This window comes from Aromatoleum evansii (assembly GCF_012910805.1).
GTDB classification, from domain to species: domain Bacteria; phylum Pseudomonadota; class Gammaproteobacteria; order Burkholderiales; family Rhodocyclaceae; genus Aromatoleum; species Aromatoleum evansii.
Genome location: NZ_WTVK01000030.1, coordinates 1 through 57,230, shown reverse-complemented (window position 1 = coordinate 57,230; position 57,230 = coordinate 1). Strand labels below are relative to the sequence as shown.

The 57,230-nt window shown below is 64.7% G+C and carries 48 protein-coding genes and 1 tRNA gene (1 of these 49 running past the window's edge); 25 read left to right on the top strand and 24 right to left on the bottom strand.

The window, feature by feature from the left end; genetic code table 11:
- From GO615_RS16050 to GO615_RS16025, 6 genes are all read right to left on the bottom strand, one after another.
- Positions 1-90: the 5' end (the start) of a C40 family peptidase gene (locus GO615_RS16050; RefSeq protein WP_169129827.1), read on the bottom strand. It extends 462 nt beyond the left edge of the window; 90 of the gene's 552 nt are visible here — the first part of the coding sequence; its start codon is at positions 88-90; the stop codon falls past the left edge of the window.
- Positions 91-113: 23 nt separating this feature from the next.
- Positions 114-758, bottom strand: coding sequence for a 3'-5' exonuclease (locus tag GO615_RS16045; RefSeq protein WP_169129825.1), 645 nt, complete (start codon positions 756-758; stop codon positions 114-116).
- Complete coding sequence (locus tag GO615_RS16040) at positions 755-2,653, bottom strand: DUF294 nucleotidyltransferase-like domain-containing protein (RefSeq protein ID WP_169129823.1); 1,899 nt, start codon at positions 2,651-2,653, stop codon at positions 755-757. Before GO615_RS16040 ends, GO615_RS16045 begins: the two co-directional genes overlap by 4 nt.
- Before the next feature lie 131 nt (positions 2,654-2,784).
- The gene (locus GO615_RS16035; RefSeq protein WP_169129815.1) at positions 2,785-4,191 is read right to left on the bottom strand and encodes a PhoH family protein; all 1,407 of its coding nucleotides are present in this window, start codon (positions 4,189-4,191) and stop codon (positions 2,785-2,787) included.
- A gap of 40 nt (positions 4,192-4,231) precedes the next feature.
- Positions 4,232-4,696: a peroxiredoxin gene (locus GO615_RS16030; RefSeq protein WP_169129814.1), complete on the bottom strand. Its 465-nt coding sequence runs from the start codon at positions 4,694-4,696 to the stop codon at positions 4,232-4,234.
- Positions 4,697-4,809: 113 nt separating this feature from the next.
- Positions 4,810-5,187: an Mth938-like domain-containing protein gene (locus tag GO615_RS16025; protein WP_169129813.1), complete on the bottom strand. Its 378-nt coding sequence runs from the start codon at positions 5,185-5,187 to the stop codon at positions 4,810-4,812.
- Positions 5,188-5,352: 165 nt separating this feature from the next.
- Here GO615_RS16025 and GO615_RS16020 point away from each other — a divergent pair, with 165 nt between their 5' ends.
- The 3 genes from GO615_RS16020 to thrC all read left to right on the top strand — a co-directional run bounded on the left by GO615_RS16020 (position 5,353) and on the right by thrC (position 9,583).
- Complete coding sequence (locus GO615_RS16020) at positions 5,353-6,651, top strand: pyridoxal phosphate-dependent aminotransferase (protein WP_246262324.1); 1,299 nt, start codon at positions 5,353-5,355, stop codon at positions 6,649-6,651.
- 45 nt (positions 6,652-6,696) lie between these two features.
- Complete coding sequence (locus GO615_RS16015; protein WP_169129812.1) at positions 6,697-8,007, top strand: homoserine dehydrogenase; 1,311 nt, start codon at positions 6,697-6,699, stop codon at positions 8,005-8,007.
- 130 nt (positions 8,008-8,137) lie between these two features.
- Complete coding sequence (gene thrC, locus GO615_RS16010) at positions 8,138-9,583, top strand: threonine synthase (protein ID WP_169129811.1); 1,446 nt, start codon at positions 8,138-8,140, stop codon at positions 9,581-9,583.
- Positions 9,584-9,626: 43 nt separating this feature from the next.
- Here thrC and nadC read toward each other — a convergent pair whose 3' ends face one another.
- Positions 9,627-10,475 (bottom strand): carboxylating nicotinate-nucleotide diphosphorylase, encoded by an 849-nt coding sequence (gene nadC / locus GO615_RS16005; protein WP_169129810.1) that lies wholly within the window; start codon positions 10,473-10,475, stop codon positions 9,627-9,629.
- Between the two features lie 101 nt (positions 10,476-10,576).
- On the opposite strand from nadC, the gene GO615_RS16000 reads away from it, so the two are divergent.
- Entirely contained in the window at positions 10,577-11,473 is an 897-nt protein-coding gene (locus GO615_RS16000; protein WP_169129809.1) for an EamA family transporter, read from the top strand.
- Between the two features lie 27 nt (positions 11,474-11,500).
- Here the strand turns inward: GO615_RS16000 and GO615_RS15995 are convergent, their stop codons facing one another.
- From GO615_RS15995 to GO615_RS15975, 5 genes are all read right to left on the bottom strand, one after another.
- Complete coding sequence (locus GO615_RS15995) at positions 11,501-12,748, bottom strand: cyclic di-GMP phosphodiesterase (RefSeq protein ID WP_169129808.1); 1,248 nt, start codon at positions 12,746-12,748, stop codon at positions 11,501-11,503.
- A gap of 109 nt (positions 12,749-12,857) precedes the next feature.
- Positions 12,858-14,363 (bottom strand): NAD(P)H-hydrate dehydratase, encoded by a 1,506-nt coding sequence (locus tag GO615_RS15990; RefSeq protein WP_169129806.1) that lies wholly within the window; start codon positions 14,361-14,363, stop codon positions 12,858-12,860.
- Between the two features lie 210 nt (positions 14,364-14,573).
- Positions 14,574-16,112 (bottom strand): SpoVR family protein, encoded by a 1,539-nt coding sequence (locus GO615_RS15985; RefSeq protein WP_169129804.1) that lies wholly within the window; start codon positions 16,110-16,112, stop codon positions 14,574-14,576.
- Positions 16,109-17,377 (bottom strand): YeaH/YhbH family protein, encoded by a 1,269-nt coding sequence (locus GO615_RS15980; protein WP_169129803.1) that lies wholly within the window; start codon positions 17,375-17,377, stop codon positions 16,109-16,111. The genes GO615_RS15985 and GO615_RS15980 overlap by 4 nt, the downstream gene beginning before the upstream one ends.
- Positions 17,378-17,437: 60 nt before the next feature.
- Entirely contained in the window at positions 17,438-19,360 is a 1,923-nt protein-coding gene (locus tag GO615_RS15975; RefSeq protein ID WP_169129802.1) for a PrkA family serine protein kinase, read from the bottom strand.
- A gap of 271 nt (positions 19,361-19,631) precedes the next feature.
- Between GO615_RS15975 and tig the strand changes: the two genes are divergently transcribed.
- The 6 genes from tig (at position 19,632) to GO615_RS15945 (ending at position 25,979) form a co-directional block, all read left to right on the top strand.
- A complete protein-coding gene (gene tig, locus GO615_RS15970; RefSeq protein WP_169129801.1) occupies positions 19,632-20,939 on the top strand; it encodes a trigger factor in 1,308 nt (435 codons plus the stop codon).
- A gap of 19 nt (positions 20,940-20,958) precedes the next feature.
- Positions 20,959-21,597, top strand: a complete 639-nt coding sequence (gene clpP / locus GO615_RS15965; RefSeq protein WP_076601043.1) for an ATP-dependent Clp endopeptidase proteolytic subunit ClpP — start codon at positions 20,959-20,961, stop codon at positions 21,595-21,597.
- Positions 21,598-21,614: 17 nt separating this feature from the next.
- A complete protein-coding gene (gene clpX, locus GO615_RS15960; RefSeq protein WP_169129800.1) occupies positions 21,615-22,883 on the top strand; it encodes an ATP-dependent Clp protease ATP-binding subunit ClpX in 1,269 nt (422 codons plus the stop codon).
- A gap of 87 nt (positions 22,884-22,970) precedes the next feature.
- Complete coding sequence (lon, locus tag GO615_RS15955) at positions 22,971-25,391, top strand: endopeptidase La (RefSeq protein WP_169129799.1); 2,421 nt, start codon at positions 22,971-22,973, stop codon at positions 25,389-25,391.
- A 202-nt stretch (positions 25,392-25,593) separates the two neighbouring features.
- Entirely contained in the window at positions 25,594-25,866 is a 273-nt protein-coding gene (locus GO615_RS15950) for an HU family DNA-binding protein (RefSeq protein WP_169129798.1), read from the top strand.
- 37 nt (positions 25,867-25,903) lie between these two features.
- Positions 25,904-25,979: transfer RNA gene (locus tag GO615_RS15945), tRNA-Val, on the top strand.
- 188 nt (positions 25,980-26,167) lie between these two features.
- On the opposite strand, the gene alkB is transcribed toward GO615_RS15945, so the two are convergent.
- On the bottom strand, positions 26,168-26,821 hold the full coding sequence (gene alkB, locus GO615_RS15940) for a DNA oxidative demethylase AlkB (protein WP_169129797.1): 654 nt from the start codon (positions 26,819-26,821) through the stop codon (positions 26,168-26,170).
- Between the two features lie 76 nt (positions 26,822-26,897).
- Positions 26,898-27,068 carry a hypothetical protein gene (locus GO615_RS15935; protein ID WP_169129796.1) on the bottom strand — a complete coding sequence of 57 codons (171 nt, stop codon included), beginning with the start codon at positions 27,066-27,068 and terminating at the stop codon, positions 26,898-26,900.
- Positions 27,069-27,317: 249 nt separating this feature from the next.
- Between GO615_RS15935 and def the strand changes: the two genes are divergently transcribed.
- Entirely contained in the window at positions 27,318-27,857 is a 540-nt protein-coding gene (gene def, locus GO615_RS15930; protein WP_169129794.1) for a peptide deformylase, read from the top strand.
- Positions 27,858-27,876: 19 nt separating this feature from the next.
- Here the strand turns inward: def and GO615_RS15925 are convergent, their stop codons facing one another.
- The gene (locus GO615_RS15925; protein ID WP_169129792.1) at positions 27,877-28,602 is read right to left on the bottom strand and encodes an RNA polymerase sigma factor; all 726 of its coding nucleotides are present in this window, start codon (positions 28,600-28,602) and stop codon (positions 27,877-27,879) included.
- 204 nt (positions 28,603-28,806) lie between these two features.
- Entirely contained in the window at positions 28,807-29,454 is a 648-nt protein-coding gene (locus GO615_RS15920; RefSeq protein WP_246262322.1) for a TetR/AcrR family transcriptional regulator, read from the bottom strand.
- A 123-nt stretch (positions 29,455-29,577) separates the two neighbouring features.
- Here GO615_RS15920 and GO615_RS15915 point away from each other — a divergent pair, with 123 nt between their 5' ends.
- From GO615_RS15915 to adeC, 3 genes are read left to right on the top strand one after another with little or no spacing between them, the layout of a single operon-like run.
- Positions 29,578-30,780, top strand: coding sequence for an efflux RND transporter periplasmic adaptor subunit (locus GO615_RS15915; protein WP_169129791.1), 1,203 nt, complete (start codon positions 29,578-29,580; stop codon positions 30,778-30,780).
- 11 nt (positions 30,781-30,791) lie between these two features.
- Complete coding sequence (locus GO615_RS15910) at positions 30,792-33,950, top strand: efflux RND transporter permease subunit (RefSeq protein WP_169129790.1); 3,159 nt, start codon at positions 30,792-30,794, stop codon at positions 33,948-33,950.
- Complete coding sequence (gene adeC, locus GO615_RS15905) at positions 33,950-35,344, top strand: AdeC/AdeK/OprM family multidrug efflux complex outer membrane factor (protein ID WP_169129788.1); 1,395 nt, start codon at positions 33,950-33,952, stop codon at positions 35,342-35,344. Before GO615_RS15910 ends, adeC begins: the two co-directional genes overlap by 1 nt.
- A gap of 114 nt (positions 35,345-35,458) precedes the next feature.
- On the opposite strand, the gene GO615_RS15900 is transcribed toward adeC, so the two are convergent.
- Positions 35,459-37,783: an aldehyde ferredoxin oxidoreductase C-terminal domain-containing protein gene (locus tag GO615_RS15900; protein WP_169129786.1), complete on the bottom strand. Its 2,325-nt coding sequence runs from the start codon at positions 37,781-37,783 to the stop codon at positions 35,459-35,461.
- Positions 37,784-38,130: 347 nt separating this feature from the next.
- Here GO615_RS15900 and GO615_RS15895 point away from each other — a divergent pair, with 347 nt between their 5' ends.
- From GO615_RS15895 to GO615_RS15865, 7 genes are all read left to right on the top strand, one after another.
- Entirely contained in the window at positions 38,131-39,189 is a 1,059-nt protein-coding gene (locus GO615_RS15895; protein ID WP_169129784.1) for a TRAP transporter substrate-binding protein, read from the top strand.
- A gap of 121 nt (positions 39,190-39,310) precedes the next feature.
- Entirely contained in the window at positions 39,311-39,832 is a 522-nt protein-coding gene (locus GO615_RS15890; protein WP_169129782.1) for a TRAP transporter small permease, read from the top strand.
- Entirely contained in the window at positions 39,829-41,148 is a 1,320-nt protein-coding gene (locus tag GO615_RS15885) for a TRAP transporter large permease (RefSeq protein WP_169129780.1), read from the top strand. The genes GO615_RS15890 and GO615_RS15885 overlap by 4 nt, the downstream gene beginning before the upstream one ends.
- A gap of 47 nt (positions 41,149-41,195) precedes the next feature.
- A complete protein-coding gene (locus GO615_RS15880) occupies positions 41,196-42,686 on the top strand; it encodes an AMP-binding protein (RefSeq protein ID WP_169129778.1) in 1,491 nt (496 codons plus the stop codon).
- Between the two features lie 109 nt (positions 42,687-42,795).
- Positions 42,796-44,187, top strand: coding sequence for an MFS transporter (locus GO615_RS15875; RefSeq protein WP_169129776.1), 1,392 nt, complete (start codon positions 42,796-42,798; stop codon positions 44,185-44,187).
- A 67-nt stretch (positions 44,188-44,254) separates the two neighbouring features.
- Complete coding sequence (locus GO615_RS15870; RefSeq protein ID WP_169129774.1) at positions 44,255-46,408, top strand: PAS domain S-box protein; 2,154 nt, start codon at positions 44,255-44,257, stop codon at positions 46,406-46,408.
- Entirely contained in the window at positions 46,396-47,769 is a 1,374-nt protein-coding gene (locus GO615_RS15865; protein ID WP_246262321.1) for a sigma-54-dependent transcriptional regulator, read from the top strand. Before GO615_RS15870 ends, GO615_RS15865 begins: the two co-directional genes overlap by 13 nt.
- Positions 47,770-47,785: 16 nt before the next feature.
- Here GO615_RS15865 and GO615_RS15860 read toward each other — a convergent pair whose 3' ends face one another.
- Positions 47,786-48,214: a MarR family winged helix-turn-helix transcriptional regulator gene (locus GO615_RS15860; RefSeq protein WP_339380057.1), complete on the bottom strand. Its 429-nt coding sequence runs from the start codon at positions 48,212-48,214 to the stop codon at positions 47,786-47,788.
- A 298-nt stretch (positions 48,215-48,512) separates the two neighbouring features.
- Between GO615_RS15860 and istA the strand changes: the two genes are divergently transcribed.
- Both istA and istB read left to right on the top strand, forming a co-directional pair.
- The gene (istA, locus tag GO615_RS15855) at positions 48,513-49,928 is read left to right on the top strand and encodes an IS21 family transposase (protein WP_246262320.1); all 1,416 of its coding nucleotides are present in this window, start codon (positions 48,513-48,515) and stop codon (positions 49,926-49,928) included.
- Positions 49,925-50,761 carry an IS21-like element helper ATPase IstB gene (istB, locus tag GO615_RS15850; RefSeq protein ID WP_281358721.1) on the top strand — a complete coding sequence of 279 codons (837 nt, stop codon included), beginning with the start codon at positions 49,925-49,927 and terminating at the stop codon, positions 50,759-50,761. Before istA ends, istB begins: the two co-directional genes overlap by 4 nt.
- Before the next feature lie 124 nt (positions 50,762-50,885).
- Here the strand turns inward: istB and GO615_RS15845 are convergent, their stop codons facing one another.
- From GO615_RS15845 to GO615_RS15820, 6 genes are all read right to left on the bottom strand, one after another.
- Positions 50,886-51,392, bottom strand: a complete 507-nt coding sequence (locus tag GO615_RS15845; RefSeq protein WP_169129772.1) for a GNAT family N-acetyltransferase — start codon at positions 51,390-51,392, stop codon at positions 50,886-50,888.
- Positions 51,393-51,546: 154 nt separating this feature from the next.
- A complete protein-coding gene (locus GO615_RS15840) occupies positions 51,547-52,077 on the bottom strand; it encodes a hypothetical protein (protein WP_169129770.1) in 531 nt (176 codons plus the stop codon).
- Between the two features lie 450 nt (positions 52,078-52,527).
- Positions 52,528-53,370, bottom strand: coding sequence for a GIY-YIG nuclease family protein (locus GO615_RS15835; protein WP_169129768.1), 843 nt, complete (start codon positions 53,368-53,370; stop codon positions 52,528-52,530).
- Positions 53,371-53,441: 71 nt separating this feature from the next.
- Complete coding sequence (locus GO615_RS15830; protein WP_169129766.1) at positions 53,442-54,470, bottom strand: DUF4062 domain-containing protein; 1,029 nt, start codon at positions 54,468-54,470, stop codon at positions 53,442-53,444.
- Between the two features lie 131 nt (positions 54,471-54,601).
- Positions 54,602-54,913: a hypothetical protein gene (locus GO615_RS15825; RefSeq protein ID WP_169129764.1), complete on the bottom strand. Its 312-nt coding sequence runs from the start codon at positions 54,911-54,913 to the stop codon at positions 54,602-54,604.
- A 34-nt stretch (positions 54,914-54,947) separates the two neighbouring features.
- Positions 54,948-55,466, bottom strand: a complete 519-nt coding sequence (locus GO615_RS15820) for a metal-dependent hydrolase (protein WP_169129762.1) — start codon at positions 55,464-55,466, stop codon at positions 54,948-54,950.
- A gap of 124 nt (positions 55,467-55,590) precedes the next feature.
- Between GO615_RS15820 and GO615_RS15815 the strand changes: the two genes are divergently transcribed.
- The gene (locus GO615_RS15815; RefSeq protein WP_169129760.1) at positions 55,591-56,601 is read left to right on the top strand and encodes an integron integrase; all 1,011 of its coding nucleotides are present in this window, start codon (positions 55,591-55,593) and stop codon (positions 56,599-56,601) included.
- Positions 56,602-56,886: 285 nt separating this feature from the next.
- Positions 56,887-57,186 carry a c-type cytochrome gene (locus tag GO615_RS15810; RefSeq protein ID WP_169129758.1) on the top strand — a complete coding sequence of 100 codons (300 nt, stop codon included), beginning with the start codon at positions 56,887-56,889 and terminating at the stop codon, positions 57,184-57,186.
- The last annotated feature ends 44 nt before the right edge of the window (positions 57,187-57,230 follow it).

Genomic DNA, 57,230 nt, shown 5'->3' with positions numbered 1-57,230 from the left:
AGGTGTCTCGACTGCGCCGGCTGGGGGCGTGATCAGCAGGGTTGCTGTGGCGAAAAAAATGATCAGAAGGCTTGTCAGGCGTTGATGCATGGGTCGTGCGGGAGAATAACGATTCATCCGTGGCGCCTCAGTTGTCGACGGCTGTGTTCCAGATCCGCCAGGCTGCGTGGGGTGTTCAGACCGAGAGTGCGTGCGCGCGCCTGTGCGGCCAGCATCAGCTGTGCAATCGCCCAGGCGTCGCCCAGCGCGTGGTGGCGCTGGAAGGTCTCGATGCCGAAGGCCTTCATCCAGTCGCCAAGGCGGGCCGGTCTGTCGATGTGTTCGTCGTAGAGGGCGGGCAGGATCCAGTGCAGATCCAGCCAGGTCCAGTCCGGGGTAAGGCGGAGGTGCTCGTCTAGCGCGCGTTCGAGCAGGCTGCGGTTGAACGACGCGTTGAAGACCACGACCGGGCCCTTGCCGGCAAACGTCAGCAGGTTCGTCAGCGCGGTTGCCGCATCGGGTTCCAGCGGCGCGTAGTAGCTGTCGTGCGGCGAGAGGTGTTCGCGGTCGATCGCGATCGCGGCGACTGCGAGCAGGCGGTCCTTGTCCAGGTCCAGTCCGCTCGCTTCGGTGTTGATGACGACGTAGCGGGTCTCGAAGTGGGCAGTACCCAAGTCCGGTGCGGCAAGCGCCTCCCAGTTCGCAATGGCGTCGCGCAGCGCGACGTCGAGCGTGGCCGTGTCCGTGCGGTTGCTGAGCAGGCGGGTGAGCCAGTTCATAGCTGGTAGTCGAGCTTCAGCCGCAGTTGCAGCTTGCGGGCCTGCCGGAACGCTTCCTTGAGGATGCGCCGGTCGAGTTCGTTGAGTGCGTCCGGGTTGATGCGATTGTCACCCGGGGCGTCGTGTTCGGTGTCGAGGTGCTGCGAGCGCAGGCGCAGCAGCTGGATGAAGTGGAAGCCGTCGATCAGCGCGGCGATCTCCTCGGCCGGCATGCCCATGCGGGTGCCCGCCTGACGCAGGCGCTGCACGGTGCTGCTCGAGGCGACGTCGGCGCGCAGCGCGAGGATGCGCGCGACGTCGACGAACAGGCGTGCCCCCGACTTCTTCAGATCGATGGTGCCGTCTTCCTCGACGACGAAATCGCGGATGCGCCCGAGTGGCGGCGCGACCTGCAGCGCATTCGACGCCATCAGGCGTAGGAAATTGGAATAGGCCTTGGCGGTGCGGTTGAGCCACGCGCGCAGCTGGTCGCCGAGGCGCTCATTTCCGCACAGCACACGGTAGTCGAAGAAGATCGTCGCATTGAGCAGGGCTTGCGGGTCCGGTTCGCGGATCCAGTCGCCGAAGCGTCCCTTCCATTCCTCGAGCGTGAGGCACAGCTCGGGGTTGCTCGCCATGATGTTCCCCTTGCACAGCGGGAAGCCGCAGGCGGCGAGGTTCTCGTTCACCTCTTTCGCGCAGGCCAGCAGGCGGTTCTTCAGCGCGTCCTGGTCCGCGCCTTCGGGGCAGACATAGATGATGCCGTTGTCCTGGTCGGAGGACAGGGTCTGCTCGTGGCGGCCTTCCGAGCCGAAGGCCAGCCAGGCGTAGTCGATGCCGTAAAGCTCGTGTCGCGCGCGCGCGAGGTCGATGATGCGGCAGGTCAGCGCATCGTTGAGCGCCGAGATGAATTGCGTCAGTTGCTCCGCCCCGATGCCCTGGGCGATGAGGTTGAGCGCGAGCTGGCGGATGTCGCGGCTGGCGCGTTGCAGGGCTTCGAGGTCGTCCGCGCCTTCGATGCTGGAGCGGACTTGGCGCAAGCCGATGCGCTGCAGCGTGAACAGGTCGCGCTCCGACACCACTCCCTTCAGCCGCCCCTCCGAATCGACCACCAGCAGATGGCGCACGCCGTGCGTTGCCATCTCGAGGGCGGCATCGTAGGCCGAATCGGACGCGGACATCACGTGCGGCGTCGCGGTCATCACGTCGCAGATCGGGCGCTGGAGGTCGATGCCCGGCAGCACGACGCGGGGCAGCAGGTCGCTCTGCGTGAGGATGCCGATCGGCTTGTGCTCGGCGTCGGCGATCACCATGCAGCCGATGCGCATCTCCGACATCTTCTCGAGCGCTGCGCGGATCGAGCTGTCGGGCGCAACGAAGATCGGCTCCTTCTTCACCAGCTGGCCGAGCGGCGTCGTCATTGTCTGCTGTTCCGCGGCACGCTGCGCGAAGGTGCTCTGCAGCTGCTGGCGCGACTGGTTGAGCAGGCTGGCGATGTACTGGGTGCAGAAGACGTGGAAGACAGGGCTCATCTGCATGAGCTTGAGGAAGTCTTCCGCCGGCAACTGGAATACGAAGCTGTCCTCGACGGCCACATAGGCGTTGGTCGAGGGGCGCTGCGCGGAGATCGCGCCGATCGGGAAGCATTCGCCCGGTCCGAGCGTCATCGCGGCGTAGTCGGTGACGCTTGTCGGGCCGAGCTGGCGGGCCTGCACCTTGCCGCGCTGCACGATGTGGAAGTGCGTCGGCTGCCCCATCTCCGGGGTCAGGATCTCGCTGCCGCGTGAGTGGAAGGCCAGGGTCGCGCGCTCGGCGAGGAATCCGAGCGCCTCCGGCTCCATCCGGTTGAACGGGGAGAAGCGCGTGAGGAAGTCCGAACTGGCTCCGACCAGCATTTCCGAGGCGGCAGCGGGCATGAGGGCTTTTGCAGGCAAAAAACCTGCGCATTATAGGATGCATCCCGGCTGGCCGGGATGATCCAGGGCAAATTCCATGCGTGGCGTGTGGGTATCGACGGGGGCGGGCGGATGCCCCGCCCCGGCTGGTGTCAGAGCACTTCGGCGGCGTGGTCGGCCAGGCGCGAGCGCTCGCCGCGTTGCAGGGTGATGTGGCCGGAGTGCGGCCAGTCCTTGAAGCGGTCGACGACGAAGGTGAGACCGGAGCTGCCTTCGGTGAGGTAGGGCGTATCGATCTGCGCGATGTTGCCGAGGCACACCACCTTGGTGCCGGGGCCGGCGCGCGTGATCAGCGTCTTCATCTGCTTGGGCGTCAGGTTCTGCGCCTCGTCGATGATCAGGAACTTGTTGATGAAGGTGCGTCCGCGCATGAAGTTCAGGCTCTTGATCTTGATGCGCGAGCGGATCAGGTCGCGTGTCGCTGCGCGGCCCCAGTCGCCGCCTTCGCCCGTCGTGCCGTTGAGCACGTCGAGGTTGTCCTCGAGCGCGCCCATCCACGGCGCCATCTTCTCTTCCTCCGTGCCCGGCAGGAAACCGATGTCCTCGCCGACGGGAACGGTCACGCGGGTCATGATGATCTCGGAGTAGCGCTTGGCTTCGAGCACCTGCGTCAGGGCGGCGGCGAGCGTCAGCAGCGTCTTGCCGGTGCCTGCCTGGCCGAGCAGGGTGACAAAGTCGATTTCCGGATTCATCAGCAGGTTCAGCGCGAAGTTCTGTTCGCGGTTGCGCGCCGTGATGCCCCACACGTTGTTCTTGTTGTGCGCGTAGTCGACCAGCGTCTCGATCAGGACGCTGCGCCCGTCCCGCCCCTTCACCCACGCCTGCAGCGGCGATTCTCCGTCCTGGAAGACGAACTCGTTGACCATCATGCTCGTCGCGAGGGGACCCTTGATGCGGTAGTAGGTCCGTCCTTCCTCCTTCCAGGACTCCATCCCCTTGCCATGGGTGTCCCAGAAGTCCGCCGGCAGTTCGCGCCAGCCGGTGTAGAGGAGGTCGGTATCCTCCAGCACCTTGTCGTTGAAGTAGTCCTGCGCGTCGAGGCCCAGCGCGCGGGCCTTGATGCGCATGTTGATGTCCTTCGACACCAGGATCACCGGCCGCTTGGGGAAGCGCTCGGCCAGATGCATCACCACGGCGAGGATCTGGTTGTCGCCCTTCGCGGTCGGCAGGGCCGCCGGCAGGGCCAGGTTGATCGCCTCTGTTTGCAGGAAGAGCTTGCCCGTCGCAAGCTCCCGCGAGGGCGCCTTGAGGTCGATGCCGTCGGCGATGTCCGCCGGGCAGGAGCTCACGATCTCGTCCATCGTGCGGCTCGCCTGGCGCGCGTTGCGGGCGACTTCGGACATGCCCTTCTTGTTGTTGTCCAGTTCCTCCAGCGTCATGATCGGCACGAACACGTCGTGCTCCTCGAAGCGGAACAGGCTGGTGGGATCGTGCATCAGCACGTTGGTGTCGAGGACGAAGAGCTTGGTGTTCCGGCTGCGGGGCGCGCGTTTGGTCATGGCGTGGTTGAAGCTCGGGTCGTCAGGTTGAACGGGGGAGTTACAGGCTGTTCACGAAATCCAGCACTTCCTGCGCATGGCCGGCCACCTTGACGCCGCGCCACTCGCGGCGCACAACGCCGTCGGCGTCGATGACGAAGGTGCTGCGCTCGATGCCGCGCACCTGTTTCCCATACATGTTTTTCATCTTGATGACGCCGAAGGCGTTGCAGGCAACTTCCTCGGGATCGGAGATCAGCTCGAAGGGAAGGCCGAGCTTGGCCTTGAAGTTCTCGTGCGACTTCAGGCTGTCGCGCGAAATGCCAAACACCTCGCAGCCGGCGGCCTGGAATGCCGTGTGGTGGTCGCGGAAGTCGGCGGTTTCGTTGGTGCAGCCGGGTGTGTTGTCCTTCGGGTAGAAGTACAGCACGAGCTTGCGCCCGCGCAGGGCCGAGAGGGTGATGCTCGCGCCGCCGGTCGCGGGCAGGGTGAAGTCGGCCGCGGAAGCCGTGTTTGTCGTGTTCATGGGGCTCTCCGTTGTCGGTTGTCGCGATCAGCGTAGCGGAGGAGCCGGGGGGATGACAACGGCTGCGTGATGCGGACGGCGCAGCCGGCGGTGTTCCGGCCGCGCCCTCGTCCTCAGGCCGGGTCGAAGAGCAGCGCCGCGACGACCGAGCGGCCCTCGGTCGCGAGGATGTTGTAGGTGCGGCAGGCCGCCGGCAAGTCCATGATCTCGAAGCCGATTCGCGCCTCGATCAGCGGGCGCAGCACCTGCGGCGCGGGGAAGCGCTGGCGGCTGCCGGTGCCGATGAGCACCACTTCGGGCCGCATCTCGCACACCACCGTGAAATCGTCGGCGCTCAGGCCTTCGAAACCGCCCGGCGCCCAGCCAGCAACGATACGGTCGGCGGCGACCAGCGTATTTCCGTCGTGCCGTTCCTTGTTGATCATGAGGTGGTCCGTGCCGTAGCCGGTCAGGACGTTGAGGTCTGCGTTCTGTTGGAGGTTCAGCTTCATTGGATTCGCTCGGTCGGCAAAATTGCCGGGGGATACAGGCTTGGATAAGATACATTCTTTTGGTTTTCCGGCCCACCGGCAGCGGCATGCCCGTGCGGTCCGGGGGCGACGGCGCGCCGGGAGTCCGGCGCGGAGTGGAACATGCGAAAGAAAGGACAGAGTGCGATGAGCGTCGAGCCGAAACTGCGGGTTGCTGTCCCGCCCGAACAAACGAAGGGGCAGGCTGAAGCCCCGCGGCTCCCGCAGGTTCGCAAGTCCGCCAAGCTCGCCAACGTCTGCTATGACATCCGTGGCCCGGTCCTCACCCGCGCCAAGCAGATGGAAGACGAGGGCCACAAGATCATCAAGCTGAACATCGGCAACCTCGCCGCGTTCGGCTTCGACGCCCCCGAAGAGATCCAGATGGACATGATCCGCAACCTGCCGAATTCGGCGGGCTACTCGGATTCCAAGGGCATCTTCGCGGCGCGCAAGGCGGTGATGCACTACACCCAGCAGAAACACATCAAGGGTGTGACGATCGAGGACATCTACATCGGCAACGGCGTGTCCGAGCTGATCGTGATGGCGATGAACGCGCTGCTCAACGTCGGCGACGAAGTGCTCGTCCCGGCGCCGGATTACCCGCTGTGGACCGCCGCAGTGAGCCTGTCGGGCGGCCGTCCCGTGCATTACCTGTGCGACGAGGCCAACGGCTGGCTGCCCGACCTCGACGACATGCGCGCGCGCATCACCCCGAACACGCGCGCCATCGTCGTCATCAACCCGAACAACCCGACCGGCGCGCTGTATCCGGACGAGATCCTGCGCGGCATCATCGATCTGGCGCGTGAATTCGGCCTGATCGTTTATGCCGACGAGGTCTACGACAAGGTTCTCTACGATGGCGTCACCCACACTTCCATGGCCGCGCTGTCGGAAGACGTGCTGACCATCGTGTTCAATGGCCTGTCGAAGAACTACCGCTCCTGCGGCTACCGCGCCGGCTGGATGGTCGTGTGCGGCGACAAGCGCCACGCCCAGGACTACATCGAGGGGCTCAACATGCTCGCCTCGATGCGCCTGTGCGCGAACGTGCCCGGGCAGTATGCGATCCAGACTGCGCTGGGCGGTTACCAGAGCATCGACGATCTGGTCGCCGAGGGCGGGCGCATGCGCCGCCAGCGCGACCTCGCCTACGAGCTGATCACCGCGATCCCCGGCGTCAGCTGCGTCAAGCCGAAGGCGACGCTGTACATGTTCCCGAAGCTCGATCCCAGGATCTACCCGATCGAGGACGACCAGGCCTTCATCGCCGAACTGCTCGAGCAGGAGCGCGTGCTGCTGGTGCAGGGCACCGGCTTCAACTGGCCGCACCCGGACCACTTCCGCCTCGTATTCCTGCCGCACGAGGATGACCTGCGCGACGCGATCGGACGGGTCGCGCGCTTCCTCGAAAGCTATCGCAAGCGTCACGGCACCTGAAGCACCCCGTTTCACCCATTTGAAGACATAACTCAACGAGTTCTTATGAAAGCGATCAATGTTGGCCTGCTGGGCATCGGTACCGTCGGTGGCGGTACCTTCACCGTTCTGAAACGCAACGAGGAGGAAATCACCCGTCGCGCCGGTCGCCCGATCCGCATTACCGCAGTGGCCGACAAGAACCTCGAACTCGCGCGCAAGGTGGCCGGTGAAGGGCCGCGCCTCACCGACGACGCCTTCTCCGTCGTCACCGACCCCGAGATCGACATCGTCGTGGAGCTGATCGGCGGCTACGGCGTCGCGAAGGAACTGGTGCTCAAGGCGATCGAGAACGGCAAGCACGTCGTCACCGCCAACAAGGCGCTGCTCGCGGTGCACGGCAACGAGATCTTCGCCGCGGCGCAGAAGAAGGGCGTGATGGTCGCCTTCGAAGCGGCGGTCGCGGGCGGCATCCCCATCATCAAGGCGCTGCGCGAAGGCCTCTCGGCCAACCGCATCCAGTGGCTCGCCGGCATCATCAACGGCACGACCAACTTCATTCTGTCCGAGATGCGCGACAAGGGCCTGCCCTTCGCCGAGGTGCTCAAGGAAGCGCAGGCGCTCGGCTACGCCGAGGCCGACCCGACCTTCGACATCGAAGGCATCGACGCCGCGCACAAGGCCACGATCATGAGCGCGATCGCGTTCGGCGTGCCCATGCAGTTCTCCGCCGCCCACGTCGAGGGCATCACCGCGCTCGACAGCGTGGATATCACCTATGCCGAACAACTGGGCTATCGCATCAAGCTGCTGGGTATCTCGCGCATGCGTCCGGAAGGCATCGAGCTGCGCGTGCATCCGACCCTGATCCCCGCCAAGCGCCTGATCGCCAACGTCGAGGGCGCGATGAACGCGGTCGTGGTGTTCGGCGATGCCGTCGGCCCGACCCTTTATTACGGCAAGGGCGCGGGCGCCGAGCCGACGGCCAGCGCCGTGATCGCCGACCTCGTCGATGTCACCCGCCTGCACACGGCCGACCCCGAGCACCGTGTGCCACACCTCGCGTTCCAGCCCGACCAGGTGCGCGACCTGAAGGTGCTGCCGATCGACGAGGTCATCACCTCCTACTACCTGCGCATGCGCGTCGAGGACAAGCCGGGCGTGCTCGCGGACATCACCCGCATCCTCGCCGACAGCGGCATCTCGATCGAGGCGATGATCCAGAAGGAAGCCCCCGAGGGCGCATCCCAGACCGACATCATCATGCTGACGCACGAGACGGTAGAGAAGAACGCCAACGCAGCGATCGCCAAGATCGAGGCGCTCCCCGTCGTGCAGGGCAGGATCACGCGCCTGCGCATGGAAAGCCTGCAGTAATCGCCCTGTGCGGACCCGTGCGCCGACCTTCCGGGGCGCGGGCATGACGGCAGGCACGGCCGCATGCGGAAGCCTCCGCGGCGCCGTGCCTTTCGTCCTTTGACGAACACATCAATCCAAGGATCTGCCCGTGAAGTACCTGTCCACCCGCGGCCACGCCGCCCGTCCCGAGTTCTGCGACATCCTGCTGGGCGGCCTCGCGCCCGACGGTGGCCTGTACCTGCCCGAGACCTACCCGCAGGTGACGCGCGCCGAACTCGACGCATGGCGCGGCCTGTCCTACGCCGATCTCGCCTTCGCGATCCTGTCGAAATTCATCACCGACATCCCCGCGGGCGACCTCAAGGCGATCTGCGACAAGACCTACACCGCCGACGTCTATCGCTTCGTCCGTCCCGGTGACAGCGCGGCCGACATCACGCCCGTGCATTGGCTGGAACCGGGCCGCTTCGGCCTGCTCGAGCTGTCGAACGGCCCGACGCTGGCGTTCAAGGACATGGCGATGCAGCTCCTCGGCAACCTGTTCGAGTACGTGCTCGACAAGCGCGGCGAGACGATCAACATCCTCGGTGCGACCTCGGGCGACACCGGTTCGGCCGCCGAGTACGCGATGCGCGGCAAGCACGGCGTGACCGTGTTCATGCTGTCGCCGCACGGCAAGATGAGCGCCTTCCAGCGCGCGCAGATGTACTCGCTGCAGGACGCGAACATCTACAACATCGCCGTCACCGGCATGTTCGACGACGCCCAGGACATCGTGAAGGCCGTCTCGAACGACGCCACATTCAAGGCGAAGTACAAGATCGGTGCGGTCAATTCGATCAACTGGGCGCGTGTCGCGGCCCAGATCGTGTATTACTTCAAGGGCTATTTCGCCGCAACCAAGTCCAACGACGAGCAGGTCGCGTTCTGCGTGCCCTCGGGCAACTTCGGCAACATCTGCGCCGGCCACATCGCACGCCAGATGGGCCTGCCGGTGGCGAAACTGATCCTCGCGACGAACGAGAACGACGTCCTCGACGAGTTCTTCCACACCGGCGTGTATCGTCCGCGCAAGGCCGCGGAGACGCACGTCACCTCCAGCCCGTCGATGGACATCTCCAAGGCGTCGAACTTCGAGCGCTTCATCTTCGATCTGGTCGGCCGCAACCCGCAGCGCGTCGCCGAGCTGTGGAAGTCGGTCGATGCCGGCGGAGCGTTCGATCTCGCTGCCAGCGGCGAGTTTGCCGACATCCTGAATTACGCCTTCATCTCCGGCCGCAGCACCCATGCCGACCGGCTTGCGACCATCAGGCAGGTGTTCGACACCTACGGCACGATGATCGACACGCACACCGCCGACGGCGTCAAGGTCGCCTGGGACTGTGCCGACTCGGTGCCCGCGGGTGTACCCCTGCTGGTGCTCGAGACCGCCTTGCCGGTCAAGTTTGCCGAAACGATCCGCGAGGCCCTCGGGCGTGAGCCGGAGCGTCCCGCCGAGCTCGAAGGCATCGAGGCGCTGCCGCAGCGGGTCGAGGTCATGGCGCCGGACGTCGAGGCGGTCAAGCGCTTCATCGTCGAGCACCTGGAGGCCTGACGTACGCGCGGGGCCGGCTTCGTGCCGGCCTCGCGCCAGCGGCTTACTCTTCGGTGTGGCGCAGCGACAGGTCGAGGGCGCGGACGTCCTTGGTCAGGCTGCCGATGGAGATGCGGTCCACCCCGGTCTCGGCAATCGCGCGGACCTTCTCCAGGTTCACGCCGCCCGAGGCTTCCAGTTCGGCACGGCCGGCGGTGATGCGCACCGCCTCGCGCATCGTCGCGAGATCCATGTTGTCGAGCAGGATCATCTTCGCGCCGGCAGCCAGCGCTTCCTCGAGCTGTTCGAGGCTTTCGACCTCGATCTCGATGAACACGTTGGAGGGGGCGATCTTCTTCGCTTCCTCCAGCACGCCGGCGATGCTGCCCGCCGCGATGATGTGGTTTTCCTTGATCAGGATGCCGTCGTAGAGGCCGACGCGGTGGTTGGTGCCGCCGCCCACGGCCACGGCATACTTCTGCGCCAGGCGCAGCCCGGGCAAGGTCTTGCGCGTGTCGACGATCTTCGCGCCGGTGCCCGCAACCGCGTCGACGAAGCGGCGGGTGACGGTGGCGGTGCCCGACAGCAGCTGCAGGAAGTTGAGCGCGGTGCGCTCGGCAGTGAGCAGTACGCGTGCGTTGGCGACGACGTCGCACAGCACCTGGCCCGGCTCGACGCGATCGCCGTCGCGCACATGCCAGATGATCGTGGCTGCCGGACTCAGCGCGGCGAAGGCGGCCTCGAACCAGGCCGTACCGCACACGATGGCCTCCTCGCGCGTGATTACGCGGCCGCGGGCGTCGGTGTCGGCGGCGATCAGGCGTGCGGTCAGGTCACCGGTGCCGACGTCTTCGGCCAGCGATGCGGCGACATTGCGCTGAATTTCGATGCGCAGTTGTTGTGACAGGTTCATGGCGGGCACAGCTCGGTATGATTAAACAGAAATTTTAGCCGTTCCGCCGGGGGCCGGGGCAAGCGTGCCCTGAACGCCGTGCGGCGATAACAGGAGTCGAAGTGCGAGCGCGCGACCTGACCGAACTGCTGATCCTCGCCGCCCTGTGGGGCGGGTCGTTCCTCTTCATGCGCGTCGCGGCCCCGGAATTCGGTCCGGCCGCCCTGATCGAGCTCCGGGTGGGCCTCGCAGCCCTGTTGCTGCTGCCCGTGCTCGCGTGGCGTGGCAAGCTCGCCCCCTTGTGGCGCAAGGCCGGGCCCCTGCTGTTTGTCGGGCTGACCAACTCCGCCTTGCCCTTCGTGCTGTATGCGTGGGCGGCCTTGTCGGTCACCGCCGGTTTTGCCTCCATCGTCAATGCCACGTCGCCGCTGTTCGCGGCGCTGGTCGCCTGGGTGTGGCTCAAGGACCGCCTGTCGGCGGCGGCGACCGTCGGCCTGCTGCTCGGCCTGCTCGGGGTCGTGATCCTCGTGTGGGGCAAGGCCTCGTTCCAGGCCGGCGGCTCGGGCTGGGCGGTGGCCGCCTGCCTGGCGGCGACGCTGAATTACGGCATCGCGGCCAATTTCACCAAGCGCTACCTGTCGGGCGTGGATCCGATGGCCATCGCCACCGGCAGCCAGCTCTACGCAGCCCTCGTGCTGGCGCCCTTCGCCGTGTGGTTGTGGCCGCAGGCAATGCCGGCGCGCGAAGCCTGGATCGCGGTGCTCCTGCTCGCCTTCGCGTGCACCGGCGTCGCCTACGTCATGTACTTCCGCCTCATCGCCCACATCGGGCCGGCGCGTGCGATCGCGGTCACCTTCCTGATCCCCGTCTTCGGCATGTTGTGGGGGGCGATGCTGCTCGACGAGGAGATCACCTCGAACATGCTCGCCGGATGCGCGGTGATTCTCGCCGGCACGGGGCTCGCCACGGGCGCCATCCGCCTGCCGCGTCGACCGGATGTCGCGCGGAGCCGTGGCTGAACGCACTGCGCGCGGCGCGAACGCAGCTCAGTTCCTGCTGCCGTCCACGAAATAATCGAGCCGCCCGCGCGGTGCGAGGTATTCGACGGTTTCGACCGGCAGTGTCGCCGGGCTCAGTGCCGCTTCCACCTTCAGGTCGGCATCGCGCAGGTCCACCAGCATGGCTTCCGAGCGTGGGATGTCCGGGTCATGCAGCATCACGAGAGGATGAAGAAGGTTCGCCGGGTTGGTTTCGACCACCATGCCGACGCCGCCGTTCGACAGCGCCACGAAGGTTCCCGGCGGATACACCCCCAGCGTCCTGATGAACAATTGCACGAGCTGTTCATCGTAGTGCTTGCTCTCGGCGCGGAAGATCTGGCGCAGCGCCTCGGCCGGCGCCTTGGCCTCGCGCAGGTCGAAGGGGTTGCACAGGTTGTCGTAACGGTTCGCGATCGCTGCGATGCGGGCGAGGCGGGGGATCTTCTCGCCGGCGAGCCGGTTGGGAAAGCCGCTGCCGTCGAAGAACTCGTGATGGCAGGCGATGACGTTGCGCACCGGCACGGGAAGGTCGCGCATGTTGCTGACCGCCTTGATCCCGTAGCCGACATGGGCGCGGTAGAAATCCTCCTCCGGACCCGTACGCCTGGCGTTGCGCAGGATGCGCGGCGGGATCTCCTGCTTGCCGATGTCGTGGAGCAGGGCGCCGAGCCCCAGGTGGCGCATCTCCTCTTCCGACAGACCCAGCGTCTTCCCCAGCATCAGCGACAAGGCCATGACGTTGAGCGCATGGAAGGCCAGTCCGCCTTCGCGGCTCTTCTGGTTGACCAGATGGATCACCATGCTGTCGTTGCCCAGCAGATTCTCCACCAGGCTGCCGACCAGGGCATTGGCCTGCCGTTGTGCATCCTGCGGCCGGCTCAGCAGCGACCGGAACACATCCCCGGCGGCAACCGCCTGCTGCTCGAACAGGCGTTCGCGGCGTGCGAGACCCTCGCGCTGTTCGCGCACCCGCTCGATGCGCGCGCGCTTCTCGTCCTGCATGCCGGCGAGGGCGGCGGTGCCGAAGTCCGGTTCGGGAGCGGGAAGGTTCGCCGCGCGCGGCGGGAGGGGCTCCGCTGTGCTGCGTGCCGGATCCCATTCGATCTCCGTGATGCCCATCTCGCGCAGCGCCTGGATCTGCTTCTCGCTCGACACGCAAAAGCGGTTGAGCAGGAAAGGGTGTCCCATCCAGCCGAGGGAGACCAGGGAAATGAATACGCCCGGCCGGAGACGGTCGACGCTGATTCGCGGCATTGCTCTGTTACAAAATCGGATCCGGCGATTCTAGCAGCCCAATCGGGCGATGATGGGCGGAGACCCCCGGTTGTTCGTGGAAAATCACCGCCCGTGCTGTGCCGCGCACTCAGAGCCCCTTGGTCGCCTGGATAGTCCACGCATTGAAGATGCCGCGCGAAGCCTCCGCGACCTCGCTTGCCGTCAGGCCCACCGGGCCGATGCCTTCGCGTGCGAGCCTGTCGGCCGCTGCGCCATGCAAGTGTACTGCGGCGATGAGGCCGGACTCGGCCGGCCACCCTTGCGCGACGAGGCTCGCGATCAGCCCGGTGAGGACGTCGCCCATGCCGGCGCTGGCCATGCCGGGATGGCCCGTGCTGTTGATAAGCCAGCGGCCGTACGGCGTCGCGATCACGCTCCCGCTGCCCTTCAGGACTACCACCGCATTGAAGGTCCGGGCGATATCCAGTGCGCTCGCCACTCGATCGCTCTGGACGGCGGCAGTGTCCGAGCGCAGCAGGCGTCCTGCCTCGCCCGGGTGTGGCGTCATCAGCGTGGGCGCCTCGCGTGCAGCGACGAGCGAACGCAGGTTCTCCGAGGCGGCGACGATGTTGAGGGCGTCGGCGTCGAGTATCACGGGGCGCGCTTGCCGGATCGCCCGCTCAAGCAGAGTGGCGGCGACCTCGCCGTCACCCAGTCCCGGCCCCAGCGCGAGAACGGTTGCGTGCTCGATGACGTCGTCCGGACGCTGCAGCATCAGCTCGGGCTGGGTGAAGTCGACCGCAGGGGCCGCGTCGTCCACCAATCCCGCGAGCACGCGCCCGCAGCCCAGTTTTAGCGCCGCGCGTCCTGCGAGCAGGGCCGCGCCGGTCATGCCCCGCGCGCCGCCGATGATGCCGACGTCGCCATAACACCCCTTGTGGGTGTTCTGCAGGCGCTGTTTCAGGAAGGGCCTGAGGATGCCCGGCTGGATCTGCAGCCCCATGGGCGGCAGGTAGTTCGGCGGATCGATGTCCAGTCGGTGCACATTGACGACGCCGGCGATGTCCGGGCCGTCGTGTGTGAGAAGTCCCGGTTTTAGGGCCAGGAAGGTGAGCGTCGTCGTCGCATGGAAGACCGTGCCCAGCACCCGGCCCGTGTCGGCATCCAGTCCGCTCGGAATGTCGATCGCCAGCCGGGGGGCGTGCTGTGCGTTGAGCGCATCGATCCATTTGGCATGCCGTCCGGTGACCGGGCTGCGCAGTCCGATGCCGAACAGGGCGTCGACCACGAGCGCCCACCCATTCGCCGGTGCCGCGGGGAAGTCCGAGACCGTCTCGCCTCCGGCCGCGCGCCATGCTGCAAAGGCAGCCGCAGCGTCGCGGGGCAGCTTCGCCGCGTCGTCGGCAAAGGCGACCGTGACATTGCGTCCGGCCTGCAGCAGCCGGCGCGCCATCACGAAGCCGTCGCCGCCATTGTTGCCGGGGCCGCAAGCGATCAGCACATGGCCAGCGCGATCCTGCGTCAGCCGCACCGCTTCCTCCGCTGCGACGCGGCCGGCACGCTCCATCAGGCTAGGTTGCGCGTGCGGTGCGGCCAGTGCTTCGATCGTACGGATGCCGTCTACCGGGTAGATCGGTTTGGGCGGCAGGAACATGGAGCCTCCGACGGGAAGGGAAATGCCCGATTCTAGCCCCAGTCGGATTTATGACGTCAATGTGCAATCGGCAATGGCGGGTAAAAAGGCGTCATGGGAGCGCGTGCGCAAGCAGCCGCCAATCGCGTTCTCCCTGCATGCGGACGTCGATGCCCGCGCTTCCTCGTGAGGGAAGGGCGCCTCGCCGAGCCCTGCACGGGGCAGGCTCGTCTAGTTTTCGGCCTGCCCGCGTCGCTTCTCGAGGCGCGTCTCCTGCACCAGCTCCACCGTTCCGTCCTCATGCTGGCTCTCGAGTCGTACCGTGAAGCCCCACAGTCGCGCCATGTGCTTCATCACCTCGTCGATGTTCCCGCCCAGGGGGCGCTTGCGGTACTGCTGGTGACGCAGCGTCAGCGAGCGGTCGCCGCGCAGGTCCACGTTCCACACCTGGATGTTCGGCTCGCGGCTGCCCAGGTTGTACTGGTCGGAAAGGATCTCGCGCACTCGGCGGTAGCCCGTCTCATCGTGGATCGCCGAGACCTTGAGCTTCGCCTCGTGTTCGTCGTCGAGGATCGCGAACATGCGGAAATCGCGCATGATCTTGGGCGACAGGTATTGAGCGACGAAACTCTCGTCCTTGAAGTTCTTCATCGCGAAATCGAAGGTCTCGCGCCAGTCGCTGCCCGCGATGTCGGGAAACCAGGCCCGATCTTCCTCCGTCGGGTCATCGCAGATGCGCTTGATGTCCTGCCACATCGCAAATCCCAGCGCATAGGGGTTGATGCCGCTATACCAGCGATCGTTGTACGAAGGTTGGTACACCACGTTGGTATGCGACTGCAGGAACTCCAGCATGAAGCTGTCCGCCAGCAGGCCCTCGTCGTACAGCTTGTTGATCAGGGTGTAGTGCCAGAAGCACGCCCAGCCCTCGTTCATGACCTGGGTCTGGCGTTGCGGGAAGAAGTACTGCGCGATCTTGCGCACGATGCGCACGACTTCGCGCTGCCAGGGTTCCAGCAGCGGCGCGTGCTTCTCGACGAAGTAAAGCAGGTTCTCCTCGGGCTCGGGCGGAAAGCGGGGAGCGGCGATCTTTCCCGGCTTGGCGTCGTGGGCCGGCAGCGTCCGCCACAACTCGTTGACCTGGCTTTGCAGGTACTCCGTGCGCTCGGCCTGGCGCAGCTTCTCTTTTGCCAGCGACAGCTTCGGGGGGCGCTTGTAGCGATCCACGCCCAGGTTCATCAGCGCGTGACAGGAGTCGAGCAGCAACTCGACCTCCTCCTCGCCGTAGCGCTCCTCGCACTGCGCGATGTAGTTCCGCGCGAACACCAGATAATCGATGATTGCGTCCGCGTTCGTCCAGGTGCGGAAGAGGTAGTTGCCCTTGAAGAAGCTGTTGTGCCCGTAGGCCGCATGCGCGATCACCAGCGCCTGCATCGTCAGCGTGTTCTCCTCCATCAGGTACGCGATGCAGGGGTTCGAGTTGATGACGATCTCGTAGGCGAGCCCCATCTGGCCGCGCCGGTAACTCTTTTCCGTCGACAGGAAATGCTTGCCGAAGGACCAGTGGTGGTAGTTCACCGGCATGCCCACCGAGGCGTAGGCGTCCATCATCTGTTCCGAGGTGATCAGCTCGATCTGTGCCGGATAGGTGTCCAGGTCGAAATTCGCCGCCACGCGCGCGATCTCGGTGTGGTAGGCGTCGATGGCCTCGAACGTCCACTCGGACGTCGCCGGCAGCTGCTTGACCTTCTTTGAGGTGGCGCGCTTCATACGAAATTCTTCTTGAAGAGTTCGCGAAACACCGGATAGATGTCGGCCGGTTCCTCGATGCGCTGCAGGGCGAAGTTCTTGTGCTCGCCCGACAGCTTCTCATATTCCCGCCACAGGTTCTGCGGTTCGCCGGGGGTGATCTCGATGTACGCGAAGTACTGGCACCACGGCAGGATCTGCGAGCCCAGCAGTTCGCGACAGATCGGGGAGTCGTTGTCCCAGTTGTCGCCGTCCGAGGCCTGCGCGCCGTAGATGTTCCATGTGCCATGCGCGTAGCGTTCGGCAATCACCTCGTGCATCAGCTTCAATGCGCTCGAAACCACCGTCCCGCCGGACTCGCGCGAATGGAAGAACTCGTCCTCGTCCACTTCCTTCGCTACCGTGTGGTGACGGATGAAGACGACTTCGATCTGTTCGTAGGTGCGTGTGAGGAATAGGTACAGCAGCATGAAGAAGCGCTTCGCCGTGGCCTTCTTCTCCTCGTCCATCGAGCCGGAGACGTCCATCACGCAGAACATCACCGCCTGCGTCGTCGGCTTCGGCACGCGGATGCGGTTGTTGTAGCGCAGGTCGAAGCTGTCGATGAAGGGGATTGCCTCGATCTTCGCGCGCAGGCGCCCGATCTCGTCCTTGAGGTTCAGCGCTTCCTCGCAGTCCTCGCCCGACTCCTCGATGACCCTGTCCAGTTCCTTCTGCAGCTCGCGCAGCCGCGCGGAAAACGGCGAGCCGAGCGCCAGCCGGCGCCCCAGGGCGCCGCGCATCGAGCGCACGATGTTGATGTTCATCGGCGAGCCGTCCGACGTGAAGCCGGCGCGCTGGGTCTTGTAGTCCGAGATGCGCGCGAGCTGGGTGCGGACCAGGTTGGGCAGGGCAAGGTCGTCGAAGAAAATGTCGAGAAATTCCTCGCGCGACAGGTGGAACACGAAATCGTCTTCGCCTTCACCCTCGTTGCTCGCCTTGCCCTGGCCTCGTCCTCCGCCACCGCCGGATGGGGGGCGGTTGATCAGGTCGCCGCTGGCGAACTGGTCGTTGCCCGAAAAGACCTGTTCCCAGATGCCGCCGCGGCCGTGCTGGAACTGCGGCTCGCTCAGGTCCTTGGACGGGATCGTGATCTGCTCGCCGTTGTCGAGGTCGCGGATCGAGCGATCCTGGATCGCGTCGTTCACCGCGCGGCGAATCTGCTGCTTGAAGCGGCGCATGAAGCGCTGGCGATTGACCGCGCTTTTCTTCTTGCTGTCGAACCGTCGATCGATGATGCGCGTCATGTATGTCTCCGGCAGGGATGCGCAGCGCCGCCCGGACATGTCGTCCGGACGGCGCATCCGTCACGACGACTTGCGGACCCGCAGATACCACTCGCAGAGCAGCCGTACCTGCTTCTCGGTGTATCCCTTATCGATCATGCGATCGACGAAGTCCTGGTGCTTCTTCTGCTCGTCGGCGCTCGCCTTCGCGTTGAAGCTGATCACCGGCAGCAGCTCCTCGGTGTTCGAGAACATCTTCTTCTCGATCACGCCGCGCAGCTTTTCGTAGCTCGTCCAGCTCGGGTTCTTGCCGTCGTGTTTCGCCCTTGCGCGCAGCACGAAGTTCACCACCTCGTTGCGGAAGTCCTTCGGGTTGCTGATGCCGGCAGGCTTCTCGATCTTCTCGAGTTCGTCGTTGAGCGCCGAGCGGTCGAGGATCTCGCCGGTGTTCGGATCGCGGAACTCCTGGTCCTGGATCCAGAAGTCGGCGTAGGTCACGTAACGGTCGAAGATGTTCTGTCCGTACTCGGAGTAGCTTTCCAGGTAGGCCGTCTGGATCTCCTTGCCGATGAACTCGGCGTAGCGGGGCGCGAGGAACTCCTTGATGTAGCCCATGTAGCGCGCCTCGACTTCCGGCGCGTACTGTTCCTGCTCGATCTGCTGCTCGAGCACGTACATCAGATGCACCGGGTTCGCCGCCACCTCGCGGTGGTCGAAGTTGAACACCTTGGACAGCGCCTTGAAGGCGAAGCGTGTCGACAGCCCCGTCATGCCCTCATCGACACCGGCGTAGTCGCGATACTCCTGGAAGCTCTTCGCCTTCGGGTCGGTGTCCTTGAGGTTCTCGCCGTCATAGATGCGCATCTTCGAGTAGATGCTCGAGTTCTCCGGCTCCTTCAGGCGCGACAGCACGGCGAACTGCGCCATCATGCGCAGCGTGTCGGGCGCGCACGGCGCGTCCGCCAGCGAGCTCTCGACGAGCAACTTCTCGTAGATATGCACCTCGTCGGACACGCGCAGGCAGTACGGCACCTTCACCGTGTAGATGCGGTCGAGGAAGGCCTCGTTGTTGCGGTTGTTCTTGAAAGCGACCCACTCGGACTCGTTCGAGTGCGCCATCACGATGCCGTCGAACGGGATCGCGCCGAAACCCTCGGTGCCCTTGTAGTTGCCTTCCTGCGTCGCAGTCAGCAGCGGGTGCAGCACCTTGATCGGCGCCTTGAACATCTCCACGAATTCCAGCAGGCCGCGGTTCGCGAGGCACAGGCCACCCGAATAGCTGTAGGCGTCCGGATCGTCCTGCGAGTACTGCTCGAGCTTGCGGATGTCGATCTTGCCGACCAGCGAGGAGATGTCCTGGTTGTTCTCGTCGCCCGGCTCGGTCTTGGCGACCGCCGTCTGCTTCAGCACCGACGGGCGCAGCTTGACGACGCGGAACTTCGTGATGTCGCCGCCGAACTCGTGCAGCCGCTTGACCGCCCACGGGCTCATGATCGTGTTGAGGTAGCGTTTCGGGATGCCGAAATCATCCTCGAGCAGGCGGCCGTCCTCGTTCAGATCGAACAGACCCAGCGGCGACTCATGCACCGGCGACCCCTTGATCGCGTAGAAGGGTACCTTCTCGATCAGCGATTTCAGCTTCTCCGCCAGCGACGACTTGCCGCCGCCGACCGGGCCGAGGAGGTAGAGGATCTGCTTCTTCTCCTCCAGGCCCTGCGCTGCATGGCGGAAATACGAGACGATGTGCTCGATGACCTCCTCCATGCCGTAGAAGTCGCGGAAGGCCGGGTAGATCTTGAGCACCTTGTTCGAGAAGATGCGCGACAGGCGGGGATCCAGGCGGGTGTCGACCAGTTCCGGCTCGCCGATCGCCATCAGCATCCGTTCGGCGGCGGTTGCATAGGCCGAACGATCCGACCGGCACAACTCCAGGTACTCCTGGATGGACATCTCCTCTTCGCGGGCCGCCTCGAAGCGGGCCTGATAGGCATTGAAGATCGTCATCTGGATTCCTCCTGTCTGGGTCAAGCCGTTCGCCGACACCCGTCAGAGGGCGCTCGCCGGCCCAAGTTCCGTGGTTTTTCTCATTCCATGCGCAAGTTCTCAGGCTTCATTTTGCGGCCTTAAGGACTCTGGAAGGAAGGGGCTCCTGCTGTGCTAGAATCGAAAACCTACTTTTTACGCGCTCCGTTCGCCCGTTTCGGTCGGGCAGGCCTCGCCGGGATCCGGCGGGTGCTCCGTGAGCAAACTTTGACTTGTCAGGGATCGTTACTTAATGCAGACCAACCAGGAAACGCTGGGCGCGCTGGAGCGCCGCATCGACATGTCCGTGTCCATGGCCGAGATCGACAAGGAAGTCGACGCTCGCCTCAAGCGCATGGCGCGTACCGTGAAGATGCCGGGTTTCCGGCCTGGCAAGGTGCCGCTCAAGATCGTCGCCCAGACCTACGAGTCGCAGGCGCGCTCGGAGGCGATCGGTGCTGCGGTCGAAAAGGCGTTCGGCGACTCCGTGCGCGAACAGAACCTGCGCGTCGCCGGCTACCCCCGCATCGAGCCGAAGGACGCCGCGGCCGAGGGCACGCTGTCGTTCAGCGCCGTGTTCGAAGTCTATCCGCAGGTGGAGCTGGGCGACCTGTCGCAGAGCAAGATCGAGCGTCCGGTGCTGTCGGTCGGCGATGCCGAAGTCGACAAGACCATCGAAGTGCTGCGCAAGCAGCGCACCCGTTTCGAGACCGCCGAGCGCGCCGCCGCTGACGGCGACCGCGTCGTGATCGACTTCGCCGGCCGCAAGGACGGCGAGCTGTTCGACGGCGGCCAGGCGCAGGACTTCCCCTTCGTCATCGGCGCGGGCTCGATGCTCAAGGATTTCGAGACGGCCGTGACCGGTCTTGCTGCTGGCGAAAGCAAGACTTTCGACATGACCTTCCCCGAGGATTACCACGCGGCTAACCTCGCCGGCCAGACGGTCCAGTTCGAAGTCACCGTGAAGCGCGTCGAAGCAGCCGTGCTGCCGGAGGTCGATGCCGACCTCGCCCGTGCGCTGGGCGTTGCCGACGGCGACGTCGCCAAGCTGCGCGACGAAGTGCGCGCCAACCTCGAGCGCGAAGTGAAGCGCCGCATCCAGGCCAAGATCAAGGAACAGGTCATGGACGCGCTGCTGGCGGCCAACCCGATCGAAGTGCCGAAGGCGCTGATCGACGCCGAGAGCCGTCAGCTGGCCGAGAACGCCAAGCGTGACCTCGAGATGCGCGGCATGAAGACCAAGGACATCCCGGTCGAGCCCGCCTGGTTTGCCGATCAGGCCGTGCGCCGCGTCAAACTGGGCCTGATCATGGCTGAACTCGTGAAGGCGAAGGAACTCTACGCCAAGCCGGAGCAGGTGCGCGCACTGGTCGAGGAGATGGCCCAGAGCTACGAAGATCCGTCGGAACTGGTACGCTGGTATTACGCGCAGCCGGAGCGCCTCGCGCAGGCCGAGGCCGTCGTGATCGAGGACAACGTGGTCGAGTGGGTCAGCTCGCAGGCCCAGACCAGTGATAACGCGGTTTCGTTCGACGAACTGATGGGTAACAACGCGGCCTGATGCCGCAAAGGTCCAAGGAATGAGCAACATGGCGCCACATTCGGGCAGCAGCTGGGATCCGGTCGGCCTCGGCCTGGTTCCGATGGTGGTTGAACAGAGCGGTCGGGGCGAACGCGCCTACGACATCTATTCACGCCTCCTGAAGGAGCGCGTGGTGTTTCTGGTCGGTCCGGTGAACGACGTCACCGCCAACCTGATCGTGGCGCAATTGCTCTTCCTTGAGTCCGAGAACCCGGACAAGGACATCTTCTTCTACATCAACTCCCCCGGGGGTTCGGTGTCGGCGGGGATGGCGATCTACGACACCATGCAGTTCATCAAACCCGACGTCAGCACGCTGTGCATCGGGCAGGCCGCGAGCATGGGTTCCTTCCTGCTCGCCGCCGGCGCGAAGGGCAAGCGCTTCTGCCTGCCCAACTCCCGCGTCATGATTCACCAGCCGCTGGGTGGTTTCCAGGGCCAGGCGTCTGACATCGAGATCCATGCCCGCGAGATCCTCAACATCCGGGCTCGACTCAACGAAATGCTCGCGAAGCACACCGGGCAGGCCATCGAGCGGATCGAGAAGGACACGGATCGCGACAACTTCATGTCGGCCAAGGATGCAATGGAGTACGGCATCGTGGACAAGGTCCTGACGACCCGCTCCGAAGCCTGACATACGAGAGGAAGACCATGACGGATAAGAAGGCGGGCGGCGAAAAGCTGCTGTACTGCTCGTTCTGCGGAAAGAGCCAGCATGAGGTTCGCAAACTCATTGCGGGACCGTCGGTCTTTATCTGCGACGAGTGCATCGAGCTGTGCAACGACATCATCCGTGATGAGATCGCACAGTCGGCCGAGGCGGAAGGCGGCAGCAGCAGCCTGCCGACGCCGGCCGAGATCTGCGAGATCCTCAACCAGTACGTGATCGGCCAGCAACAGGCCAAGCGCAACCTGGCCGTCGCGGTGTACAACCACTACAAGCGCCTGCGCCACATTTCGGGGCGCAAGGACGACGTCGAGCTGTCGAAGAGCAACATCCTGCTGATCGGGCCGACCGGCTCCGGCAAGACGCTGCTCGCGCAGACGCTCGCGCGCCTGCTCAACGTGCCGTTCGTGATGGCGGATGCAACGACGCTCACCGAAGCCGGCTACGTCGGCGAGGACGTCGAGAACATCATCCAGAAGCTGCTGCAGAAGTGCGACTACGACGTCGACAAGGCGCAGCACGGCATCGTCTACATCGACGAGATCGACAAGATCTCGCGCAAGTCGGACAACCCCTCGATCACGCGCGACGTGTCCGGCGAGGGCGTGCAGCAGGCCCTGCTGAAGCTGATCGAAGGCACCGTGGCCTCGATTCCGCCGCAGGGCGGGCGCAAGCATCCCAACCAGGATTTCATCCAGGTCGATACCACCAACATCCTCTTCATCTGCGGCGGCGCGTTCGACGGCCTCGAGAAGGTCATCCGCAACCGCACGGAGAAGATCGGCATCGGATTCGGCGCGGAGATCAAGAGCCGCCAGGGGCGCGACCTCACCGAGTCCTTCCGCCAGGTCGAACCCGAGGATCTGGTCAAGTTCGGCCTGATCCCGGAATTCGTCGGCCGCCTGCCGGTCGTTGCCACCTTGCAGGAACTCGACGAGGCGGCGCTGATCCAGATTCTCGTCGAGCCCAAGAACGCGCTGGTGAAGCAATACCAGAAGCTGTTCTCCATGGAAGGCGTCGAACTCGAAATCCGTCCGGCGGCACTGCACGCCGTGGCGCGCAAGGCGATCCGCCGCAAGACCGGCGCGCGCGGCCTGCGTTCGATCCTCGAGGGGGCGCTGCTGGACATCATGTACGATTTGCCCACCATGAAAGGGGTGGAGAAGGTGGTCGTCGACGAAGGCACCATCGAAGAAGGCGCCCAGCCGCTGTTGATCTACGCGGACCAACAGAAAGTGTCGGGTTCCAACTAAAACCGAAATCGGTTCTAGGCGCCGCTTGATATTTCATGGTCGGGCCCCCATGTGGGCCTGACCAATCCTTTCGAGGTAAAAACAATCATGTCAGGCCCGCTTGACCTCCCCCACGAGCAAATGGAACTGCCGCTGCTGCCGCTGCGCGACGTAGTGGTGTTCCCGCACATGGTGATTCCGCTCTTCGTGGGTCGCCCCAAGTCCATCAAGGCACTCGAGAACGCCATGGAGGCGGGCAAGGGCATCCTCCTGGTGGCGCAGAAATCCGCCGCCAAGGACGAGCCGTCGGCCGAAGACCTCTACGAGATCGGCTGCATCGCCAACATCCTGCAGATGCTCAAGCTGCCCGACGGCACCATCAAGGTGCTGGTCGAAGGCGTGCAGCGGGCGCGTGTCGATTCGGTCGAGGACCTGCGCAGCGTGTTCGTGGCCAAGGTCACCCCGGTGCCGGTGCCCGAGACCGACAACAACGAACTCGAAGCGATGCGCCGCGCGATCATCGCCCAGTTCGACCAGTACGTTAAGCTGAACAAGAAGATCCCGCCGGAGATCCTTGCGTCCCTGTCCGGGATCGATGATGCCGGCCGGCTCGCGGATACCATCGCCGCCCACCTGCCGCTCAAGCTCGAGCAGAAGCAGGAAGTGCTGGAGATGGCCGACACCGGCGATCGCCTGGAGCGCCTGCTGTCCCAGCTCGAGACCGAGCTCGACATCCTGCAGGTCGAAAAGCGCATCCGTGGCCGCGTCAAGCGCCAGATGGAGAAGAGCCAGCGCGAGTACTACCTGAACGAACAGGTCAAGGCGATCCAGAAGGAACTCGGGGAAGGCGAGGAGGGTGCCGACCTCGAGGAGATGGACAAGAAGATCAAGGCCGCGGGCATGCCCAAGGAGGCGCTCGCGAAGGCGCAGGCGGAGTTCAAGAAGCTGCGCCTGATGTCCCCGATGTCGGCCGAAGCGACCGTCGTGCGCAACTACATCGACACGCTGGTCGGCCTGCCATGGAAGAAGAAGTCGCGTGTGAGCCGCGACCTTGCCGAGGCGGAGAAGATCCTCGACAAGGATCACTACGGTCTCGAGCGGGTGAAGGAACGCATCCTCGAATATCTTGCGGTCCAGCAGCGGGTCGACAAGGTCAAGGCGCCGATCCTGTGCCTCGTCGGCCCCCCGGGCGTCGGCAAGACCTCGCTCGGCCAGTCGATCGCCAAGTCGACGAACCGCAAGTTCATCCGCATGGCGCTGGGCGGCGTGCGTGACGAGGCCGAGATCCGTGGCCACCGTCGCACCTACATCGGCTCGATGCCGGGCAAGATCCTGCAGAACATGAGCAAGGTCGGGGTGAAGAACCCGCTGTTCCTGCTCGACGAGGTGGACAAGCTCGGCATGGACTTCCGCGGCGATCCGAGCTCGGCACTGCTCGAAGTGCTCGACCCCGAGCAGAACCACACCTTCCAGGATCACTACATCGAGGTCGATTTCGACCTGTCGGACGTGATGTTCGTGGCGACGGCGAACACCCTCAACATCCCGGCGGCGCTGCTCGACCGGATGGAGGTGATCCGCCTGTCCGGCTACACGGAAGACGAGAAGGTCAACATCGCGCTGCGCTATCTGCTGCCCAAGCAGATGAAGAACAACGGCCTCAAGCGCGACGAGCTGTCGGTGACCGAGGAAGCGCTGCGCGACGTGTGCCGCTACTACACCCGTGAGGCGGGCGTGCGCAGCATGGAGCGCGAGATCTCCAAGATCTGCCGCAAGGTGGTGAAGTCGCTGGTGCTGAAGAAGCGCACCAGCAAGGTGGTCGTCAACGCGAAGAATCTCGACAAGTACCTGGGCGTGCGCAAGTACTCCTTCGGCATGGCCGAGAAGGAAAACCAGATCGGCCAGGTGACGGGCCTAGCCTGGACCGAGGTCGGCGGCGAGCTGCTGACCGTGGAAGCAGTCGCGCTGCCGGGCAAGGGCAAGGTCATGACGACCGGCAAGCTCGGCGAGGTGATGCAGGAGTCGATCCAGGCGGCGCTGTCGGTGGTGCGCAAGCGTTCGCGCTCGCTGGGCATCCAGGAAGACTTCTACCAGAAGAGCGACATCCACATCCACCTGCCGGAAGGCGCGATTCCGAAGGACGGTCCGTCGGCGGGCATCGCGATCTGCTCCGCGCTGGTGTCGGTGCTCTCGGGCATTCCGGTGCGTTGCGACGTTGCGATGACCGGGGAAATCACGCTCCGCGGCGAAGTGCTGCCGATCGGCGGTCTCAAGGAGAAGTTGCTCGCAGCGGTGCGCGGCGGAATCCGCGTGGCGCTGATCCCTGAAGAGAACGTGAAGGATCTCGTGGAAATTCCCGAGAACATCAAGAACGCGCTCGAGGTGATCCCCGTGCGCTGGATCGACCAGGTGCTCGAGCATGCCCTCGAGCGCACGCCTCAGCCCCTGCCCGAGGCCGTGGTCGAGGAGACGCCGCCGGCGGACTCCGCCGAGGGCAGCGCGAGCGGCAAGACCGTCCGCGCACACTGAGAGCGAGGGACGGGTCCCCGAGTCCCGCGTCGAATACGCGCTGCAACGATGTAAATCGCTGCAGCGCGTATTGACACCCCGGAAGACCGCGCGATATAAAGGCCGTGCTTCTCGCAACGCATTTGGAATCGCCCTGAATGCGGCTCCGGCTGTGGGTTTGCGCATTTCGGGTCATCGCTCTCATATCCAGAAGGGGACTTAAGTGAATAAATCCGAACTGATCGACCAAATCGCCTCGGGAGCAGAGTTGTCGAAGGCGGCCGCGGGCAAGGCGCTCGATGCTGCGATTGCGGCGGTCAAGGACGCGCTTCAGGCGGGCGACTCCGTGACCCTCGTCGGGTTCGGCACCTTCCATGTTGGCGAGCGTGCGGCGCGCACCGGACGGAATCCGCGTACCGGCAAGAACATCAAGATCAAGGCGGCGAAGGTTCCGAAATTCAGGGCTGGCAAGGCCCTGAAAGATGCAGTAAACTGACGGACTTTGCTGGAAGGGCCAAGTACCCGTCCAGTACGGGTGCTTAGCTCAGTTGGTAGAGCGCCTCCCTTACAAGGAGGATGTCAGCGGTTCGACCCCGTTAGCACCCACCAGAACATCAGCCACCAGGTGGCAAGCTGCACGAGAAACCCGCTCGGCTTTAGGCCCGGCGGGTTTTTTTACGTCTGGCGGTGTGGTTGCGGATTTCCCTGGCGGGCGATCGGTGCCGGTACACCTGACGGTACTCCGATAAGCTCGATGTGCCCGGCGTCGATGGTGCTCCGCGCGACGTTGCGGCCGCTCAGGCTGTCTTGCGGAAGGTCAGGTTGATGCGCTGGCGGCCGAGCAGTGCGTGAGCGCCCTCCTTGACGGGGAGGATGCCGTGGAAGCGCAGCCGGGACGGGCCGCCCCACACCACGACGTCACCGTGCAGGAGGAGCACGCGTTCGGCGCGGTCGCTGCGATTCGGGCCGCCGAACAGGAAGATCGCCGGCAGGCCGAGCGATACCGAGACGATGGGGGCCGACAGGTCGCGTTCGTCGCGGTCCTGATGCAGGGACATCCGGGCGCCGGGCTCGTAGCGGTTGATGAGGCAGGCGTCGGGAACGAATCCTGCAAACCCGGCCTCGGCGGCGGCATCCGCGGCGAGTCGGAGGAAGGCGCCGGGCATGGGCGGCCAAGGCTTGCCGCTGTCGGGATCGACGGCTTGGTAACGATAGCCGCGGCGGTCCGATACCCAGCCGAGCGGGCCGCAGTTGGTCATCGCGGCGGACATGCGCTGACCGCCAGGCGTGAGCATGTGACGAAACGGGGCGCGAGCGCAGATTGCGTCGATCTCGGCGACAAGGCCCTCGGCCTGGTTGCGGGCGAAGCCGCGCAGCACCAGCGCGCCCGGTGCCAGCGCTTCGCGGCCGGTGGGGGCTTCGTCGCCATGATCGAAGAGGTCGGGCGTCATCCGGACGATTCGTCGTGAAGCGCGGGGGTTGCGCGCAGGCGCCGCTGATCGGTGTGGGCGATGGTAGCGCAGAAGGTCAGTTCGCGCCGATCCCTGCGTCGGCTGCGCTGCGGTTGCGCCAGTCGGTGAACCAGCTGGCAAACACAGCCTCGACCGCGGCATCGTCGGCCTGTGCTTCGCGGCCGGGGGCGGGGTTGTCATCGAGGTCGATCACCTCGCAGTCGTATTCCAGATATTCGATGTCCATCTTCGGCTCCTCGTCCGTTCGTACCAAACGGTTCGGACATGGGATCAGCTTATCGCCGCGAAGCGGCTGTCGCTGCGTCGATAAGCGTTGGGAAAACCGCTCAATTCGGGGCGATCGCGCCGTCGGAGCCGCGGCCGGGAGGGCGGAGGCGGCTTTGATGCGGATCGGGCTCGTCGTACCATTGCGCGCGGGCCGGCGGTCGTGCGGCCGGCGTCCATCACGTCGAAACCGTTCGGGAGCGTGTAATCCATGGCAGTCAGATCCATCCTCCGCATGGGCGATCCGCGCCTGCTCCAGGCGGCCGAGCCGGTGCGCGCGTTCGCCACGCGGGAACTCGATGCGCTGATCGCCGACATGTTCGACACGATGGCCGCCGCGGGGGGCGTCGGGCTGGCGGCTCCGCAGATCGGGGTGGGGCTGCAGGTGGTGATCTTCGGCTTCGAGCACAGCGATCGTTATCCGGAGGCGCCGCCGGTGCCGCGCACGATCCTCGTGAATCCGGTCATCACGCCGCTGGACGGCGACGAGGAGGAGGGCTGGGAAGGTTGCCTGTCCGTGCCGGGGTTGCGCGGGGTGGTGCCGCGCTACCGGCGTATCCGCTACCAGGGGCGCGCGCCGGACGGCAGCCGGATCGACCGCAGTGTGGACGGGTTTCACGCGCGGGTCGTGCAGCACGAATGCGATCATCTAGCGGGCGTGCTGTACCCGATGCGCATGCGCGACTTGAGCAGGTTCGGCTTTGCCGACGTGTTGTTCCCGGATTCGGGAGACGATCCGGGGGCAGAATGAGTGGAGTGCAGGTCCGACCTCAGTGTCGAGGGCCGGCTGGCTGTTCATCCTGAGCGGGATGGTTGGGGGGCACCGAGAGCGTCAGGCCGAGGCGTTCGCATACGCGCGCAACGATGCGGTCGCAGCGCTCGCCGTCGAAGCTGAATACGTCCTCGAGCAGCGTGCCGAGGTGCTGGCCGAGTGATTCTCGCAACTGCGCGCGGGCGCGCAGGAGGCGGACTTTGGTGTTGCCTTCGGAGATGCCCAGCGCTGCGGCCGTTTCGTCGACGCTGAGCCCTTCGACCGCTCGCAGCATGAATACCGTGCGATGGGCTTCGGGCAGGCGGTCGATGGAGGATTCGATGATGCGAAGCAGTTCCGCCCGCATCGCCAGGGTTTCCGGCGTTCGTGCGATGTCGTCGTCGCCGTGGTCGGGGAGCGTGTCGAGATCGGTATCGGTATCAGCGGCCGACCGGCGTGCGCGCCGATGGGCGAGGGCCTGGTTCACGACGATGCGCGTGAGCCAGGTGGACAGGCGGGACTCGCCGCGGAAGTTGCGCAGGGCGCGGTGTGCTTCGATGTAGCCGTCCTGCACGGCGTCCTCGGCTTCGGCGTCGTCGCGCAGGATGCTGCGCGCGACACGGAACAGGCGGCGATTGTGCTGGCGCATCAGGCGCTCGAAGGCCAGGACTTCGCCGGCGAGGATGCCTTCGATCAGGGCCCTGTCCGACTCGGGCGAGGATCCGGTACGTGCGACGGTTGTCATGACGTGCTCCCGTTTTGCCCATTAGATGAGATGGCGCGTGCAAAGGTTACAAGCAGGCGCATATCCCCGGTTTCATCGGGAGTGCTGCATGGCAGCGTCCGCGGGGGCGGGAGGAGCGGATAAATGGGGCGAGCGGGGCTGCGAGAGCACGGCTCGCCGTGTGTGCCGGTGAGGCGTGAGCAGGGCGCGGAGCCGGCCGTGGCCTCAGGGCGTGTTGTCCAGCAGGTTGCGCAGGGCGTTCTGGAACAGGGGAATCACGACGTTGCGATCGATGTTCTCGTTGCGGATCGTCCTGATCTGCAGCCCTTCGAACATCGTGACCAAGACCTCGACCATCGCGGCGAGCTTTGCGTCGTCGTCCTCGTGACCGGCTGCGCCGCGCACGTCCCGTATCGTCAGCATGAGGCTCTCGCGGCAGACCTGGTCGGCCGCGCGCACGATTTCGGCAACATGGGGGTTGCGTGAGGCTTCCGCGACGATTTCCAGCTTCAGACCTGCAGTCAGCGGGTCCAGGCACTGGTCGATGCCTTCGGCCACGCGGGCGAGCATGGCTTCGCGCACGTTGCACGCGGACCTGATTTCGGCCGTGAGGGTGAGGAAGCGTTCGAGGTCGCTCGCGACGATTGCCGAGATGATCGCTTCCTTGTTTTCGAAGTAGTGATAGATATGCCCCGGGCTCATACCCGCCGCCTTCGAGATCTGCGAAATGCTGGCGCCATGGAATCCGTGCTGGCGGAAGCAGTCGGCAGCAGCGTCAAGGATCTGGGCGCGGCGCGCTTCGGCGCGTGAATGTTCGACGGGTTCGGGGCACATCTGGCGGTTCTCGTGGTCGTAACGCGTTTGCAGCAACATTGATCTGCGACCAAGGCTAACATAGAATGAGCGCTCAATCTAGAATGATCATTCTAATTCTGGCACAATGAATTCCGTTCAGCGCATTGCGACCGGCGGTGCGCGATGATTTCGAGGCGAAACATGCAAAGAAACCCCAGCCAGCGTTTCAACATCCTGATGACCATGGTCGTTGGCGCATTTGTCGTATCCGCCTGCAGCGGTGGCAAGTCGCAGCCCACGGGCCCCGGCGCGGGGCAGGGAGCGCCCGCCGTGACGGTGGTTTCGGTACGCACGGAAGCGGTTCCGATGACGTCGGAGCTGCCGGGCCGGACCGCGCCCTATCTGATCGCGGAGCTGCGGCCGCAGGTGGGCGGAATCGTCAAGCAGCGGCTGTTCACGGAAGGCAGCGAGGTGAAGGCCGGGCAGGTGCTGTACCAGATCGATCCGGCGACCTATCAGGCTGCCTACGACAGCGCCAGGGCGAACCTTGCCCGTGCCGAGGCGAATGTCCAGGCGGCGCGGCTGAAGGCGGAGCGCTATGCCCAGCTGGTCGGCATCGAGGCGGTGAGCAAGCAGGCCAATGACGACGCGGCGGCGGCGCTCAAGCAGGCGCAGGCCGAGGTGGCGAGCGCCAAGGCGGCGGTCGACCGGGCGAAGATCGATCTCGATTTCACCCGCGTGAGCTCGCCGATCAGTGGCCGTATCGGCCGTTCGTCCGTGACGCCCGGCGCGCTGGTGACGGCCAATCAGGCGGCGGCGCTGGCAACGGTGCAGAAGCTCGATCCGATCTATGTTGACGTCACGCAGTCGAGTGCCGAGCTGCTGAAGCTGCGCCGCGATCTTGCCGACGGGCGCTTGAAGCGTGCCGGTGGCGATGCGGTTCCGGTCAAGCTGGTGCTCGAGGATGGCTCGCTCTACGGGGCGGAGGGTAAGCTGGAATTTTCCGAGATCACCGTCGATCAGGGCACCGGCAGCGTGACGCTGCGCGCGGTGTTCCCGAACCCGAAGGGCGAGCTGCTGCCGGGCATGTATGTCCGTGCCCGGCTCTCGCAGGGTGTGAATAGTGATGCGATCCTCGTTCCGCATGCGGCCCTGAGCCGCGATGCGCGCGGGAACGCGACAGTGATGGTGGTCAATGGCGAGAGCAAGGTCGAGTCGCGCATCGTCACGACGGCGCAGTCGCAGGGGGACGCGTGGGTGGTGACGCAGGGGCTGGCGCCGGGCGAGCGCGTGATCGTCGAGGGCTTGCAGAAGGTGCGTCCGGGCGCGGCGGTGCAGGCTCAGGAAGCCGGTGCGGCGGGTTCGCCCGCAGCGGCGGCCCCTGCCCCGGCGGCGGCCAACTGAGGTAGCGGACAATGGCACGTTTCTTCATCGACCGGCCCATCTTCGCGTGGGTCATCGCGATCGTGATCATGCTGTTCGGGGCGCTGTCCATCCTGCGCCTGCCGGTGGCGCAGTATCCGTCGATCGCGCCTCCGACCGTGGTCATCAATGCGACCTATCCCGGGGCTTCGGCCAAGACGGTGCAGGACTCCGTCACGCAGGTCATCGAGCAGAAGATGACCGGTCTCGACGGCCTGTTGTACATGAGTTCGTCGTCGGATTCCTTCGGTCGCGCGACGATCACGCTGACCTTCGATGCGGGCACGAACCCGGACATCGCGCAGGTGCAGGTGCAGAACAAGCTGCAGCTGGCCTTGCCGCTGGTGCCGCAGGCGGTGCAGCAGCAGGGGGTGCAGGTCGCCAAGTCGACGCGCAACTTCCTGATGGTGCTGGGTTTCGTTGCGAAGGACAAGAATCTCGATCGTGCCGACCTCTCGGATTTCCTGGTGTCGAGCGTGCAGGATCCGCTGTCACGCGTGACCGGGGTCGGCGAAGTGCAGGTGTTCGGCGCCCAGTACGCGATGCGTGTGTGGCTGGATCCGGCCAAGCTCAACAACTACCACCTGACGCCGGGTGACGTGCAGGCGGCGATCCGCACGCAGAACGCCCAGGTTTCGGCCGGCCAGCTCGGCGGCGTGCCGGCGGTGTCTGGGCAGGGCTTCACGGCGACGATCACCGCACAGAACCGCCTGGAGTCGGTGGAGCAGTTCGAAAAGATCCTGCTGCGCAGCTCCGCGCAGGGCGGTGAGGTGCGGCTCAGAGATGTCGCGCGCATCGAGATCGGGGCCGAGAACTACGGCATCGTCGGTCGCTTCAACGGGGAGCCGGCCGCCGGTATCGGCGTGAAGCTCGCGGCGGGTGCCAACGCGCTTGAGACTGCGGCCGCGGTGCGGGCGAAGATCGAACAGATGAAGCCCTATTTCCCGGCCGGCATCGAGGTCGTGGTTCCCTACGACACGACGCCCTTCGTGAAGATCTCGATCCAGGGCGTGGTGCAGACGCTGATCGAGGCGATCGCGCTGGTGTTCCTGGTGATGTATCTGTTCCTGCAGAACTTCCGCGCGACGATCATCCCGACCATCGCGGTGCCGGTGGTGCTGCTCGGTACCTTCGGCGTTATGGCGGCGGCCGGCTTCTCGATCAACACGCTCACGATGTTCGGCCTGGTGCTGGCGATCGGCCTGCTCGTGGACGACGCCATCGTGGTCGTGGAGAACGTCGAACGCGTGATGACGGAGGAGGGGCTTTCGCCCAAGGAGGCGACGAAGAAGTCGATGGGGCAGATCACAGGCGCGCTGGTCGGCATCGGCCTCGTGCTGTCGGCGGTGTTCATCCCGATGGCGTTCTTCGGCGGATCGACGGGCGTGATCTACCGCCAGTTCTCTATCACGATCGCCGCGGCGATGGGCCTCTCGGTGCTGGTCGCGATCGTGTTCACGCCGGCACTGTGCGCGACGATGCTGAAACCGGTGGAGAAAGGACACGAGCATGGCGAGGGCGGGATGTTCGGCCGCTTCTTCCACTGGTTCAACGTGATGTTCGCGCGCAACACGCATCGTTACGAGTCGGCCGTTGCCCGCATCCTGCATTGCAGCTTCCGCTATCTCGTGATCTATGTCGCGATCATCGCTGTGCTGGGATTGATGTTCGCCCGCATGCCGACTTCCTTCCTCCCGGAGGAGGATCAGGGCGTGATGTTCACCCAGGTCACGCTGCCGGCGGGTGCAACCCAGGAGCGCACGGTCGAGGTGCTGAAGAAGGTCGAACAGCACTTCCTCGAGACCGAGAAGGACAGCGTGCGCACCATCTTCACTGCGGCGGGCTTCAGCTTCGGCGGCAGTGGCCAGAACATGGGTCTCGGCTTCGTCGGCATGCGTGACTGGGGCGAGCGCCGCGAGCCGGGGCGCGACGTGAAGTCGGTGGCCGGGCGCGCGATGGGGGCGTTCTCGCAGATCCGCGAGGCAATGGTTTTCGCCTTCGTTCCGCCGGCGGTGCTGGAACTCGGCACCTCGAACGGCTTCAACCTGATGCTGCAGGATCGTGCGGGCCTCGGCCACGATGCGCTGGTCGGTGCGCGCAACCAGTTCCTGGGGCTGGCGGCGCAGGACAAGCGGCTGATTGCCGTGCGGCCCAACGGCCAGGACGACGTCGCGGAGTATCAGCTCGACATCGACCATGCCAAGGCGGGCGCGCTGGGCGTATCGATCGCGGACGTCAATGACACGCTCAACACCGCGTGGGGCGGCGTGTACGTGAACGACTTCATCGACCGGGGCCGCATCAAGCGCGTGTACCTGCAGGCGGATGCGCCCGCGCGGATGACGCCGGAAGATCTCGGCAAGTGGTACGTGCGCAATAAACAGGGCGAGATGGTGCCGCTGTCGGCTTTCACGACGGCACGCTGGGTGTATGGCTCGCCGCGTCTCGAGCGTTACAACGGTCAGCCGTCGATCGAGATTCTTGGCCAGGCGGCACCGGGGCTATCGTCCGGTGATGCGATGGCTGCGGTCGAGGAGATCATGGCCAAGCTGCCGGCGGGGATCGGCTACGAATGGACCGGCACCTCTTACGAGGAGCGCCGTTCCGGTGCACAGGCTCCGGCGCTTTACGCGTTGTCGCTGCTGGTGGTGTTCCTGTGCCTTGCAGCGCTGTACGAGAGCTGGTCGGTGCCGTTCGCGGTGATGCTGGTGGTGCCGCTGGGGGTGCTGGGCGCGATCCTGGCGGCGACCGGGCGCGGGCTGTCGAACGACGTGTATTTCCAGGTCGGCCTGCTGGCGACCATCGGCCTGTCGGCGAAGAACGCGATCCTGATCGTGGAGTTCGCCAAGGCGCAGATGGAGAAGGAGGGCAAGGATCTGATCGCAGCGACGCTGGAGGCCGTGCGCATGCGGCTGCGGCCCATCCTGATGACCTCGCTGGCATTCGGCCTTGGCGTGTTGCCGCTGGCGATCGCCAAAGGCGCGGGCGCCGGCAGCCAGAATGCGATCGGCACCGGCGTGCTCGGTGGCACCATCGCAGCGACCGTGCTGGGCATCTTCTTCATTCCGTTGTTTTACGTCGTGATCAAGCGAATTTTCAAGAGCAAGCCGCAGGACGAAGCGTCCGGCGTGACCGTGCAGGAGACCAAGTGATGACCGAACTCCGTACATTGGTCGTCGCCGTGGCCGCCGCCTTCATGGGCGCGTGTTCGCTGATCCCCGCCTATGAGCGTCCCGCCGCGCCGGTCCCGGCCGCGTTCCCGGATGCGCCGGCGGGCACCGCGAGCGCAAGCGAGGCGCCGGCGTGGCGCGACTATTTCGCCGACCCCCGCCTGCGCGAGCTCGTTGAGCTCGCGCTCGCGAACAATCGCGACCTGCGCATCGCCGCACTCAACATCGAGCGCGCGCGGGTGCAATACGGCATACAGCGGGCGGAGCTGTTCCCGTCGATCTCCGCGAACGGCAGCCAGACCGCACAGCGCCTGCCGGCCGACCTGAGCAGGACCGGCGAAGCGGGCACGTCGCGTCAGTACAGCGCGACAGTGGGCTTCTCGGCTTACGAACTGGACTTGTTCGGCCGCATCCGCAGCCTTAACGAGCAGGCGCTGGAACAATTTCTCGGCACCGAGGAGGCGCGTCGCAGCGCGCAGATCAGCCTGGTCGCCGAAGTGGCCGATGCGTGGCTGCGACTGGCTGCGGATCGTGAGCGGCAGACACTGGCGAACAACACGCTCGTGACGCGGCAAAAGTCCTACGAGCTGACGAAGCGCAGCTTCGACGTCGGAGCGACCTCGGCGCTGGATCTGCGCCAGGCGCAGACGCTGCTCGAAGGGGCGCGCGCCGATGCGGCCCGCTACGCGGCGCTCGTCGCGCAGGACCGGAATGCGCTGGCGCTGGTGGTCGGTACGGACGTTCCGTCCGCGTTGCTGCCGCAGGGGTTTGAGGAGTCGATCACGTCGGTGGCGGAGCTGCCTGCGGGCGTGCCCTCGGAGGTACTGACGCGCCGTCCGGACATCCTGCAGACGGAGCGCCAGCTGCGTGCGGCGAACGCCAGCATCGGCGCGGCGCGCGCCGCCTTCTTCCCGCGCATCACGCTGACCGCCGCGGCGGGCACGGCGAGCAGCACGCTCGACGGGCTGTTCGAGGCGGGGTCGGGGACGTGGAGTTTCGTGCCGCAGATCTCGCTGCCGATCTTCGAAGCCGGGCGACTCAGTGCGAACCTGGAGGCGACGAAGGTGCAGCGCGAGATCGCGCTGGCGCAGTACGAGAAGGCGATCCAGTCGGCGTTCCGCGAAGTCGCCGATGCGCTGGCCGACCGCGCGACGCTGGCCGAGCAGCTCGACGCGCGGCGCAAGCTGGTGGAGGCGAGCGAGGCAAGCTTCAAGCTGTCCGAGGCGCGCTACAAGGCGGGCGTCGACAGCTATTTCGGGCTGCTGGATGGGCAGCGCAGTCTCTATGCGGCCGAGCTGGACCTGATCGCGGTGCGGCAGTCGGATGCCGCCAATCGCATCGCGCTGTACAAGGCGCTGGGCGGGGGCTGGCAGTAGGCGGGACGCGCGGAGAAGGCGCGCAAACGACAAAACGGCGGACGAGAGGATCGTCCGCCGTTTTCGTTTCGTCCTGCTCGGACGGGGGAAAGGTTCCCCGTCCGTGTTCCCCGCTCAGCCTCCGGCGATGATCGGCACGAAGGCCACGCGGTCGCCGTGGTGCAGGGCAGTGTCGCGCTCGCCTGCCAGCACCATGTGACCGTTGACCGCGATGTTCCACGAGTGGTCGTTGAGCGCCTCGCGGGCTTCGGGCAGGCGGCGGGCCAGTGCGTCGCGCAGCGCGACGACGTTGGCGACCGGTTCGTCGATCACGATCGCCTTTTCCGGCGCGCCGGGCAGCACCTGCGGCAGTTCGACCCTCACCGCGAAGCCGGTGGTGGCCGCGGCGAGCTGCTCGTGCCAGTCCGCCTTGGGCACGCCTTCGGCGTTCAGGCCGGTGACTTCGTAGAAGCGCGCCTTCATCGCCTCGAATTCCTTGCGATCGACCTTCTCGCCCTTGAAGGGGCCGACCTCGATCTCTTCCTCGAACCAGCGCTTCGGCAGGGTGTCGTCCTTGGCGCGCAGGCCGAGGCGGAAGTTGATCAGGCGCTCCAGGCCGGTGATGTTGCGGCCGATCTCGTTGAGCTGCTCGCCGGTGAATTCGTGCGCGGTGGCGGTCGTCAGCTGGGTCGCGAAGTCGCCGCAGTCGGGGGTGGTCGGGGAGTTGAACAGCTTGGTGTTGAAACGGCACATGCCCACCGAGTCGCCGACGGCGAAGGTGTTCTCGCAGCGGCGCACCGCGAATTCCTTGCCGTCGTAGCGGTTCGGCTCGGCGGCGACGGTGCCGCCGTAGAGTTCGGTCTTGAACGGGGCGTCGTCGTTGATGCGGGCGTTGATCTCCAGCGTGACGCGGTTCCTGAGGTGGTCCATGCCGCGCGTGGCGACTGACAGGCCCAGCGCGAAGGCCTTGAGGATGCGGGCGTCGTGCGGGTCCGACTGGAACAGGCCCTTCACCGCCATGCGGTAGTCGAGGGCTGCGGCCGGGTACTTGCCGCGCTCGACTGCGCGGGTGGAGTCGGCGATGGTGTCGCCGAAGCCTTCGCGCTTCGCGGTCATGAACAGCAGTTTCTCGACCGTCTCGTAGTTGCCCCAGGACAGGTCCAGCCCGCCGGTGTGGCTCGCGTCGATGATGCCGCGCTGCCACAGCTCCATCGCCCAGGCGATCGCGCTGCCGGTCGAGGCCGAATCGAGGCCGAGGTCGTTGAGGATGTTGTTGAGGCGCAGGATGTGCTCCGGCTCCTTCAGGCCGATCATCGGGCCGAACTTGCCCACGGTGACGTACTCGGGACCGTCGCCCTTGTCGTACTGGTCGAACTTGCCGTCACCATGGATGCCGTTGTAGGTGCGCTGCTTGCCGTGCTCGACGTCGGCCTGGGCCTTGTCGTAGCTGGCGTTGCCCTTCAGGCCCTTGAGCGCGGCCGAGCCCCAGCCGCCCTTGCCCTCGGGGGTCATGTCGTTGAGGTTGCGGCAATGCACCGGGCACTTGAAGCAGCCGTCCATGCCGGGGCGGTAGGGGTCGAAGTTGTCCGCGTCGAGCGTCGGGTGCCAATCCGTCTTCTGGTTGTTCAGCGTACCGAGCGCGCCCAGCACGCGCGAGGGCTTGTACAGGAAGGGCGTGCCGACCTGCTTGAGGGCGTTCTTGATCACCGAGGTCGAGGTGATCTTCTTGCCGATCACCTTGTTGTGCGCCTTGAGCTCGGCCACCTTCGGCGCTTCGTCCGGCTTGCCGTGCACCATGATGGCCTTCAGGCGCAGCGAACCCATCTTCGCGCCGCCGCCGCCACGCGCCCAGATCGCCTTGATCCCGCCCATGATGCCGCTGCACAGCGCGAGGTTCTCCCCCGCGGTGGTGATGCGGGCGAGGGCCATGTCCTTGCGCTCGGTGCATTCGAAGTCGCGTTCGATGGCGCCGGGCAGGTCGAGGTTGTCGAGGCCGACATAGGGGGTCGCGTCAATGAACTGCACTTCGTCATGCGCGATGCGCAGCAAAGTCCATTGCGGGGCCAGGCCGTACAGCACGATGTGGTCGTAGCCGTGGCGTTTGACGAAGGACGGGAAGTAGTCGCCGCCGTTGGTGTCGAGGATCGCGTCGCTCTCGGGCGAGCGGCTGGTGAAGTTGCCGCGGGTGGCGGCCGGCATGTCGCCGGTGAGGGTGCCGGCGCCGAAGATCAGGGGGATCTCGGGGTCGAGGGCTTCGCGTCCGTCCTGCAGCAGGTTGTACAGCAGATACATATTGGCGCCGCGTCCGCCGAGGTAGGTGCGCAACACTTCTAGCGGCAGGTACTTGCGCTGCGTTTCGCGCTTTTCGAGGTCGACGAACAGGACAGCGCCCTGAGTATCGTACTGCGGTGTGTCGTGCAGGCGTGCCCACAGTTGTTCGACCTTGTCCCTGATCCCCATAACTGTCTCCTGTTTTCCTGTTGGCTGGATGTAGTGTGGCTTTAAAACAGTTTGAAGTCAAACAAAAAAGGGATGGTCTTTTTGCAGGGGGAGGCGGCGCGTCTCGGTTGGCGGGGCGTGAAGGAGGGGCGGTCTGGCGGATTCGGAGCGGATTCAAGGCGCGGCGCAGGATGCACTTCGGCCGGCGTCGGGAAATTGCCGGCAGCGGGTTTTCGTGCACTGCAAGATAATTTGACATCCATCAAATCAGGTGGAGAAAGTTCCCCTGGCGTATTGTGGGCCCGTCGCCACGGACCTATTGTGCGCAACAACCAGTTGCCGACAGACGCAGCAGGAGGAGGAGACAAATGAGCACACGTATCGGGAAGGCAAGAAGGATTTTCGGGGTTCTCGCTGGCGGGCTGCTGGCGGCGGTGTGTGGCGTGGCCGGCGCGCAGGAGGTGACGCTGAAGGTCGCGCATTTCCTGCCGCCGGGCTCGACGGCCCACGCGAAGTTCATCACGCCGTGGTGCGACAAGATCAACAAGGAGTCCGCGGGGCGCTTGAAATGCCAGATCTACCCGGCGATGCAGCTCGGCGGCACGCCGCCGCAGCTGATCGACCAGGTGCGCGACGGTGTCGCCGACATCGTGTGGACCCTGCCCGGCTATAGCGCGGGGCGCTTCCCGGCCGTCGAGGTGTTCGAGCTGCCTTTCATGATCAATAAGGCAGAGGCGTCGAGCCGCGCGCTGTGGGAGTACGTGCACGAGAACAAGCTCGACCAGATCGAGTTCAAGGACGTGCATCCGATCCTGTTCCATGTGCATGACGCCGGACAGTTGCATCTGGTGAAGGGGCCGATCACGACGCTGGCGAACTTCCGCGGCCTGAAGCTGCGGGCGCCGACGCGCCAGACCAACAAGTTCCTTGCCGCATTGGGTGCGACACCGGTCGGCATGCCCGTGCCGCAGGTGTCGGAGGCGCTGTCGAAGGGGGTGATCGACGGCGCGATGCTGCCGTGGGAAGTGGTGCCGGCGGTGAAGGCGCAGGAGCTCGTGAAGTTCCACAGCGAGGGCGATGCGAAGGCGCGCGCGCTGTACACGACGGCCTTCATCTTTGCGATGAACAAGGCGAAGTACCAGTCGCTGCCTGCGGACCTGAAGGCAGTGATCGATGCCAACGGCGGTGCCGAGGCGTCGGCCTGGGTCGGCAAGGTGTGGGACGAGTCGGCGGCCAACGCGCGCAAGCTCGCCTCCGACCGCGGCAACCAGTTCAACGTCGTCCCGGCAGTCGAGCTCCAGGCCTGGGAGAAGGCGGGGCAGGCGGTGTACGACTCGTGGGTCTCCGAGGTGTCGGGCAAGGGCTACGACGGCAAGGCGCTGCTGAAGAGCGCGCAGACGCTGGTCGGGAAATACGACCCGCTCTGAGTGTCGAGCAGGGCGGATGCGCCTGCGGGCGTCATCCGCCGCACGCACTTTTCCGGGCGTCGTTCGACCGCAGCCGATCCGGGCTGCCGTCCGGCGCCCCATCTCACGGGAGTGCCCGCACATGTCGGAACCCATCGCAACACCGGTATGCGCGCCGCCGGATCCGGTCGGGCGCGCCTTGTTTTTCCTGTCGCGGGCGTTCGCGGGCGCGGGTGGCCTGGTCCTGCTGTCGGTGGCGGTGATGTCCGTCGCCAGCATCGGCAGCCGGGTGTTCGTGGGCACGGCCCTGCTGGGTGACTTCGAGCTCGTCCAGATCGGCTCGGCGATCGCGGTCACAGCCTTCCTGCCGTGGGGGCAGATGCGCAGCAGCCACGTGCTGGTCGACTTCTTCACCACCGGCGTGTCGCCGCGCTGGCGCGCACGCCTGGACGGCGTCGGGGCGCTGCTGCTGGCCGCCTGTGCGGGCCTCGTCGCCTGGCGCATGGCGATCGGCACCGTCGGGCTGAAGGACAGCGGCGAGACCTCGATGCTGCTCGGCGTGCCGATCTGGTACGCCTACGCCTGCATGACCCCGTCCTTCCTGCTGCTGGCGGCGACGGCCCTCTATACGGCGCGGACGAAATTCCGGGGAGAAGGCGCATGAGCGGCATCGCGATCGGTGGCATCTTCTTCGGCATCCTGATGGTGCTTCTGGCGCTGCGCGTGCCCATCGCGATCTCCATGCTGCTCACCGGCATGGCGGGCTACGTCACGCTGGCGGGATGGGACCCGCTGCTGAGCTACCTCAAGACCGCGGCCTACGGACGCTATTCGATCTACGACCTGTCTGTGGTGCCGCTCTTCCTGCTGATGGGCGGCTTCGCGTCGCGCGGCGGCTTGTCGAAGGCCTTGTTCGGCGCGGCCGAGTCGCTGATCGGCCATTACCGCGGCGGCGTCGCGATGGCGGCGGTCGGCGCGTGCGCGGGCTTCGGTGCGATCTGCGGCTCCTCGCTCGCGACGGCGGCGACGATGGGGCAGGTGGCGCTGCCGGAGCTGCGGCGACTGAACTATTCGCCCGCGCTGTCCACGGCGGCGCTGGCGGCCGGCGGGACGCTGGGCATCCTGATTCCGCCGTCGGTGGTGCTGGTGATCTATGCGATCCTCACCGAGCAGAACATTTCCAAGCTCTTCGCCGCCGCCTTCCTGCCGGGCATCCTCGCCGCGATCGGCTATATGCTCGTGATCGCGCTGTACTGCCGCGCCGTGCCCGATGCCGGCCCTGCGGGCGAGCGCAAGCCGTGGAGCGTCCGCCTCCGGGCACTGATCGACGTCTGGCCGGTGCTGGCGATCTTCGTCGTCGTGATCGGCGGCATCTACGGCGGCTTCTTCACGCCGACCGAGGCGGCCTCGGTCGGGACGATCGCCGCAGGCATCCTCGCCGTGGCGAAGGGAATGCGCTTCGCCGGGCTGATGGAGGCCCTCTACGGCGCCGCCGAGGCGACGGCGATGATCTTTCTGATCCTGCTCGGCGCGGACGTGCTCAACGTCTTCCTCGCCCTCACGCAGATGCCGGCCGAGCTCGCCGCGTGGGTCGCCCAGTCGGGCCTGCCGCCGCTGGTGGTGCTGTTCGCGATCATCACGATCTACGTCTTCCTCGGCTGCGTGATGGACAGCCTGTCGATGATCCTGCTGACCATCCCGATCTTCTTCCCGATGATCATGGGCCTGGATTTCTGGGGCCTCGACCAGACGGACAAGGCGATCTGGTTCGGCATCCTCGCGCTGATGGTGGTCGAGGTGGGCCTGATCACGCCGCCGGTTGGGATGAACGTCTACATCATCAACAGCCTCGCGAAGAACGTCTCGATGGCGACGACCTTCCGCGGCATCGTGCCCTTCCTGGCGTCCGATGCCCTGCGCGTGGTGTTGCTGGTGTTCTTCCCTCCGATTTCGCTGTTCCTGGTCCAGTACACCGGTTGAATCCGCGGACGCGCGCTGCCGCGTCCGCCTTGAATGGAGAGATGCGAATGAATGCTGCTGAGATCCTGCTGTCGGTCGGCGCCGATGGCGCAATAGCCATCGAATGCGACGAGCGGCGGGTGAGCTACGCCGAGCTGCGGGAGCGTGTGCGGCGCGCGGCCGGAGCCTGGCAGGCGCTGGGGCTCGCTCCCGGCGAGCGCGTCGTCGTGTTCGCGCCCGACAGCGATGACTGGGTCGAGGTCTACCTCGGCGCGATCTGGGCCGGCGGTGTCGCCATCGGCGTCAATCCGCGGCTGTCGATGGCTGAGCTCACGCCCATCCTGAAGGAATGCGAGGCACGCTTCGTGTGGTGCGAGCCGGCGCAGGCGGACGACCTGCAGGGTCTGGTCGCGACCCTTCCCGGTGCACCCGCGGTGGTCGGCAGCGGCGTCGCCGACCGGGACTGGACGCAGGCGCTCGCACGTGCCGAAGAGGTCGAGCCCCTGCAACTCGACGCCGAGGCGCCCGCCCTGTGGATCGGCACCTCCGGCACGACCGGCACGCCCAAGGGGGTGATCCACGTCCAGCGCGTCGTCGACAACGCCCACTCCTTCGCCTGTAAGCTCGCCGGTCTGACATCTGCGGACCGGCTGTATGCAAGCTCCAAGCTGTTTTTCGCCTACGCGCTCGGCAACAGCCTGTTCGCGGGCCTGCGTGCCGGCGCCACCGTGATCCTCGACCGCGACTGGCCGACGGCCGAGCGCGTCGAGGAGATGGTCGCGAAGCATCGCCCGACGCTGCTCTTCAGCGTCCCGACGCTGTACAACAAGATGCTGCAGACGGGTGTGGCGGCACGGCTCGCGGATCGCGGCATCCGCCATTTCGTGTCGGCCGGCGAGGCGCTGCCGCTTGCGATACGCCAGGGCTGGCGCGAGCAGACCGGATGCGGCCTGATCAGCGGCTACGGCACCTCCGAGACGCTGTGCCTGATGCTCTACAGCGACGACGACTCCGGCTTGATGCGCCCGACGCCGCTGACCGAGGTGCGCTTCAATCCCGACATCGATGCGGATCTGCCGCAGCGCATCTGGGTGCGTCACACCACGGTCGCGGTCGGCTACTGGAAGCGCCCCGACGCGCAGGTCGATTTCGACAACGGCTGGTTCTCGCCCGGCGACATGTTCCTGCGCCACGCGGATGGCCGTCTCGAATACGCGGGTCGCAACGACGACATGCTGAAGATCGCCGGCCAGTGGGTAAGCACGCTGTGGGTCGAGCAGGCGCTGGCGGCGCATTGCGGCGACGCCCTGCAGCAGATCGCGGCAGTCGGCGTCGATTCGGCGGACGGCCTGACGGCACTGGCGGTGCTGGTCGTGGCCGCGCCGGGACGCTGGGCCGAGGCGCGCCAGCGGTTGGAGGACGGCATTGGCGCACTGCCGGGCCATCGACGTCCGCGCTGGGTACACTGGGTCGATGCGCTGCCGCTGACGCCTACCGGCAAGCTGCAGCGCGGCCGGCTGCGCGCGCTGCACGAGCGCCACGCCGCTGCCGCCGCCTGACGACCTCCATTGGGTGGCCTGGTTGCGGGCCGCCCACTGAAGCATAGAAGGCTGTCGCGGGAAGGCCACCCAGCAGCTGCCAAACCATTCGGCCACCGAGGAGACAACATTGTCCAGTAAAGACGCCATCGACGTTCAGTCCTTCATCGATCATCAGCCCTTCTCGGGCTTCCAGTGGCTCGTCTTCGTCCTGTGCTTCCTGATCGTGCTGCTCGACGGTTTCGACACCGCGGCGATCGGCTACATCGCGCCGTCGCTTATCCAGGAGTGGGGCGTCACCAAACCGGACCTGGCGCCGGTGTTGAGCGCCGCGCTGTTCGGGCTTGCAGGCGGGGCGCTGATGTCCGGCCCGCTGGCCGACCGCCTGGGGCGCAGGTTGGTGCTCAATGTGGCCGTGCTGGTGTTCGCACTCGCGAGCCTGGTGTCCGCATTCGCCTCCGATCTGCAGAGCCTCACCGTCCTGCGCTTCCTCACCGGGATCGGCCTCGGCGCGGCGATGCCCAACGCGGTGACGCTGATCAGCGAATTCTCCCCGACGAAACGGCGCGCGCTGATCACCACGGCGATGTTCTCCGGCTTTCCCCTCGGTGCGGCGTTCGGCGGCTTCCTCGCGGCGTGGATGATCCCGCATTTCGGCTGGCGCAGCGTGCTGGTGCTCGGCGGGGTCGCTCCCATCCTGTTGCTCGCGGCGATGCTGGTGTGGCTGCCGGAGTCGGTGCGTTACATGGTGGCGAAGGGCGTGTCGACCGAGCGGATCCGTTCCGTGCTCGGCCGCATCTCCGCCGCCGCTGCCGGCGCTAGCGCATTCAGGCTCACGGAGACGGTCGCCGTGGCGCACGGCAAGAGCGGCCTGGGCGTCGTGCTGTCGCGCTCCCGCATCGTGGGGTCGGTGATGCTGTGGTTCGCCTATTTCATGGGGCTGGTGATCTTCTACGCGCTGATCAACTGGATGCCCATCCTGTTCAAGGAAGCCGGCCTCGATCCGAAAACTGCCACGCTGATCTCCGCGCTGTTCCCGCTCGGCGGCTGCGCGGCAGTGTTCGTCGGCTGGCTGATGGACCGCTTCAACGGCAACCGCATCGTCGCCATCGCCTACGCACTCACCGCGGTCTCGGTGTATTCGATCGGGCAGGTGGTCGGCAACGTCGGGGCGCTGGTGGTGGTGGTGTTCCTCGCGGGCACCATGATGAACGCCGCCCAGGTGTCCATGCCGGCGCTCGCAGCCACCTTCTATCCGACCCAGGGCCGCGCCACCGGCGTTGCCTGGATGCTGGGGATCGGCCGCTTCGGCGGCATTGCCGGCTCCTTCCTGGTGGCCGAGCTCGCACGCCGGAAACTCGGGTTCAGCGAGGTATTCATGGTCGTCGCCATCCCCGGCCTGCTGGCCACGACGGCGCTCATCCTCAAGCAGTTCTTCCATCCGGAAACCGCGCCCGAACACCCGCAGGCGCCGCAAGAGGAGGCGCTGTACCTCAAGGAGCAGGTGCAGGGCGCCCACTGAGCCCATTTTGCTTGCCGCCTCGATAACCGGGCTATGATCCGACCTGAGTCGTGAGAACCGGGACAAGATGCGCGCCGATCAGCTGGATTTCTACTCCCTGGTGGAGTTCTCGCCCGACAGCGGGGCGATACAGTTCAGTGGTCGGCGCGCGATCCTGCTGCACACCGACGCGATGGGGGCGCTGCGCAAGGAGCTGGTCGAGACGCTCGGCGCCGACATCGCGAAAGTCATCCTGACCCGCTACGGCTTCAGCTGCGGCTTCGAGGACGCCGGCCTGCTGCCCGGCTTCATGCACCCCGACACGCTGGAGGAGTTCGTCCGCGGCGGGCCGCGCGTGCATATGTTCTCGGGCATCGCGGAGGTCGAGACGCATAGCGTCGAGGTCGACCGCGAGCGCGGGCATTACCGCATGAGCGGCAACTGGCGCCGCTCCTACGAGGCCGAACAGCACCTGCGGCTCTTCGGGCGCTCCGACGAGGCGGTGTGCTGGACGCTGGCCGGCTACGCGTCGGGCTTCGCGTCCTACGTGTTCCAGACCGACATGATCTGCGTCGAGCACGAATGCGAAGGGCGCGGCGACGAGCACTGCTCGTGGACGCTGATGAACGCCGCCGACTGCGCGCCGGAATTCGAAGGCCTGCGCAAGTATTTCCAGCCCCTCAACATCAAAGACCGCATCAACGTCCTCGAAGGCAAGGTGTACGAGCGCACGCGCGAGCTGGAAGCGTCGGAACAGCGCTACCGCAACCTCATCGAGGACCTGCCCGAGATGGTGTTCGCGCTGCACGTCTCGGGCCGCATGCTGCAGCTCAACAAGGCCGGGCGGACGCGGCTGGGCATCACGCCGGAGCAGCTGCCCAACATGCGCCTGCGCGACCTCGTCCTGCCCGAATACCACGTGGCGGCGTCCAACTTCCTCAAGAGCATCGCCAACGCGCGCGCGGCTACGCGGCTCGACGTCGTCATGCGCGACGCCGCCGGGCTGCCGGTGCCGATGCGCCTGCAGGTCGAGCCGGTGTTCAAGGACGACAAGATCGTCGGCTACAGCGGGCTCGCCATCGACATCACCGCGCAGCAGGAGCGCGAGCGCAAGCTCACCGAGTACGCCGCGCGCCTCGAGAACCGCGAGCAGCAGATCCAGGACATCATCAACGACGCGGTGTATGTCCTCGATCTCGACGGGCGCTTCAGCTTCGTCAACGCACGCATGGCCGAGCTGCTGGGCGTGCCTGCGGATCGCGCGATCGGCCGCAGTTGCGCGGAGCTGATGCTGCACTCCTCGGCATTGCGCGTCGAGCGCGACTTCCGGCGGCGTCTGTCGGGGGAGGGCGGGCCGCCGTTCGAGATCATGCTCGCACCGGGCGGCGCCCCGAACCGTCTGCTGGAAGTCAGCTCGGCCGTGCTGTCGACGGACGAGCGCCCCGAAGGCGTGATCGGCGTCGCCCGCGACATCACCGCCCGGCGCGAGATGGAACGCCAGCTCGCGCAGGCCAACCGGCTCAGCGCGCTCGGGCAGTTCGCGTCCGGCATCGCACACGAGATCAACAACCCGCTCGGCCTCGTCTCCGGCTTCGCCGAGGAACTGCAGGCGCTGATGGAGTCCATCCCCGGGGCGCAGTCGAACCCGGACTTCGACGTCCTGCGCCAGGGGCTCACCACCATCCAGGAACAGGCGCAGCGCTGCAAGGCCATCACCGACAACCTGCTGCTGTTCTCGCGCAAGCAGGCCGTGCCGCTGGAAATCGTCGATGTCTCGATGCTCGTGCGCGAGCGCCTGGAGTCATATCGAGAACTCGGCCTGACCCGCGGTCTCGACGTCGAACTGTGCAGTGAAGGGCAGCTACCGCCAGTCGCGACCAACCCCACGCTGCTCGACCAGGTGCTGCGCAACCTCGTGAAGAACGCCCGCGACGCGATGGACGGGCGGGGCCGGGTTCTTGTCGTGCTGCGTCCGGCGAGCGCCGCGGTCGAACTCGACGTCCTCGACGAAGGCCCCGGTCTGCCCTCCGGCGTCATCGACCACGTCTTCGATCCCTTCTTCACCACCAAGGCGCCCGGGCGCGGCACGGGGCTGGGCCTATCGATCTGCTACGGAATCATGTCCGAACTTGGCGGGCGCATCGAATGCGGCAACCGTCCCGAAGGCGGCGCATGGTTCCGCATCCATCTGCCCGCCGACGAGGCGGGCGCCGACGGGGGCGCCGAGGCATGCATGCAATGAAAGGCCATGTACTGATCGTCGATGACGAATCCCTGTACCGGCAACTGCTCACAAGTCGCCTCGGGCGAGCCGGCTACCGCCTGAGCGAGGCCGCCGACGGCGAAGCCGCGCTCGAATGCGCGCAGCACGGCGGCGTCGATCTCGCGCTCGTCGACATCAAGATGCCCGGCATCGACGGCATCGAAGTCCTCAAGCGCCTGAAACAGCTCGATCCACAGGTCGAAGTCGTGATCCTCACCGGCCACGGCAACGTCGACAGCGCGATCGCGGCGATGAAGCTCGGCGCCTTCGACTACCTCTCCAAACCGTACAAGCTCACCGAACTCGACATCGTCGTCGAGCGCGCACTGGAAAAGCGCATGCTCGCGCGCCGCTGCGCGGCCCTCAGCGCCGAAGTCGCGCACCTGCGCGGCGCCGACGATACCGCCGTGATCGGCGAGAGCGAAGTGTGGCGGCGCACCCTGGAACTCGTGCGCCGCGCCGCACCGCTCGACATGCCGGTGCTCATCACCGGCGAGAGCGGCGCGGGCAAGGAGATCGTCGCCGGCCTGCTGCACCGCTGGAGCCCGCGGGCGCAGAAATCCTACGTCCCCCTCAACTGCGGCCTGCTCGACGACGACCTGGTCGAAAGCGAACTCTTCGGCCACAAGCGCGGCGCGTTCTCCGGCGCAAGCGCCGACAAGGAAGGGCTTTTCGACGTCGCGAGCGCCGGCACGCTCTTTCTCGACGAAATCGGCGAACTCCCCGCCGCCTGTCAAGCCAAGCTCCTGCGCGTGCTCGACTCCGGCGAATTCCGCCAGCTCGGCGCCACCGCGCTGCGCCGCACCGATGCGCGCGTCGTCGCCGCCACCCACCGCGACCTGGACGCGCTCGTCGCCGAAGGCAAGTTCCGTCACGACCTGCTGTACCGCCTCAACGTCGTACACATCCCCGTGCCGCCGCTGCGCGAGCGCGTCGAAGACATCCCCCTGCTGGTCGACCACCTCATCCGCCGCAGCGCACGCGGCGCCGCGCCACCCCGGCTCTCGCCCGGTGCGCTTGCGCGCCTGTGTGCCTACAGCTGGCCAGGCAACGTGCGCGAACTGCGTAACGCCATCGAGCGACTCGTCGCCTTCAGCGACGGCCCGATCATCGACGACGACAGCGTCTGCACGATCCTGCGCCTGCCGCTCGAAAATCGCGCGCCGGAGCCGTCGCCCGCGCCCACCTTCGGGGAAATCCTGCCGCTCGAACACATCGAACGCGACTACGTCACCTGGGTGCTCGAGCAGCTCGGAGGCAACGTGAGCGCCGCGGCACAGGCGCTCGGCGTGTCGCGCTCCACCGTCTATCGCGTGATGCGCTCGGCGGCAGTCGAATAGAAAAAGGGGAGGGCGCTCACTCCGCCGCGAGGTTGCGGCAGATCCGCTCGAGCAGCGCAATCGTCTGCGCCCGCTCCGCCTCGGTCATGCCGGCGAGCGCCTTTTCCCGCACGACGACCCCGGTCTGCGCGATGATCTCCAACTGCGGCCGCGCCGCCGCGGTCAGGTACAGCTGGTGCGCCCGCCGGTCCGCCGGATCCGCTCGCCGCTCGACCAGCCCCTCGCTCGCGAGTTGGTCGATCATCCGCACCAAGGTCATCGGCTGAATCTCCAGCCGCTCCGCGAGCGCCACCTGCCGGATTCCTTCGTTGCGCTCCAGGTGGATCAACACGCGCGCTCGCGCGAGCGTCAGCGGGCTGTCCTGAAGCGTGGCGACAAAAGCGTGCCGCATCAGGCGGGCGGCGTCGGCAAGCAGGAGGGTGAAACTGGTTTCGCTGAGGGGCACGGCGTCGTTGTCGAGATAATAAGCTCGGCTGATTATAAAACCGTGTAAAGGGCGCGTGAAGGGCGATCGACATGCATGGTCGGCGGCGCGGCGTGACGCGGTACGTTACGGACAAGCGTGCGACCCGCTTCGCACCAAGAACAATCCGATTTCGGTCATCCGGCTGACCGGATCGTCACGATCCACGCTATTCCCGCATCCCGCCTTGCGCCCGAAACCCATGGTGTCAGCGGTAATCCAATAATCCCCACCTGCGGTAATCGAATTTTCCCCACCCATCGACCTAAAGGAGAGCGAGATGGAAAGGGAGGCAGTGGTGTCCGATGGGGATGCGGTGCAGGGCCCGCGGGCCCTGCACCGCATCGGCGTTACCGTGTCCGGGTTGAAACCGGGCACGGAGGGCGACGTGATCGGACGCGAACAATGGAACGCGATTCATGCGCGGCGAACGGAGGGGGTGAGCGTGTCGGCCATCGCCCGCGAGTTCGACCTGGATCGAAAGACGGTGCGGGGCTGTCTGCGACAGCATGCCTGGCGCCCGTACCGGCGCGAGAAGAGCGCGGAGACGGTGCTTGACGCCCATCGTGCGTGGCTCCTCGAGCGGGCGCCGCAGGTGCGGTATTCGGCGCGCATTCTGTACCAGGAGTTGTGCGCGCAGCGCGGCTTCGCCGGCAGCTACGAGACCGTCAAGCTCGCCGTGCGGCCCTTGCGGGCGCAGGCCAGCCTCGCCGCGCTGACGCAGTGCCGCTTTGAAACGGCGCCCGGCGAGCAGGCGCAGGTCGACTGGGGCCAGATCACCGTGCAGCTGGGTGGGCAGCGATCCAAGGTGCACGTCCTAGTCATGACCCTAGGCTACAGCCGGCGAGCCTATGCCGAGGGCTTCGTGCACGAGCGCATGGGCGATCTGCTCGCCGCGCACGAACACGCTTTCGCCCATTTCGGCGGGCGCTGCGAGTGCCTGCTCTACGACCGCATGCGCACGGTCGTGCTCGGCACCGAGAGCGACGCCGATGGCGAGCGGCGTCCCCGCCTGAATGCGACCTTTGCCGCCTTCGCCGACTACTGGGGCTTTGTGCCGCGCCTGTGCCGGCCATATCGCGCCCAGACCAAGGGCAAGGTCGAGTCCGGGGTGAAGTACGTCAAGCGCAACTTCGTCCCCGGCCGGACCTTCGCCGACCTGGACGATTTCAACCGGCAGCTGGCGTTGTGGCAGGCCGACATCGCCGACCTGCGGATCCATGGCACGACGCACCAGCGGCCGATCGACCGATTCGCCGACGAGGCGCCGGCCCTGGTACCGACTGCCGGGCAGGCGAGCTTCCTGCAGGCGATGGTCCGTTCGCGCGTGGTGGCCGACGACTGGCTGGTCTCGATCGACGGCAACCGCTACTCGGTGCCCTTCGGCCTCATCGGCCAGACGGTCGAAGTCGTCCGCGTCGGAGGCAGCTGGCTGATCCGCCACCGCGGGCGGCTGGTTGCCGAACATCCGGTGCTCGCCGGGCGGGCTCAGCTGTCGGTCTGCCCGCAGCACGGCCCGGGCGCCGCGATGCGCAACGCGCGCCAGCGCCATGCAGGCCGCCCGGCCGCAAGCGGAGGCGACAACGGCTTGTGGGCCGTGCCCGACGACCTCGCGGTCGAGGTACGCGACCTGGCGCTCTACGACAGTCTGTTCCAGACGGGGGCGTGCCCCGACGGACAACAGGAGGTGGCATGATGGCCAAGACGACTTCCACCGCGATTGGCGCGGCGGTGGCCACACCGGCGCAGCTCGAACGCCTCGGCGAGCATCTGCACAAGCTGCGGCTGCAGAAGAGCGCCGAACGCCTGGAGGCACTGTTGCAACAGGCTGCCGCCCAGGATCTGCCTTACGCCGATTTCCTCGAACAAGTGCTGGGCGAGGAAGTGGCCGCCAAGACCGCGAAGAACATCTCGATGCGCACCGCGATGGCGCGCTTCCCCTTCGTGAAGCCCTTGGAGACCTTCGATTTCGCCTATCAGCCGTCGATCGACAAGCGGCAGGTGCTGACCCTGGCAGGCTGCCAGTACATCGAGCATGGCGACAACGTCATCGTGCTGGGCCCGCCCGGCGTCGGCAAGACGCATCTCGCCGTTTCGCTCGGGATCAAGGCCATCGAGGCCGGCTACCGCGTGCTCTTCACGTCGGCCGCGCAGCTGATCGCGACCCTCACCAAGGCCCTCGGCGAAGGCCGCCTGGACGAGAAGCTCAAGTTCTACACGACCCCGCGTCTGCTGATCATCGACGAAATCGGCTATTTGCCGATCGACCGGGTCGGCGCGAACCTCTTCTTCCAGCTCATCAGCCGCCGCTATGAGCGCGGTCCAATGATTCTCACCAGCAACCAGAGCTTCGGCGCCTGGGGCGAGGTGTTCGGCGACCGCGTGATCGCCACCGCGATCCTCGATCGCCTGCTGCATCACGCCGTGACGCTCAACATCCGGGGCAACTCGTATCGCCTGAAGGAGAAACTCAAGTCCGGCCTCGTCCGGTCATTCGACGACCAATCTCAACCGGGTGGGGAAATTTGAATTACCACTCTGGGGAAAATTCGGTTGCCCTTGACACATGGAGCAATCCGGTTTGCCCCGCTCGTCCTTATCAAGGCCGGAGTCGAAGTCGATCGTTCGCGCGAGCGAGGCCATAGACGCAGTGTTAGCCCTCGGCCTGGAATGCAGGATGAAACTGAACATTGCCGCGAGCTGACGAAGCACCGAGCGCGAGCGACAGGCAAAACTCCTGGGGCACGCCATCAACGGTCAGGGCAGGATTGCTCTCAAATCCAAAATGCCGATAGAACGCAGGGTCGCCTACGAGCACGCACCCACTTGCACCGATCCTCCGGAGTTCGGCAAGGCCCGCTTCCATCAGCGCCCGCCCGATGCCTCGGCGCTGGTACTCCGGTTCCACCGAAATGGGGCCGAGCCCGTACCAGCCAACGGCGCCATCACTCACGCTTACTGGAGAGAGCGCGACATGCCCGAGGATGCGACCACCGTCTTCGGCAACGAGCGAGACGGCAAGTGCATCAGCGGCCCGCAGGGCACGGATGATGAACTGCTCCGTTTGATGGCTGTACGGATGAGAGAGAAAGGCTCGCCGAGTGAGCTGTTCAATTGAAGTCTCGTCGGCAGGTGTTTCAGAGCGGATAGTCAGAGTCATAGGAAAAGAGCGCTACCGTACCTTGGGCCAAGAATGGGCTGCATGTCGAGTCATTTGTGTTATTCCATTTGCTCAATAATTCAGTCCGCCCTGCGGCCTCCCGGATTACGGTTCCAGAGCCACCTTATGACGCGCAGGAAATAGTAGTCTGCCCTTATTTTTGTCTTTGCGTCCGGTCCTTCCCGTCAGTCACGAGGGGGATGCGGGCAAGCTTCGACAATGCGTGAAAGTTCTCAGGATCTCCACGCATGGTGACAAGATGCGAACCTGCGGGTCCACGTAGATGGAGATCAAAGTAACTGATGTTCTTAAAGGCGTTCGCACGGGTGTATTCGCGAATATCGAAAAAATATGGCGTACCGACTCTCGTTCTCAACGAAATCCCGAGAACTTCTCGCGTCACCGTTCCGTCGCTGCGGATCGACAAAGTGGCTGGCAAATATACGAGGGCGAACATCGTGATCAGTAGTGCCAGAAAAAGAGAAAATCCGAAAAATATCAGCAATGCCTTCTCCACACCTGGAATCGCGCCGAATCCTCCCGTCTTTCTCGTCATCAAATTCCATACGAACTCAAAGAGGTAGGCAAAAAATGCGACTGAAAGTGGTGTGAATGCAAGGCATAAAGCCCGCTCAGTGTGGCGGATCTCGCCGCCATTGAAATTGCGATTCCATTTCAGACTCATGATGGTGAGGTAGCCGTGACTGCTATGTGCTGCGTTGAATAGTCCGGTGCATTGTAGGGTTAGGCGAATTATCGAACGTCATGGCTTTTCCCGCATTTCAGACACCGCGCAAGCTTCTCGTTCTTTCGTCCGATCATGTGGTAGAGGCCAAAAACAAGAAAGCCCGCGATCAACACAATAAATCTGGTTGCAGGCCCGCTTGATTCAAAAAAAATGAAGCCGATGAATAACAATAATGGCACGCCGGCCAGCGCCGCTCCAACCATGTCGGTAATGCAGTACCTATGCTTTACGGAGCTATGTAAGACGCCTCCGCAATTGGGGCACTTTTGATCAGCGACAGGTGGGATTTTAGTCATGCAGCTTGCCTAAAGTTAAGGTGACCTGCAACCGCGCGAGGCGGATCGTTCGGAGAGCGCCCCGCTTACGGTTGTCAGGTTGACCGGAGTGTTATACAGATTCGAGCTCCTTCAGCGTCTTGCCGCTCTTGTTTTTCCACGCGGTGAGGCCATTTGCCGTGCCTCCGTGAATTACCGTTGCGGCTGAACTTGGACTCGGAAACTCGGTATCCTGGGTGAACACAAGTACGTCGTTTTCAGGAACCAACACCTTTTCTTCGAGCAACCGCTGGCGCAGATTAACGACCCACGGATACTTGTGTGCCGATGGCCGTTGTTCCAATGACGCATGCGAACCTTTGAACACAATGAAGCCATTTGAGCTAAGACTTCCCGTGGCCTTATGCCCTTTGATTTCGCACACAAGAACTTCTTGCGGGGCTGCGGAGATGGACGACGGGGGAGGAACCAAGAAATCAGCCCCCAGAACAGGCATGAGCTGATGAATTTTTTCCAAGAAAATTTCCATATCTTCGCGGTCTGATTCCGGCAGTTTGGCTCCACTGTTCTGACCGTTCTTCACGATTGCCCGGCCTGCCTGCTTTGCTTGTTCGATCAGCCGACCTTCAAGATACCGAATGTGAGCCTTCGTCAGGTTCTCATCTTTGCTGATGAAGAAGACCACATGGTTCCAGAAGTCTTTTTCAAGGTGACTCTTGAGGCGATCACGTATCGACTCAGCCTCCCCGACATACACTGCATTTTTTCCACTTTCTGGATCGCTGCCGGTCAGGAAATAGACCCCCGAGTTTTGAGCCTCGTCACGCCCAAGCATGCTGTCAAACTCGCTCCGCGGTCCAGCAATAGCCTTTCCTGTCCAGTTCGAAATCTCGGCGGTCCTGAGCCTCTTTGCATCGCCGTGGACGAGGAAGATTTTTATCGTTGCGCTGGGCATAGGATCAATCTGTATAACGTGGAAGTGAGCGGCCTGCGCGGCTTTTCGCGTAGGCCCGGTGGAATGATGGGTTAGCCATTTTCGGATGGCGGTTCAGCCACGGACTTAAGACCTTCCTCAAGCCGAACTCGCCGGAACTCTTTCAGCACCTGCTTACCGAGCTTAGTGAGTGACCAGTAGTTGTCTATATCGCTAACTGAATGCTTCTTCTTCGAGGGCTCAATAAGGTCCAGCGCGGCTAGGTCGGCAATCATGTCGGAGACTATATTTTTCCCAATTGGCCAATTTGTAAAATATCCAGTACCAGCAAGCCCAAGAGCAATATTGTGTGCAACCCCAAGGCTTGTATTCTCTGTTATGAGATTGGGCGCGCTAAAGTGAAAGACGTCGGCAAGAGAGCAGTCATATGACGTTGCCTCGTCCCACTTATTTGTTTTTCGTACTGAAAAGGTGCGCGCATTGTTCGACAGTATTTTTATGGCTGAACGGACCTCGTCTTGATGGCCCTCGCCGGCACGCAGAAGCGAATCTATCTGAGTTCGCAGAGTAGCGTTTTCACTGCTCAGTCTTGTCAATTCCTTTGTGACTTCTGGGCCCGCGACATCACTTGCTCGTACCCAACCTGTCCGAGGATTTCCCGTAATTGCTTTCATGAGCGATATCGAGAACTTTCCATGCAGATCTTCCTTGTTCTTCCAGAATTGAATGAGGCGATTCTTGATCTTCTTCTTAAATTCTGTGAGACGTTTTTGGTTCTTGCTATCTTCTTCGTGTTTGTTCTTCGGCCACGCTGCTGAGTCGTCAATAACGAACCCAAGAACGGGGACTCCTTTGCCGACTGCATAGTCGTATTCCTTCTCGGTAAAACTGAGGCCCTCAGGCGTAACTGAGCCATACCGATGCGCTACGATGATCGCGTAGTAGTCTATTTCGTCGATTTGCCGAGCGATGATCTTCCATTGCTCTTCGTCAGCAGCGCTGAACATTTCCATGCCAACAGGGATATGACCCATTTCGAGTACAGCTTTAATGACCTGCTCGCGCTCGTCTTTCAGGTCTTGGTAGGTCGAGCTAATGAATACTTGGTATTTCTTGCTCATCAGTACTCCAAATGGCTAACGTAGAAGTGAGGGGCAGCCGGAGCGCGAAGCGCGGAGGGGACCAAAAGCGTAGCTTTTGGCTGTCCCCTCGACTGCCGGGTTAGGTGAGGGCTGGTCAGAATATGATTTGCTCACTGCTTGATTTCAATGCTCTCTTCGTATGTTTCCAGCCGTTCAGTCACGCGCTTGTTGTTTTTGTATTTTTTCTTTAACTCTCGTATAGCTTGATCAGAACCCTTGCAGTAACGCTCGGATTGGGCAGCGAGGAATGATCGTCGTTCCTTTTCCTCGTTCGAGGAGCCCTCCGGCCATGGCTCTTGGCGGAAATGCTTGCATATTTCGCGGTTTTCGATGTACTCCGCGACCTCTGTTGGGTAGCTTTCTTGCGCCAATGAAGGCCCCGCGAACATGAGGATGAGTGCCAGAGTAAATTGATACGTCATGATCACTTAACGTTTGAGCTCTGGCTGCGGCCCGTCAGGGCCGTCGAGCCTGCAGCGAGTGGTTAGAGCGCCCTCGGTATATGAGAAGCGCCCAAATACAGATTGCTAGCTCGACTGCAAACGACCAGTGCAGGATAAAGCTCAGCCACCATGGTTTGAACCTTGCAGGCACCGTGAACATGGCGTACGGCTGGTCAATAAATGGCGCAAACCACCATATGTCTCCTACAAAGGAGTCGAGGACTATGTGCAACACACCGCCCACGCAAAAAACCAGCAACAGGATGGCGGCCTTCGACTGTCTGGCGTACCCGAACCACAATGCAGAGGCCGTGGCCAACGTTATCCAAATGATTGGCCAATGCGACAGGTACTTGTGATGGTGGGTCTGTCTATTGTCGATAAGGTGGAAATACAACATGTCGAAGTCTGGCGCCAATGCACCAACGATTCCGGCTGCAACTATTGCCTTTGAAGAAACCGCAACGCAGGCGATCCGCCCTATGATCGAAGTTGCCAGAATGTAACCGGAAGGAGCGTGGGCGATGATCATTCGGCGCTCTAACGTATGGTCGACACAAAGTGTCGGCGTAAGAGTGTTATTGGACATGGCGGATAAACCGGCCACGGCTGGCAAGTCATTGGTCTAGCAGGTATGATGTGTATATCCATACAGCATGCTGTCCGATAACATGGATCAAGACCTTCCTTCTGTCGGTTCGACTGCGCCGCGCTTGCTCGATCTTGTTCGGGATCGGCTGCGGCTCAAGCACTACAGTCTGCGTACCGAGCAGGCGTATGTTGTTTGGATCAAAAGATACATCATTCATCAGGGTCGGCGCCATCCGACGGACATGGGAAAGCGGGAGGTTGAGGCATTCTTGACCTCTCTCGCTGTCGAGCGCGACGTGAGTGCGGCGACGCAGGGGCAGGCTTTGTCGGCGATCCTGTTCCTTTACAGGGAGGTGTTGGAGCAGCCCTTGCCGTGGCTCGATGAGGTGACGCGGGCGAAGCGGCCCGCGCGCTTGCCGTCGGTGATGTCGCGCGAGGAAGTGCAGCGGCTGATTGCGGCGGTGGACGATCCACTGGTGAGCCTGATTGTCGCGCTGCTGTATGGAACCGGGATGCGACTGCTCGAGGGATTGCGGCTGCGGGTGAAGGATGTCGACTTCGGGCGCGGCGAGATCGTGGTGCGCGAGGGGAAGGGCGACAAGGATCGCGTGACGATGTTGCCGGCGAGCCTGGCCGAGCGGTTGCGCGCGCAGCTGTCAGTGGTGCGTGCGCTGCATGCGGCCGAATTGCAGGCGAGCCGTGGGGAGGTGTGGCTGCCGCATGCGTTGGCGACGAAGTATCCAGCCGCCGCGAGGTCCTTGGGTTGGCAGTATGTGTTTCCCGCGGCTGGACTGTCGGTGGATCCGCGTTCGGGGGCGGTGCGGCGGCATCATGTTGATGAGAAGCGTGTGCAGCGGGCTGTGAAGGCGGCTGCGGTGCGGGCGCGGATCGTTAAGCCGGTGAGTCCGCACACCTTGCGGCATTCATTTGCGACTCACGTCCTGGATGCGGGCTACGACATCCGTACCGTGCAGGAGTTGCGCGGGCATGCGGATGTGGCGACGACGATGATCTACACGCACGTGCTCAATCGCGGCGGTCGGGGCGTCGTGAGCCCGCTGGACCGGGTGGGTTAGTTCGGGTCAATGGCGATGTCGCAATTCTAGACAGTGTCTGGATTTGCGAATCGGGCGCGATTGCGGCTGCGGCCGGCGTCACGGTAGCGAGGTGGGGCTGCCCCGTTGCGGAGGTGTCTGTATTTCAGACACGCTCCCCGGCTTTGACGTGCGGCGCGATCGACCGCTCATTAATCCCAAGTGTTTGTAAATAAATAAGAAGAGTGGCTCCGTGCAAAACGGGCATTGCTCTTGCGTTGTCTCGTCCGAACAAGTTGGAAGGCCAACAATCAGGAGGAGACCGAGATGTACGCAAGGAGATTGGCCGTTTGCCTGGGAAGCGTGGCGGCGCTGGTGGCCGCGGGCGGGGCGCAGGCGGCGTGGCGGGACGGTGGCGAGGTGTACGACAAGGTGTGCCGCTATTGCCACGAGGCGAACGTGGGGCCGGTGCTGAAGGGGCGTGCCTTGCCGGTGGAGTACATCCAGCGGGTGGTGCGCATGGGCAACCGCGCGATGCCTGCGTTCCGGCCGAGCGAGATCGACGAGGCGACGCTGGCGGACGTGGCGCGGCGGGTCAGCGGTAGTGCGGCGCTTGCGCAGGAGTGATGCGTCATGGACAGACGGATTTTCCTGAAAGGGGTGTTGGGGGG

What these genes read in the sequence shown, in the direction of transcription:
- GO615_RS16045 (WP_169129825.1), bottom strand. Translation starts at nt 758, where the DNA reads ATGAACTGGCTCACCCGCCTGCTCAGCAACCGCACGGACACGGCCACG.
- GO615_RS16040 (WP_169129823.1), bottom strand. Translation starts at nt 2,653, where the DNA reads ATGCCCGCTGCCGCCTCGGAAATGCTGGTCGGAGCCAGTTCGGACTTC.
- GO615_RS16035 (WP_169129815.1), bottom strand. Translation starts at nt 4,191, where the DNA reads ATGACCAAACGCGCGCCCCGCAGCCGGAACACCAAGCTCTTCGTCCTC.
- GO615_RS16030 (WP_169129814.1), bottom strand. Translation starts at nt 4,696, where the DNA reads ATGAACACGACAAACACGGCTTCCGCGGCCGACTTCACCCTGCCCGCG.
- GO615_RS16025 (WP_169129813.1), bottom strand. Translation starts at nt 5,187, where the DNA reads ATGAAGCTGAACCTCCAACAGAACGCAGACCTCAACGTCCTGACCGGC.
- GO615_RS16020 (WP_246262324.1), top strand. Translation starts at nt 5,353, where the DNA reads ATGAGCGTCGAGCCGAAACTGCGGGTTGCTGTCCCGCCCGAACAAACG.
- GO615_RS16015 (WP_169129812.1), top strand. Translation starts at nt 6,697, where the DNA reads ATGAAAGCGATCAATGTTGGCCTGCTGGGCATCGGTACCGTCGGTGGC.
- nadC (WP_169129810.1), bottom strand. Translation starts at nt 10,475, where the DNA reads ATGAACCTGTCACAACAACTGCGCATCGAAATTCAGCGCAATGTCGCC.
- GO615_RS15995 (WP_169129808.1), bottom strand. Translation starts at nt 12,748, where the DNA reads ATGCCGCGAATCAGCGTCGACCGTCTCCGGCCGGGCGTATTCATTTCC.
- GO615_RS15990 (WP_169129806.1), bottom strand. Translation starts at nt 14,363, where the DNA reads ATGTTCCTGCCGCCCAAACCGATCTACCCGGTAGACGGCATCCGTACG.
- GO615_RS15985 (WP_169129804.1), bottom strand. Translation starts at nt 16,112, where the DNA reads ATGAAGCGCGCCACCTCAAAGAAGGTCAAGCAGCTGCCGGCGACGTCC.
- GO615_RS15980 (WP_169129803.1), bottom strand. Translation starts at nt 17,377, where the DNA reads ATGACGCGCATCATCGATCGACGGTTCGACAGCAAGAAGAAAAGCGCG.
- GO615_RS15975 (WP_169129802.1), bottom strand. Translation starts at nt 19,360, where the DNA reads ATGACGATCTTCAATGCCTATCAGGCCCGCTTCGAGGCGGCCCGCGAA.
- tig (WP_169129801.1), top strand. Translation starts at nt 19,632, where the DNA reads ATGCAGACCAACCAGGAAACGCTGGGCGCGCTGGAGCGCCGCATCGAC.
- clpP (WP_076601043.1), top strand. Translation starts at nt 20,959, where the DNA reads ATGAGCAACATGGCGCCACATTCGGGCAGCAGCTGGGATCCGGTCGGC.
- clpX (WP_169129800.1), top strand. Translation starts at nt 21,615, where the DNA reads ATGACGGATAAGAAGGCGGGCGGCGAAAAGCTGCTGTACTGCTCGTTC.
- lon (WP_169129799.1), top strand. Translation starts at nt 22,971, where the DNA reads ATGTCAGGCCCGCTTGACCTCCCCCACGAGCAAATGGAACTGCCGCTG.
- alkB (WP_169129797.1), bottom strand. Translation starts at nt 26,821, where the DNA reads ATGACGCCCGACCTCTTCGATCATGGCGACGAAGCCCCCACCGGCCGC.
- GO615_RS15935 (WP_169129796.1), bottom strand. Translation starts at nt 27,068, where the DNA reads ATGGACATCGAATATCTGGAATACGACTGCGAGGTGATCGACCTCGAT.
- def (WP_169129794.1), top strand. Translation starts at nt 27,318, where the DNA reads ATGGCAGTCAGATCCATCCTCCGCATGGGCGATCCGCGCCTGCTCCAG.
- GO615_RS15925 (WP_169129792.1), bottom strand. Translation starts at nt 28,602, where the DNA reads ATGACAACCGTCGCACGTACCGGATCCTCGCCCGAGTCGGACAGGGCC.
- GO615_RS15920 (WP_246262322.1), bottom strand. Translation starts at nt 29,454, where the DNA reads ATGTTGCTGCAAACGCGTTACGACCACGAGAACCGCCAGATGTGCCCC.
- GO615_RS15915 (WP_169129791.1), top strand. Translation starts at nt 29,578, where the DNA reads ATGCAAAGAAACCCCAGCCAGCGTTTCAACATCCTGATGACCATGGTC.
- GO615_RS15910 (WP_169129790.1), top strand. Translation starts at nt 30,792, where the DNA reads ATGGCACGTTTCTTCATCGACCGGCCCATCTTCGCGTGGGTCATCGCG.
- adeC (WP_169129788.1), top strand. Translation starts at nt 33,950, where the DNA reads ATGACCGAACTCCGTACATTGGTCGTCGCCGTGGCCGCCGCCTTCATG.
- GO615_RS15900 (WP_169129786.1), bottom strand. Translation starts at nt 37,783, where the DNA reads ATGGGGATCAGGGACAAGGTCGAACAACTGTGGGCACGCCTGCACGAC.
- GO615_RS15895 (WP_169129784.1), top strand. Translation starts at nt 38,131, where the DNA reads ATGAGCACACGTATCGGGAAGGCAAGAAGGATTTTCGGGGTTCTCGCT.
- GO615_RS15890 (WP_169129782.1), top strand. Translation starts at nt 39,311, where the DNA reads ATGTCGGAACCCATCGCAACACCGGTATGCGCGCCGCCGGATCCGGTC.
- GO615_RS15885 (WP_169129780.1), top strand. Translation starts at nt 39,829, where the DNA reads ATGAGCGGCATCGCGATCGGTGGCATCTTCTTCGGCATCCTGATGGTG.
- GO615_RS15880 (WP_169129778.1), top strand. Translation starts at nt 41,196, where the DNA reads ATGAATGCTGCTGAGATCCTGCTGTCGGTCGGCGCCGATGGCGCAATA.
- GO615_RS15870 (WP_169129774.1), top strand. Translation starts at nt 44,255, where the DNA reads ATGCGCGCCGATCAGCTGGATTTCTACTCCCTGGTGGAGTTCTCGCCC.
- GO615_RS15865 (WP_246262321.1), top strand. Translation starts at nt 46,396, where the DNA reads ATGCATGCAATGAAAGGCCATGTACTGATCGTCGATGACGAATCCCTG.
- istA (WP_246262320.1), top strand. Translation starts at nt 48,513, where the DNA reads ATGGAAAGGGAGGCAGTGGTGTCCGATGGGGATGCGGTGCAGGGCCCG.
- istB (WP_281358721.1), top strand. Translation starts at nt 49,925, where the DNA reads ATGATGGCCAAGACGACTTCCACCGCGATTGGCGCGGCGGTGGCCACA.
- GO615_RS15845 (WP_169129772.1), bottom strand. Translation starts at nt 51,392, where the DNA reads ATGACTCTGACTATCCGCTCTGAAACACCTGCCGACGAGACTTCAATT.
- GO615_RS15840 (WP_169129770.1), bottom strand. Translation starts at nt 52,077, where the DNA reads ATGAGTCTGAAATGGAATCGCAATTTCAATGGCGGCGAGATCCGCCAC.
- GO615_RS15835 (WP_169129768.1), bottom strand. Translation starts at nt 53,370, where the DNA reads ATGCCCAGCGCAACGATAAAAATCTTCCTCGTCCACGGCGATGCAAAG.
- GO615_RS15830 (WP_169129766.1), bottom strand. Translation starts at nt 54,470, where the DNA reads ATGAGCAAGAAATACCAAGTATTCATTAGCTCGACCTACCAAGACCTG.
- GO615_RS15825 (WP_169129764.1), bottom strand. Translation starts at nt 54,913, where the DNA reads ATGACGTATCAATTTACTCTGGCACTCATCCTCATGTTCGCGGGGCCT.
- GO615_RS15820 (WP_169129762.1), bottom strand. Translation starts at nt 55,466, where the DNA reads ATGATCATCGCCCACGCTCCTTCCGGTTACATTCTGGCAACTTCGATC.
- GO615_RS15815 (WP_169129760.1), top strand. Translation starts at nt 55,591, where the DNA reads ATGCTGTCCGATAACATGGATCAAGACCTTCCTTCTGTCGGTTCGACT.
- GO615_RS15810 (WP_169129758.1), top strand. Translation starts at nt 56,887, where the DNA reads ATGTACGCAAGGAGATTGGCCGTTTGCCTGGGAAGCGTGGCGGCGCTG.